Raw genomic sequence first — 55,822 nt, forward strand, 5'->3', positions numbered from 1 at the left:
TGCTCGCGCATGCGCCTGCGCACCTCGATCGATGCGGCGCGCGTGCGTTTCGCATCGGCGGAAGCGAGCCGGTTCGACAGATCGCGCGGACCGTTGCGCGCATCCTTCACCGCCGCCGCGAGCGATGCCTTCACGCGCTCGATGTCGGCGGAAGAGGGCGCGTCGGCGTCGACGCCTTCGATCAGCTCGTGCAGCAAGCCGAGCTTCGCGTAGGCGCTCATCTTGTACGACATCGGCAGGACCGCGTCGCCGAGCGCGTCGAGGCTTTCGACGCTGCGCCGCGTAACGCGCGCCGCAGCTTCCTTGCCCATCGCGTGGACGGCCGTGCCGGGCGCGTCGAGCGCGACGATGCGATTCGCCTGATAGCCGTGCGCGAGATACGCGCCCGACATCGCCGGTCCGACGATCAGCGCGATCACCGGATGGCCCGCGAGCCGCGCGCTCGCGTAGGCATCGACGGCGGCGGCGCACGCGAGATGAATGCCGAGCAGTTCTTCGCGACGTCCGTACGCCTGGCTCTTCACATCGACGACGGCGACGATGGCGCGCTTCACCCCGGCATCGCGATCGGCGTCGATCGTTTCGCGCACGGCGCGTGCGAGCAGCCAGCCCTGTTCGAGGCCGACGACGTTATCGGTCGCGCGCGGAAAGCGGTTCTGCGGATCGGGCACGACGGCAAAGAAGCTCGCGCGTTCGCCATCGAGAGCGCCTTCGCGCACGCGGATCGGCCCGCGCTCCGATTGCGTCGACGCAGAAGTCAGCGCGTCGAGCCAGCGCTCGCCGCGGGAAAGTGTGTCGGTCATGATGCGCCCCACAGTTTGCGCAAGGTGTCGGGATCGATGACGTCGGGGTTCACGTCGGCAAGCCGCGCGATGAAGCCATCCACGTTCTCCGTGCGATGCCGCGGCGGCACGCCGCGCCTGAACGCCGCGAGCACGGCGTCGCGCACCTGCTCGGTATCGTCTTCGACGAGCGTGTCCGCAAGACCGACCGCGACGCGTTCCTCGCCGCCGATCATCGACCAGATGAGGCGCCGGTCGCCCGAATCGAGTTCCTCGATGCCCGCTTCCTGCTCGATCACTTCCGGCCCGTTCATGCCGAGGCGCGCCTGCCGCGTCATCACCAGCTCGGTACAGAGCGCGGCCGCGAGCGACATGCCGCCGAAGCAGCCGACCATCCCGCCGATCACCCCGACGACAGGCACATGAGCCCGCAGCGCGACGATCGCCGCCTGAATTTCGGCGATGGCCGCGAGCCCGAGATTCGCTTCCTGCAGACGCACGCCGCCGGTTTCGAACAGCACGACGGGACGGATCGCGCGCCCGGCTTCGAATTCGCTCAAGGCCATTTCGAGCGCGGCGGCGATCTTCGCGCCGGATACTTCGCCGATGCTGCCGCCCTGAAACGCCGGCTCGATCGCGGCGATCACCGCCGGTTCGCCGCCGAGCATGCCGCGTGCGATGACCGCGCCGTCATCCGCCTGGCAGACGATGTTCTGCATCGCGAGCCACGGCGATTCGATGCGGTCGAACGGGCCGAGCAGTTCGCGGAACGTGCCTTGGTCGAGCAGCGCGTGCGCGCGTTCGCGCGCCGTCATTTCGATGAAGCTGTGCCGCGCGAGAAACGTGTCGTGCGCGTTCATGGCGTGTCTCCTTCGCTTTCGCTTGCTTCGACGGCTTCGTTGAGTCGCAGCATGACGACGCCGGGCGTCGCGCCGAAATCGTTCAGTTCGATTTTCGCCGCGCCGTCGTAGCGCTGGAAGAAGCGGTCGAGCACGCTTTTCCAGACATGGCCGTAGCCATCGACGCTCGTGCGGATCACCACTTCCGCGTTCGCACTTTGTGACGGCGAAAGCAGCACTTCGAGATCGCCCGAGCCGACGACGCCCACGTGCGCGCGGCGCGTGACGGGCCGTTTGGCCGGATATTCGTATCGCATGTTTTCCATCGTTCGTTCCTCTTCAGGGCAAGCGCCTGAGACTGTCGAGAAAGAGTGTCGCCGCGAGCAGGTCGGCCGCGCCGCCGGGCGATGCGTTCAGCTTCATCAGTTCTTCGTGAAGCGCCTCGAGCGCGCGACGGCCCGCGACGCTCGCCGCTCCGCCGCAAGCGATCACATCGCGCGCGCCGCGATGCGCTGCTTCGAGCGCGGGCATTCCGCCGCGATGCAGAAGACACGTATCGTCGAGCGACGCGATGATCGCGACGAGCGCATCGAGCCGCGCGTCGGATTCGGCGAGTCCGCTTGCGCGCGCGGCGTCCAGCGCGGGCAGGCCGACGAGCCGCGCATGCGGAAAACCATCGCGCGCTTCGCCGCGTGCGCCCGCCACGCGATAGCGTTCGCTGACGCGCGCACCGTGGCTCTTCGTTGCCGTTAGCGGCGCGTAGCGATCGTCGAAACGGGCGATCTTCGCCGCCGAGAAGCAGATCGCGCCGCTGTCGTCGGGCGCGTGCATCGCCGCGCCCGCGCACAGCAAACCGATGATCCAGATCGCGCCGCGATGCGCGTTGCTGCCATCGGTTGCGCGCATCATCGCGGATTCGCCTTCGCGGCCGATGCGCGCCAGTTGCTCGCGCAAGATCTGCGACGGCTCCGCGTGCGACGCCGCGCGCGCGATCGCGAGAAACGTCGGATGCAGGGCGCGAGCGGAACGCAGCATCGTGTCCAGATCGAGATCGCGATGCGCGCCGCTGCCGCGTTCATCGACGAGCGCCGGCTTCGGCGTGAGACGCGCCTCGGCGATCAGCGCATCGACGGCGCATTGCGCGATGAGCGACGGCGACGCGACCGCGCGCGCAAGATCGCGAAGAGCCGGCTTCATCACCAGCTCCGGAAGCGCGCGGGCGGCGCGTACAAGCCGCCCGACCACGCGACGAGATCGTCGATGCTGCGCGCCGCGAGCAGCGAGCGCTTGGCTTCGCCGCGCCGCACGCCCAGATCTTCCGGATACGCGACGATGCCGCGCCGTCTCAATTCCGCCGTCTTCGCGGGATCGGCGCGCATGCCGATCGGCGTCACGCCCGCGACCGCCGCGAGCGCGGCGCGGCGCTCGTCGACGCCTTCTGCCGCGTGCAGATACGCGATGCCTTCTTCCGTCACGACGTGCGTGACATCGTCGCCGTAGATCATCACGGGCGCGATCGGCATGCCGCTTTTCTCGCCGACGGCAATCGCGTCGAGCGCATCGACGATGGTCGGCTCGCCGCCTTTCTTGTACGTCTCGGCCGTCTGCACGACGAGCTTGTGCCCGCGCGCGATCTTCGGATTCGGGCCGTCGTCCTTCAGGAGCTTCAGCCACGCTTCGCTCGAATGACGCCGGCCGCGCGGATCGTGTCCCATGTTCGGCGCGCCGCCGAAGCCCGCGAGCCGCCCGAGCGTGACCGTCGACGAATTCGCGTCGGCGTCCATCTGCAAGGTCGAGCCGATGAAGAGATCGACACCGTATTGCCCCGCGAGCTGGCAGAACACGCGATTCGAGCGCAGGCTGCCGTCGCGGCCGGTGAAGAACACATCGGAGCGCGCCGCGATGTAGTCCTCCATGCCGACTTCGCTGCCGAAGCAATGCACGCTGTCCACCCAGCCGGATTCGATCGCGGGAATCAGCGTCGGATGCGGATTGAGCGCCCAGTTCGTGCAGATCTTTCCTTTGAGGCCGAGCTTCTCGCCGTATGTCGGCAACAGCAGTTCGATCGCGGCCGTATCGAAGCCGATGCCGTGATTGAGCGCCTTGACGCCATAGCGCTCGTAGATGCCGCGGATCGTCATCATCGCCATGAGAATCTGCAATTCGCCGATGTGACGCGGATCGCGCGTGAAAAGCGGCTCCACGGCGAACGGACGATCGGCCTCGACGACGACATCGACCCACGAGCCGGGAATATCGACGCGCGGCAGTTCGTCGACGATTTCGTTCACCTGCGCGACCACGATGCCATGCCGGAACGCGGTGGCTTCGACGATCGTCGGCGTGTCCTCGGTGTTGGCGCCCGTGTACAGATTCCCGTGCCGGTCTGCCTGCACCGCGCACACGAGCGCGACCTGCGGCGTCAAGTCGATGAACATGCGCGCATACAGTTCGATGTACGTATAGATCGCGCCGATCTCCAGCATGCCGTCTTCGAGCAGTTGCGCGACGCGCAGGCTTTGCGGCCCGGCGAACGCGAAATCGACCTTGTGCGCGATGCCTTGCTCGAAGAGCGCGAGATGCTCGGGACGGCTGATGCTCGAGATCAGCAGATGGATGTCGTGAACGCGATCCGGATCGAGCTTCGCGAATGCGCGCGAGAGAAAGTCCGCCTGCTTCTGATTGTTGCCTTCGAGCGCGACACGGTCGCCGGTGACGATGAGCGCACTCAACGCATCGACGATGTGCGCGGCATCGAGCACGGAGCCGTTCATCCACGGCTTGATCAGCTTAAGACGCCGCGCTTTTTCCTGCGCGCGCGTGTTCCAGTTGCGGGTTTCAGCGATGACGTCGTTCATTGGTCGGCCTTGACGGAATTCGATCGGGAAGATGCGCGGCGTTTCTTCTTCTTGACGTGGCTCGAGTGCGCGAGCGCCTGGGCATCGGCGAGAAAGCGGTAGAGCAGTTCGCCCGTCGCGAGCAGATGGCGCGCGACGAGCGTCTGCGCCTGTTCGATATCGCGCGCGGCGAGGGCATCGAAGATCGCGCGGTGCTCGGCATCGGATGAATCCTTGTGGATCGGCAGACCGAGCTTCAGCCGCAAATAGCGTTCGCCGCGCCGATGCATCTGGCCGATCAGCTCCATCAGCCGAGGACGGTCGGCGGGCGCGTAGAGCGCCATGTGGAACTGCTCGTTGCGCACGACGTAGAGCGTCGGATCGGGCTCGTTCTCGGCGGCTTCGAGCAGGCGTTTCGCGTCGGCAAGCGTTTCGGGCGTGTGATGCGCGATCGCAATGCCGATCGCGAGACTTTCGAGCGATGCGCGAATCTCGTAGATCTCGCGCGCCTCGTCGGCCGATTGCAGACTGACGGCCGCGCCGCGATTCGGCTCGATTGTCACCCAGCCTTCGCTTTCGAGCTGGCGGAACGCTTCTCGCACCGGAATGGCGCTGACCGAAAACTGCCGGGCGATCGCGTCCTGCCGCAGCGGCTCGCCCGGCAACAGCGAGCCATCGACGATGGCGGCGCGCAGCGCATCCGCGATGAAGCGCGACGTGCTCTGGCGCGGTTCGAACTGCGCGTCGCGAAATGAGGCCGGAGTCGATCCGGCTGAGAGATCTGTCGGCATGGCTAGGTGAAAGTGCGGACTTGTCGTGTGTCGATGTTCAAATATTATATATAAAAACGCACACGGTACTTCGGTGCTTTCCCTAGACGCCATAACAAACATTTTTAACCGGCGCGTCGCTAATTCCTTTGGAGACATGGCCATGCCCAGCACGCTGGATCGACAGATAAGCGCCACGCGCGCCACGAAGACACCGCTCAACCGGTCGCAGATCACCGGTTTCTGGGGTGCGTGGGCCGGCTGGACGCTCGACGGAATGGATTCGTTCATCTACGCGCTCGTGCTCGCGCCGGCGCTCACCGAATTGCTGCCGCGTTCGGGCTATGAGGCGACGCCGGCGAACATCGGGCTTGCGGGCTCGATTCTGTTCGCGCTCTTTCTCGTCGGATGGGGACTGTCGTTCATCTGGGGACCGCTCGCCGACCGTTTCGGACGCACGAAAGTGCTCGCGGCGACCATCTTCACGTTCGCGATCTTCACCGGCCTCGCGGCGACCGCGAATAACGTGTGGGAGCTCGGCTTCTATCGGTTTTGCGCGGGCGTGGGGATCGGCGGTGAATGGGCGCTCGCGGGCACGTATGTCGCGGAAGCGTGGCCGGAAGATCGCCGGAAGATGGGCGCGGGTTATCTGCAGACCGGCTACTACGCGGGCTTCTTCCTCGCCGCCGCGCTCAATTACACGATCGGCGCGACGTTCGGCTGGCGCGCGATGTTTCTCGTCGGCCTGTTTCCGGTCGTCGTGTCGATCATGGTGCTCCTGCGCGTGAAGGAAACCGACAAGTGGGAACGCGCCGAAACCGCTCATCCGCACGTCAAGCACGAGAGTTCGCTGAAGGCGATCTTCAATGCGCAATATCGCAAGCGGACGATCGTCGCGGCCGTGCTGCTGACGGTGGCGATCATCGGCTTGTGGGCGGGCGCGGTGTATGAACCGTCGGCGGTCGTTCAGCTCGCGACGAAGGCGGGCATGGACAAGCACGATGCCGCGCGCATGGCGTCGATCGCGACGGGGTTGCTTTCGATCGGCACGATCGTCGGCTGTCTCGCGCTGCCGCCGATGGCCGAAAAGATCGGCCGCAGAAAGACGCTCGCGGTGTATTTCGTCGGCATGGCAGCGTCGATCGCGCTCGCGTTCGGCTGGGCGTTCTATCTGCCGAACGGGCTGGTGCCGTTCATCGCGCTGCTCGTCGTGCTGGGCTTTTTCGGCGGCAACTTCGCGCTCTTCTCGCTGTGGCTGCCCGAGCAGTTCGAAACCCGCGTGCGTGCGACGGCCTTCGCGTTCTGCACGTCGGTCGGGCGCTTCTTCGGCGCGATCGTGAACTTCGGCATCGGCGCGATGGTGCTCAACATGAAGACGCTCGGCGTGCCGATTGCCATTACCGCGATTGCGTTTCTCATCGGTCTCGCGGTGATCCCGCTCGCGCCGGAAACGAAAGGCCAGGAACTGCCGAACTGATCTTCGCTGCGCCTCTCACGAACGGCGATCTTCGCGATGCGAGGGCCGCCGTTTTTCCATCTGCACGAGCTTACTTTTCGTAAGTTTTTCCTCGGTAATAGCAGGTTACGAAGTCGAACACTCGATGCGGCATCCGTCCGATATAGTCCGGTCAACACAACAAACAACCCATCGGGGTGGGGCTTTACATGAACAAGGTATCGAAGGCTTCCGTGCTGGCTGGCGCCGTGATGTTCGGCGGTCTGATGGTGTCCGGCGCGGCCAATGCGGGTGTGTCCGTGGGCGTGAACATCGGGGTGCCCGCGCCCGTGTACGTCGCGCCCGAGCCGGTCTATGCGCCGCCTCCGCCGCCCGTCGTGTACGCGCCGCCTCCGGCGCCGGTCTACGTGCAGCCGGCCATCGTGGTCGGCTGGCATGGCGATCGTTACTGGGATGGCCGTCGCTACTGGGATCGCGACGATTACTATCGCCACTACGATCATGGCCGCGGCCACGATCACGACGGCCATGACCACGGCCGTCACAACGGCTGGCGTTGATCGTCCCGCGCCGCCCGGCGTCCGTCGCCGAAAGCCACTCGTTCGTCACGGGTGGCTTTTTTGTTGCCGCTTGAACGTGGAAGGGCGAATTCCCAGTAAAACAACAACGCCGCGAATTCTCACCCGCGCGATGTAACAAAAGGTAAGGTTTCTCCAGACGTAAAGCGCGAGCAGGCAATAACTTACAAAGCTGAAATATTGCGTCGAAAGGTTTTCGTTATATTTGAGCGCAAGCGAACAAGTACAAAGCGAGGTCCGGTTGCATATGAAAAAGAAGTTCTCGGGACGAATCGTGGCCGGTGTGCTGACCATGGCGGCGCTGAGCGCGACGGGCATCGCGCGCGCGGCGGATGTTCATGTCGGCGTGAATATCGGCATTCCGGCGCCGGTCTACGTCGCGCCGACGCCGGTCTATGCACCGCCTCCGCCGCCCGTCGTCTACCAGCCCGCGCCGATGTACGCGCCGCCGGTCGTCATCGGCTGGCATGGCAGCCGGTACTGGGACGGCCGACGCTATTGGAGCCGCAACGACTACTATCGTCATTACGGGCACGGCCGTCCGCCGCCTCCGCCGCGCCCGCATGGTCCGCCGCCGGGGCACGGTTACGGACATGGCAACGGGCACGGCAACGGACATGGCGGCCCGCACGGCTATCGTTGAGGCAGGGCGCGGTCATCGCGGCAAATAAAAAGCGCCGCTCACCTGAAGTGAGCGGCGCTTCGTTTTGCAGCTGCGAACGGGCGCTTATTCCGCGTCGCCGCCCATTCCGCCGACGACCGCATGGAATCCGGCATCGACGTGGACGACTTCCGCGCTCATGCCGCTCGACAGATCCGACAGCAGGAACGCGGCGACATTGCCCACTTGCTCGATCGTCACATTGCGCTTGAGCGGCGCATTCTGTTCGACGAAGTTCAGAATCTTGCCGAAGCTCTTGATGCCGCTCGCCGCGAGCGTCTTGATCGGGCCGGCCGAGATGGCGTTGACGCGTACGCCCTTGGCGCCGAGCGACTGGGACGCCGCCATGTAACGCACGCTCGCCTCGAGCGATGCCTTCGCGAGGCCCATCGTGTTGTAGTTCGGCAGCGCGCGCTCGGCGCCGAGATACGACAGCGTGAGCAGCGACGAGCCGTCTTTCAGCATCGGCAGCGCGGCTTTCGCGAGCGCGGGGAAGCTGTAGGCGGAGATGTCGTGCGCAACGCGGAAGTTCTCGCGCGTCATGCCGTCGAGGAAATCGCCCGCGATCGCCTCGCGCGGCGCGAAGCCGATGGAGTGCACGAGGCCGTCGAGCGAGTCCCAGCGTTCTTTCAGCGACGCGAACAGCGCATCGATTTGCGCGTCGTCGGCGACGTCGCACGGATAGACCATGTCGCTGCCGAACTCGGTCGCGAACTCGGTGATGCGCTCCTTGAAGCGCTCGCCGACATACGTGAACGCCAGTTCCGCGCCTTCGCGCTTGCAGGCCGCGGCGATGCCGTAAGCGATCGAGCGGTTGGACAGCAGGCCCGTCAGCAGAATTCGTTTTCCAGCGAGAAAGCCCATGAATGCTCCTTCTTTGATGTCAGTGTCGCGGCGCGCACCGGTTGTCCGATGCCGCGCGGGGTCGTGCGTGGCGCGATCGGCCAGTCGACAACCCTTGGGTCGCAGGCCGAGCGGTGCGTGATTTTGGGTAGAATTCTCTCACATCGCAATGCCTCGCCTTAAGATTCCCGCGGCTCGCGCTTCGGGTTTCCGGCCGGGTCACTCCATCGCGTCACACACTCAAATCGCGCCCAGAGGCACATGACGATCCGTTTATGCAGCGCCTCACGCTTGGTCCTGACCTGGTCGCTGGCCGCATCGGCGGCATGGCTCGCGAGTCCGGCTTACGCGGTGCATGCCATCGCGCAATACGGCGAGCCGAAATACCCGGCCGGTTTCAAGCACTTCGATTACGTGAATCCCGACGCGCCGCGCGACGGCACGCTCGTCCTCGCGAACCCGAACCGGCTGACGAGCTTCGACAAGTTCAATCCGTTCACGTTGCGCGGCAATCCCGCGCCCGGTCTTTCGCTGATGTTCGAGAGCCTGACGACAGGCAGTTCCGACGAAGTATCGACCGCTTACGGCCTGCTCGCCGATGACATTTCCGTCGCGCCCGATGGCATGTCGACCACCTTCCACATCAATCCGAAAGCGCGCTTTTCCAACGGCGATCCGGTCACGGCGGAAGACGTGAAGTTCTCGTTCGAGACGCTCAAGAGTCCGCTTGCCGCGCCGCAGTTCTCCGTGTACTTCGGGCAGATCGCGCGCGCGGTGGTCGTCGATCCGCAGACGATCCGCTTCGAGTTCAAGATCGCGACGCGCGAGATGCCGCTGCTCGCGGGCGGCATTCCGGTGTTTTCGCGCAAGTGGGGCATGAAGCCGGACGGCACGCGCATTCCGTTCGACAAGATCGCGTTCCAGAAGCCCATCGGCAGCGGGCCGTATCTGATCGATCGTTACGACAACGGCCGCACGATCTCGTACCGGCGCAATCCGGATTACTGGGGCGCGGCGCTGCCGGTGCGTGTCGGCACGTTCAATTTCGCGCACATCGACTACAAGCTTTACGGCGATCCGACCGCGCGCCTCGAAGCGTTCAAGGCGGGCGAGTACGACGTGCTGGTCGAGTACGTCGCGCGCAGTTGGGTGCGGCGCGATATCGGCAAACGCTTCGACAGCGGCGAGCTCATCAAGCGCGAGTTCCCGCACCACAACGGCACCGGCATGCAGGGCTTCTTCATGAACACGCGCAAGCCGCTCTTCAAGGACGTGCGCGTGCGTCAGGCGCTCGATCTCGCGCTCGATTTCGAGTGGCTCAACCGGCAACTGTTCTTCAATCAGTACAGGCGCATCGACAGCTTTTTCGTCAACACGGATCTGCAGGCGAAGGGATTGCCGAGCGAAGGCGAACTCGCGATATTGAACCCGCTGAAGAAGCAGCTCGATCCTTCCGTGTTCGGCGAGATGCCGCGTCAGCCGGACACCGATCCGCCCGGCTCGCTGCGCGCCAATCTCATCAAGGCGCGCGAATTGCTCGCTCGAGCCGGCTGGACGTATCGCGACGGCGCGCTGCGCAACGCGAAGGGCGAGCCGTTCGTCTTCGAGATTCTCGACGACACCGGCGGCGGCGCGTCGATGGAGCCGGTCGCGGCCGCGTTCGGGCGCAATCTGCAGAAGCTCGGCATCACGATGAACTTTCGCACCGTCGATTACGCGTTGATCCAGAAACGTCTCGATGCGTTCGACTTCGACATGACGAGCGTGCGCATGCCCGACGTGCAGGTGCCGGGCACCGAGCAGGTTTCGCGCTTCGGCAGCAAGTCCGCGGACGAGCAGGGCTCCGACAATCTCGCAGGCGTGAAGTCGCCGGCCGTCGATGCGATCCTGCAGAAAGTGATCTCCGCGCAGACGCGCGAGCAACTGGTGGACGCGACGCACGCGCTCGATCGCGTGCTGATGAACGGCTACTATGTGGTGCCGCACTGGTACTCGGCGACGCATCGCGTGGCGTATCGGAATACGCTGGCGTACCCGTCGACGCTGCCGCTGTATTACGGCGCGGAAGAGTGGGTCATATCGACGTGGTGGGCCAAATCCGGGCCCGTCGCGCACGCGGCGAAGTAACGAGGACGCGCCATGTGGAGCTACATCCTTAAACGCATTCTCTTGATGATCCCGACGCTCATCGGCGTGTTGACGCTCACGTTCGTCGTGATCCAGTTCGTGCCGGGCGGTCCGGTCGAACAGGCGGTGCACGACTTGCGGCGCGGACAGTCCGAAGGCGGCGGCGGCTTCGGGCTGCGCACGCATACGGGCGTCGATGCGCAGCAGGTCGAGCAACTGAAGAAGCTCTACGGCTTCGACAAACCGCCGCTGCAACGCTACTTTCTGATGCTCGGCAAGTTCGCGCGCTTCGATCTCGGCGAGAGTTATTTCAGGCATCAGAGCGTGTGGTCGCTGATCGTGTCGAAGCTGCCGGTGTCGATCAGCATCGGCTTGTGGACCTTCTTCATCACGTATCTGATATCGGTGCCGCTCGGCATCGCCAAAGCCGTGAAGAACGGCTCGAAGTTCGATGTCGCGACGAGTCTCATCGTGCTCGTCGGCTTTGCGATTCCGGGCTTCGTGCTCGGCGTGCTGCTGCTCGTGCTGTTCGGCGGCGGCACGTTCTGGCAACTGTTTCCGCTGCGCAATCTCACGTCCGACAACTGGGCGACGCTCTCGCTCGGCGGCAAGATTCTCGATTATCTGTGGCACATCACGTTGCCGGTCGTGGCGTCGGTGGTGGGCAGCTTCGCCGTCGTCACGATGCTCACGAAGAACGCGTTCCTCGACGAAATCCGCAAGCAATATGTGCTGACCGCGCGCGCCAAAGGCTTGAGTGAGCGGCGCGTGCTGTGGAAGCACGTATTCCGCAACGCGCTCTTGCCGCTGATCGTCGGTTTTCCGGCGGCGTTCATCGGCGCGTTCTTTACGGGCAGCCTGCTGATCGAGACGCTCTTTTCGCTCGACGGCCTCGGACTGCTCTCGTACGAATCCGTCGTGCGGCGCGACTATCCGGTCGTGCTCGGCACGCTTTATCTCTTCACGCTGATCGGCCTCGCAACGAAGCTCATCTCGGACCTCTGTTACGTCTGGGTCGATCCACGCATTCAATTCGAACAACTGGAGCGCTGATTTGAATCGAGCCGCTTCACCGGAATCGTCACGGCGCGGTGCCAACGGCAGCGATGCGCAACCGCTGCGCGGCGCGGCATCGGTGCCGCCAGGACGGCGCGTATGGCTGCGCTTCAAGCGAAACAGGCTCGGATACTGGAGCCTGATCGTGTTCATCGCGGCGTTCGTCATCAGTCTCGCGGGGCCGCTGTGGTCGAACGACAAGCCGCTCGTCGTGCGCTATCAGGGCCACTTTTACTTTCCGCTCGTGAAGACGTATGCGGAGACGACCTTCGGCGGCGACTTTCCGACGCCCGCCGATTATCTCGATCCGTTCGTGCGCGATCGCTTCAGCGCGCCCGGCAACTTCGCGATCTATCCGCCGAATCACTACTACTACGACACGCTCAACTATTTTTCGAAGGGCTCGAACCCGGCGCCGCCGTCGCGCGAGAACTGGCTCGGCACCGACGATCGCGGCCGCGACGTGTTCGCGCGCCTCGTCTACGGCTTTCGCGTGTCGGTGCTGTTCGCACTCGTGCTGACGGCGATCGGCACCGTGCTCGGTGTCGTCGCGGGCGCGGTGCAGGGCTACTTCGGCGGCAGGATCGATATCACCGGGCAACGCCTGATCGAAATCTGGAGCGCGTTGCCGGAGCTTTATCTGCTGATCATCTTCGCGTCGATATTCGAGCCGAGTCTCATTCTTTTGATCATCCTGCTGTCGCTGTTCGGATGGATCGGCCTGTCGGATTACGTGCGCGCGGAGTTTCTGCGCAATCGCACGCAGGACTATGTCCGCGCCGCGCGCGCGATGGGTTTGTCGAACTGGCAGATCATCTGGCGGCACGTCTTGCCCAATAGCCTGACGCCCGTCATCACGTTCCTGCCGTTTCGCATGAGCGGAGCGATTCTCGCGCTCACGAGCCTCGATTTTCTCGGCCTCGGCGTGCCGTCGCCGACGCCGTCGCTCGGCGAGTTGCTCGCGCAGGGCAAGGCCAATCTCGACGCGTGGTGGATTTCGCTGTCGACGTTCGGCGTGCTCGTCGCGACGCTGCTCCTGCTGACCTTCATGGGCGACGCCTTGCGCAACGCGCTCGATACGCGTATTTCCGATGCCGTGAAAGCCGGAGGCGGGCAGTGACGGAGCCGCTACTTTCGATCGAAGACTTGCGCGTGCGCTTCGGCGACACGCTCGCGGTAGATGGCGTCAATCTCGACATTCGCGCGGGCGAGCGTGTGGCGCTCGTCGGCGAATCGGGCTCGGGCAAGAGCGTGACGGCGCTGTCGGTGCTGCGCCTCGTGCACGAGGCCGAAGTGAGCGGATCGATCCGCTTCAACGGCGAGGAATTGCTGTCGAAAAGCGAGCGCGCGATCCGAGGTCTGCGCGGTTCCGACATCGCGATGATCTTTCAGGAGCCGATGACCGCGCTCAATCCGCTCTACACGGTCGGGGACCAGATCGGCGAGACGATCCGCCTGCACGACGGCACGAGCCCGCGCGAGGCGAGAAAACGCGCAATCGCGCTGCTCGCGCGTACCGGGATCACCGAGCCGGAAAGGCGCGTGGACAGTTATCCGCATCAGCTTTCGGGCGGACAGCGTCAGCGCGTGATGATCGCGATGGCGCTCGCCTGCCGGCCGCGGCTTCTGCTCGCCGACGAGCCGACCACCGCGCTCGATGTGACGATCCGCGCGCAGATCGTCGAGTTGCTGCTCGAACTTCAGCGCGATGAAGCCGAAAAGCGCGGCATGGCGGTGCTGCTCATCACGCACGACCTGAATCTCGTGCGGCGCTTCGCCGAGCGCGTCGCGGTGATGGAGAAGGGCGTGCTCGTCGAAAGCGGCACGGTGGAGGCCATTTTCGCGTCGCCGCAGCATCCGTACACGAAGCGGCTCATCGAGAGCAAGCCGAAGCGCAGCGTGCTGCCGGTGCTGCCCATCGCCCCGGTGCTGCTCGATGCGAAGGATGTGTCCGTCGATTACCCGACGCGTCTGCCGGGTTTCGCGGGCTGGTTCCGGCGCGGCCGCTTCAAGGCCGTCGACGACGTCACGCTGACGGTGCGCCAGGGCGAGACGCTCGGCATCGTCGGCGAATCGGGTTCGGGGAAATCGACGCTCGCGATGGCGCTACTCGGCCTGCAGCGCATCTCGAATGGCGCGGTGGAGTTCCAGGGGCGCGCAATCAGCGATTTTCGCGGACGCGAAAAAACCGTGCTGCGCTCGAACTTGCAAGTGGTGTTTCAGGACCCGTTCAGCTCGCTCTCGCCGCGGCAGACGGTGGAGCGCATCGTCGGAGAAGGGCTCGCGCTGCATCGACCGGAACTCGATGCCGCCGCTCGACGGGCGAAAGTGATCGCCGTGCTGCGCGAGGTCGGCATGGAGCGCGCGGCGCTCGATCGCTATCCGCACGAATTCTCCGGCGGACAGCGCCAGCGCATTGCGATCGCGCGCGCGCTCGTGCTCGAACCGAGCATCCTGATCCTGGACGAGCCGACCAGCGCGCTCGATGTTTCCATTCAAACTCAAGTGCTTGCGCTTCTGGCCGATATTCAGAAGAAGCACAATCTTGGTTACGTTTTCATTAGCCATGACCTGCAGGTGATCGGTGCGATGGCTCATCGCGTCGCGGTCATGCGGAATGGTTTTGTCGTGGAGTCGGGGGAAGTAGAGAAGATTTTTGCGAACCCTTCTGACGAATACACAAGAAAGCTTCTGAAAGCATCGCTAGTTTCCTAAAAATCTTTCTTTTTCGCCAATTGGGTGCGCGTCTCAATTGTATTTTTCTATTTCTTTTGACAGTTAAATACTTTATGGCTAGTATCCCTCCAAACTTTCACGTATCTCCCTGATTTAGCAGCTTTTAATTGTAAAACCTACCGACCGATGCAGCCACTAACGATGACTCAGACATGTGCGCGCGCCGCCGCGAGCATGTTAATCGGCCTTCTGATGACAACAACTTCCGGCGCGTTCGCCGACGAAGTCAGCAGTAGCAGCCAAAATGCCAACAACGGCATTTTCTCTAGCAAATCCAGCGATGCAGCAAGCGCAGACGCCGCCAGCAATCCGGGCGGCGCGAAGTCGTTTCTGTCGGGCGTGGCGAGCAAGGCGGGCGACGTCGTCGTCGGCGCGCTCAACATGATCGGCGTGCGTTATCGCTGGGGCGGCAACACGCCGGATTCCGGTCTCGATTGCAGCGGCTTTGTCCGCTACGTTTTCCAGGACACGCTCGGCATGACCTTGCCGCGCCGCGCCGAGGAAATGAGCCGGGTCGGCGAGAAAGTGACCGTCTCCGACCTGAAGCCGGGCGACCTCGTGTTCTTTAATACGATGCGCCGCTCGTTCTCCCACGTCGGCATCTATATCGGCGACAACAAGTTCGTGCATTCGCCGTCGACTGGCAGCACGATCCGTGTCGACGACATGGAAGACGGCTATTGGGAAAAGCGTTTTCAGGGCGCGCGTCGCATCGAGAACGCGCAAGTCGGCGACGGCGCGGAACTGCGCCAGCGCGTGAGCGCGTCGATCGGCGGTTACTGATCGTCTGTCGGCATCGAAAAAAGCCTGCCTCCTTTGCGGACGCAGGCTTTTTTGTTTTGCGTTCGGGCGCGAGGCAGCGTCAATCGGCGCAATCGGAAAGCCTCATTGCACAGGTCATCAAAAGTCGTTATAGTTTTTGAATGAACTTTTTCACGTTCCCCTTCTCGTTGTTTCCGGCTAGTGCGTCGCTACGCGCACTATCGCTGCTAGCGCGCCTACCGCGCTGATCCTTCACGCCTCCCGTCTGCTCGTCCATTCAGGTTTTCGACGCCAGCGGTGGCGCGAACACCCGAATTCCCTTTTGAGTTTCGTCTCGATATCTCCAACAATCGATAAATCTCCCCACAGGAGCCCAACATGGCAGCAGACAAGTTGATCATCTTCGACACGACCTTGCGCGATGGCGAGCAGTCCCCCGGCGCGTCGATGACGAAGGAAGAGAAGATCCGCATCGCGAAGCAACTGGAACGCATGAAGGTCGACGTGATCGAGGCGGGCTTCGCGGCCAGCTCGAACGGCGACTTCGACGCGATCCACACCATCGCGGGGCTCGTGAAGGACAGCACGGTCTGCTCGCTCGCCCGCGCGAACGACAAGGACATCCAGCGCGCCGCCGATGCGCTCAAGCCCGCCGGCCAGTTCCGTATCCACACGTTCATCGCGACCTCGGCGCTGCACATGGAGAAGAAGCTGCGCATGACGCCGGAGCAGGTCTACGACCAGGCGCGCCTCGCGGTGCGTTTCGCGCGCAAGTTCACGGATGATGTCGAATTCTCGCCGGAAGACGGCAGCCGCTCGGATATCGATTATCTCTGCCGCGTGCTCGAAGCCGTGATCGACGAAGGCGCGCGCACCATCAATATCGCGGATACGGTCGGCTACGGCGTGCCGGAGCTCTACGGCAATCTCGTCAAGACGCTGCGCGAGCGCGTGCCGAACTCCGACAAGGCGATCTGGTCGGTGCATTGCCACGACGACCTCGGCATGGCGGTCGCGAATTCGCTCGCGGGCGTGCAGATCGGCGGCGCGCGTCAGGTCGAATGCACGATCAACGGTCTGGGCGAGCGCGCGGGCAATACGTCGCTCGAAGAAATCGTGATGTCGGTGAAGACGCGCAAGGACTACTTCGGCCTCGATCTGGGCATCGACACGACGCAGATCGTGCCGACCTCGAAGCTCGTCTCGCAGATCACCGGTTTCGTCGTGCAGCCGAACAAGGCGGTCGTCGGGGCCAATGCGTTCGCGCACGCTTCGGGCATCCATCAGGACGGCGTGCTGAAGGCGCGCGACACCTACGAAATCATGCGCGCGGAAGACGTGGGCTGGAGCGCGAACAAGATCGTGCTCGGCAAGCTGTCGGGCCGAAATGCGTTCAAGCAGCGTCTGGAAGAACTGGGCGTGACGCTCGAATCCGAAGCAGATGTGAACGCGGCATTCGCGCGCTTCAAGGATCTCGCCGACCGCAAGGCCGAAATCTTCGACGAAGACATCATGCAGATCGTCTCCGAGGAATCCGCCGAGGCGCAGGCGAAAGAGCACTTCCGCTTCGTGTCGATGAAGCAGCATTCGGAAACCGGCGAGCAGCCGCAAGCGAAGGTCGTGTTCGCGGTGGAAGGCACCGAAGTCACGGGCGAAGCGCGCGGCAACGGTCCGGTCGATGCGACGCTGCACGCGATCGAATCGAAGGTCGAGAGCGGCGCGGAGCTCGTGCTGTATTCGGTCAACGCGATCACGACCGGCACGCAGGCGCAGGGCGAAGTCACCGTGCGTCTGTCGAAGAGCGGTCGCATCGTGAACGGCGTGGGCACGGATCCGGACATCGTCGCGGCGTCGGCGAAGGCGTACATCGCCGCGTTGAACAAGCTGCATTCGAAGGTCGAAAAGCTCAATCCGCAGCTTTGATTCGATCGGTCGAAACGCAAAAAAGCCCTCTTCGCGAGGGCTTTTTACATGGCGTCGATGCGCTCAGAACAGATTGCGCCGATCCGGATCGTGCAACGGATCGGGCGTTTTCTGCGTCATGCGCAAGATGCCCTGCTCGTCGAAATAGAAGTTGTACATCAGATACCAGATGTTCGCCTCCATGTAGCGATAGGTCCAGACTTCGCGCTTCATCAGCGGAAAGTACGACGTCTCCACGGGCCGCCCGAAGTTCACGAGCACGTCCTGCCTCGTCCAGGTGCCGATCTGCGCCTTGTAGAACTCGTTTTCGTCGAGCACTTGCCGAACATTGACGATCTTGCCGGAAGCGTCGATATCGGCGGCGGTGGTGAATTCGCCGAGCGGTTGCGTCGGCCACATCAGCCGCTTGCCGCCATTGGGCAGATCGTAGATTTCGCGCGGCGGGCCGAGGCGGGCGGTGATCGTCGAGGCATCCGCGCCAGCCTGATAGTTCTGCCACGGCTGCGCGCAGGCGGACAGAAGGAGCGCGACCCCGGCGCATGTCAGCGATGCGCGCATGCGGTTGAGTATGTGCAGCATTGAAGCCTCCACGTGCTTGCTCCTCGCGGCGGCGAGCAGCGTTTGTTCGATGTTTCCCGTGATTTTGACATGCGCGCGCGGCAAAGCATTCTCCGATACGTCGCGGCATTCAAGCCGATGTGTCGGCAATCGCGACTTGCGCGGGGCGCGCGCTGCAGCCTATGATCCGCGCTTTCGGCGGATCGGCGGAAACTCATGAAGAACGGAACCAGCGCGCGCGCAATGCAATGGCTGCGCATCGCGGCATCGGCGTGTCTTGCCTTGTCCATGACGGCGCGGGCGGCCGAATTGCCACCCATCAAGCTCGCGCTGATCGAAGGCATGTCCGGCCCGTTCGCGAACGCCGGCGCAATGGTCGAGCGCAATCTGCGTTTCGGCGTCGAGCGCGTGAACGCGCAAGGCGGCGTGAAGCTCGCGGACGGCGCGCATCCGCTGCAACTCGTCGTGCTCGATGGCAAGGGCAGCAGCGAGGCGAGTCTCGTGCAGCTGCGTGCGGCGACCGACGAGAAGATCGGCTTCGTCATGCAGGGCAACAGTTCGGCGGTGGCGGCGGCGCTCGTAGCGGCTGTCGACCGCCAAAACGCTCGCGAGCCGGATCGCCGCGTGCTGTTCCTCAATTATTCCGCCGACGATCCCGCGCTCACCAACGACGCGTGCAGTTTCTGGCATTTCCGCTTCGACGCGCACGCCGGCATGCGGATGGATGCCCTCGCCGATGCGCTGAAAGACGATCGCGCGGTGAAGAAGGTCTATCTGCTCAATCAGGATTACAGCTTCGGCCACGACGTGAGCCGCGAGGCACAGCGCGCGCTCAGGGAGCGGCGCCCGGACATCGCGATCGCGGGCGACGAATTTCATCCGATCGGGCGCGTGAAGGATTTCGCGCCTTACATCGCGAAAATCCGCGCGAGTGGAGCGGACGCGGTAATCACCGGAAACTGGGGCAACGATCTGACGCTTCTCGTCAAAGCCGCGCGCGAGCAGGGGCTCGACACGAAGTTCTACACGTTCTACGGCAACAGTCTGGGCGCTCCGGCCGCGCTCGGCGATGCCGGCGTGAAGCGCGTGATCGCCGTGGCGGACTGGCATCCGAATGCGGGCAGCGCTGCTTCGGACGCGTACTATCGCGCGTTCAGAGCCCGCTATCCTGCCGCCGCGGACGATTACCTTGTCGCGCGTATGCCGCTGATGGTAGAAATGCTCGCCGCCGCGATGACGCACGCAAAAAGCGCGGACCCGCTCGCGGTGGCGCGCACGCTCGAAGGCATGAAGTTCGACGGCGAAGGCTTCCACCCGATGACCGTGCGTGCCGAAGATCATCAGGTGATCCAGCCCCTTTACGTCATGGAAATGGACAAGGCGGGGACGAAAGGCGTCGCGCTCGATAACGAAGGTTCGGGCTACGGCTTCCGCACGCTTCTGAGCGTCCCCGCCGACAAGACCGCGCAACCGACGACGTGCCGTATGTCGCGCCCGCCGCGCTAAGGCGCCGATTCGCCCCGCGCAGAAGTGCTTCGGCGAGACATTGCACTGTGCTATACTCTGCGCTTCGTTTTTGGCGCATTGCCGGAAACGATTCATTTTTTGTAAATCCACGGCACGGCCTTTCTTCCGTGACCGCCTGTCTGTATCAAAGGAAAAGCAAATGTCCGTAGCAGAAATCAAGAAATCCGACATCGTCGCTGAATACGCACGCGGCGCAAACGACACCGGTTCTCCCGAAGTGCAAGTCGCACTGCTGACGAGCCGCATCAACGAACTCACCGTCCACTTCAAGTCGCACTCGAAGGATCACCACAGCCGCCGCGGTCTGCTGCGCATGGTGAGCCGTCGTCGTAAGCTGCTCGACTACCTGAAGGGCAAGGACGCGGATCGTTATCGCTCGCTGATCGAAAAGCTGGGTCTGCGCAAGTAATTGGCGCCAAGCGTGGCTTTGCGGCCAACGTCCTAATGAAGTGCCTGTGTCAGTCCGCTGATACAGGCACTTTGTTTTTGTGCGTTTCGGTCGCGAAGTGGTGCCCGATCGTGTTTTCGGCAATCGGCGCCCGGAGTTGCCACGCAGTCGGAAGTTTCGGCAGTTCATAAGCTTTATCCCGGATGAGTCCATCCGGTCCGACACTCGGTCCAGCCTCGCAGCGGAGCTTTGTGTCATTCCAGCGCGACGACGTTCATCGAAACGCATCGCGCTGGAATGGCATAACACACCTCTCAAGCGCGGCTCCGGACCTTCCCGCACGCGCCAGTCGACCGGCGCGGCGCAAACGTAGAAGGAGTCGAAATGTTCAATAAGATCGTCAAAGAGTTCAAGTGGGGACAGCACAACGTCCGCCTCGAAACGGGTGAAATCGCCCGTCAGGCGAGCGGCGCGGTGATCGTCGATGTCGAAGATACCGTCGTGCTCGCAACCGTCGTCGGCGCGAAGACCGCCAAGCCGGGCCAGGACTTCTTCCCGCTGACCGTCGACTACCTCGAAAAGACCTATGCCGCCGGCAAGATCCCGGGCGGCTTCTTCCGCCGCGAAGGCCGTCCGTCGGAAGGCGAAACGCTGATTTCGCGTCTGATCGACCGCCCGCTGCGTCCGCTGTTCCCGGAAGGCTTCTATAACGAAGTTCAGGTCGTGATCCACGTCCTGTCGCTGAACCCGGATGTTCCGGCCGACATTCCGGCGCTGATCGGCGCGTCCGCCGCGCTCGCCGTGTCGGGACTGCCGTTCAACGGTCCGGTCGGCGCGGCACGTGTCGCGTACATCAACAACGAGTACGTGCTGAACCCGACGCGCCCGCAGATGAAGGAATCGGCGCTCGATCTGGTCGTCGCGGGCACGGAGCGCGCGGTGCTGATGGTCGAATCGGAAGCGCAGCAGCTCTCCGAAGAAGTGATGCTCGGCGCGGTCGTTTTCGGCCACGAGCAGATGCAGACCGCCATCGACGCGATCCATGAACTCGTGCGCGAAGGCGGCAAGCCCGAGTGGGACTGGCAGCCCGCGCCGAAGAACGAAGCGCTCATCGCGCGCGTCACGGAAATCGCCAAGCCGGAACTCGAAGCGGCTTATCAGTTGCGCAACAAGCAGGCGCGCTCGGCCAAGCTGAAGGAAGTCTACGCGGCGACGTCGGCGAAGCTGGCGGAAGAAGCCGCGACGGGCGGCACGGTCGCGGCCGATGCGGCGACGGTCGGCAACGTCCTGTTCGATATCGAAGCGAAGATCGTCCGCACGCAGATCCTGAACGGCGAGCCGCGCATCGACGGCCGCGACACGCGCACCGTCCGTCCGATCGAAATTCGTACGGGCGTATTGCCGCGCACGCACGGCTCGGCGCTCTTCACGCGCGGCGAAACGCAGGCGCTCGTCGTCGCGACGCTCGGCACGAAGGGCGATGAGCAAAGCATCGACGCACTCGAAGGCGAATACCGCGAGCGCTTCATGCTTCACTACAACATGCCGCCGTTCGCGACGGGCGAAACCGGCCGCGTCGGTTCGCCGAAGCGCCGCGAAATCGGCCACGGCCGTCTGGCGAAGCGCGCGCTGGTCGCGTGCCTGCCTAGCGCCGACGAGTTCGGCTATTCGATTCGCGTCGTGTCGGAAATCACTGAATCGAACGGTTCGTCGTCGATGGCTTCGGTCTGCGGCGGCTGCCTCGCGCTGATGGACGCCGGCGTGCCGATGAAGGCGCACGTCGCGGGCATCGCGATGGGCCTGATCCTCGAAGGCAACAAGTTCGCGGTTCTGACCGACATCCTCGGCGACGAAGATCACCTCGGCGACATGGACTTCAAGGTGGCCGGCACGTCGCAGGGCGTCACGGCGCTGCAGATGGACATCAAGATCCAGGGCATCACGAAGGAAATCATGCAGGTCGCGCTGGCGCAGGCCAAGGAAGGCCGCATGCACATCCTCGGCAAGATGACCGCCGCCGTTCCGACGACGAACACGGAACTGTCGGACTACGCGCCGCGCATGATCACCATCAAGATCAATCCGGAGAAGATCCGCGACGTGATCGGCAAGGGCGGTTCGGTGATCCGCGCGCTGACGGAAGAAACCGGCACGACCATCGACATTTCGGACGACGGCGTCGTGACGATCGCGAGCACGAGCGCGGAAGGCATGGCCGACGCGAAGAAGCGCATCGAGAACATCACGGCGGAAGTGGAAGTCGGCCAGGTCTACGAAGGCCCGGTGCTCAAGCTGCTCGATTTCGGCGCGATCGTGAACATTCTGCCGGGCAAGGACGGTCTGCTGCACATCTCTGAGATCGTCAACGAGCGCGTGAAGGACATCAACGACTATCTGAAGGAAGGCCAGATCGTGAAGGTCAAGGTCATCCAGACGGACGAAAAGGGTCGTGTGCGTCTGTCGGCGAAGGCGCTTCTGAACGAAGGCGCGCAGCAGGCAGAACCGACGCACCCGCAGCAGTAATGCGGTAATGTGTAGACGGCCGGCCGCTTCAGCGAGCCGGCCGTTTTCATGTATGACGCTTGGGACGCTATGCATTGTCCGACGCGTCATCGGACTCGATGGCAGTGTGTGGAGCGCGGATTGCTTCGAGGCGCGCGCAGTGCCATCCGGTTCGGATGCACACTAACTCTGGGCGGCACAGGGAGAGCATATGAAGGCCATCGAAATCACTGAGTTCGGCGCACCCGAAGTTCTCAAACTCGGCGAGCGTCCGACGCCTGCGCCGGGCAAGTGCGAGGTGTTGATCAAGGTGGCCGCTTCCGGCGTCAACCGGCCGGACGTGTTCCAGCGCAAGGGCGCTTATGCGCCGCCGCCGGGCGCGTCGGATCTCCCGGGGCTGGAGGTTGCCGGTGAAATCGTCGATGGCGATTTCGATCCGAAGCACAACCCGTTCGGTCTGAAAAAAGGCGATCGCGTGTGCGCGCTGCTCGCGGGCGGCGGATACGCCGAATACGCGGTGGCCCCGCTCGAACAGTGTCTGCCGGTGCCGAAGGGTCTGTCGGACATCGAGGCGGCATCCTTGCCGGAGACGTTCTTCACGGTGTGGAGCAACGTGTTCGAACGCGGTCAGTTGGGCGCGGGCGAGAACGGCGAGGAAGAAACGCTGCTCGTGCAGGGCGGGTCGAGCGGCATCGGCGTGACGGCGATTCAGATCGCCAAAGCGCTCGGCTTTCGCGTGTTCGCCACGGCCGGCACCGATGAAAAGTGCCGCGCGTGCGAAGCGCTCGGCGCGGAGCGGGCGATCAACTACAAGACGGAAGATTTCGTCGAAGTGGTGAAGTCGCTGACGAACGATCGCGGCGTCGACGTCATTCTGGATATGGTCGCTGGCGACTATCTTCAGCGCGAGCTCAAGGCGCTTGCCGACGGCGGGCGCATCTGCGTGATCGCGCTGCTCGGCGGCGCGAAGGCGGAGATCAATCTGAACGACGTGCTGCGCCGGCGTCTCGTCATCACGGGCTCGACGCTGCGTCCGCGTCCCGTCGCATTCAAGGCGAAGCTCGCGGCGAAGCTGAAGGAGCGCGTCTGGCCGGAAATCGAGGCGGGGCGCATCAAGCCGGTGATCCATCAGGTGTTCCCGGCGCGCGATGCCGCCGCCGCGCACGCACTGATGGAAAGCAGTACGCACGTCGGCAAGATCGTGCTCGACTGGCGCGACGACGCGTGAAATTCGCCGGGAGCGAGCGTTTCATTTTGCGGCTCGCTTTTGATGGTTTGACCGGTTTCGTCGTAACACAGTAAAATCGCCTGTTTTGCAGGCAGTTTGCGGTTCGTAGCGGTTCATTCTTATAACAGGGCGGCTGACCACGTGCATGCAACAAGCCGCCACCGACTGACGAGACATATGTCCAGAGAACGAGCGAAACTGGTGGTGGGCAACTGGAAGATGCACGGCCGCATCGGAGAAAATGCGACCTTGCTGATCGAGGTCGCCGCGGGCGCATCGGCTTTGCAGAAGGGCGTGAGCGTCGGCGTGTGCGTGCCGTGTCCGTATCTCGCGCAATCGCAAGCGCTGCTCAGCGGCTCGGTGGTGCGCTGGGGCATTCAGGACGTGTCGGCGCATACGGGCGGTGCGTTCACCGGCGAAGTCGCGGCCGAGATGGCGGCGGACTTCGGCGTCACGTACGCGATCGTCGGGCATTCGGAGCGACGCGCGTATCATCGCGAAAGTCCGGAACTCGTCGCGTCGAAAGCGCAGCGCGCGATCGAAGCGGGCCTTACGCCGATCGTCTGTGTCGGCGAGACGCTGGAAGAACGTGAGGCGGGCACGACGGAGCGGATCATCGGCACGCAGCTCGAAGCCGTGTTGCAGGCGCTCACGGAAGAGCAGGCGGCGGGCATCGTGGTCGCGTACGAACCGGTCTGGGCGATCGGTACGGGCAAGACCGCGCGGCCGGGGCAGGCGCAGGATGTTCATGCGTTTCTGCGTCACAAGCTCCTGGAGAAGGGCGCAACGGTTGCGAACGTGCCGCTCTTGTATGGCGGCAGCGTGAAGCCGGAAAACGCGGAAGAGCTGTTCGGGCAGAAAGACATCGACGGCGGGCTGATTGGCGGCGCGTCGCTGAAGTCGAAAGATTTTCTGGCGATCTGCCGGGCGGCGCAAACCGTGACGCATTGAGCGTCGAACGGCGAGCGGGCAGGGCAGGCGAAAGAGCATAGTGCGACACGAAGGTGTCACGGAAACATCAGGAATCGGGTGAGTTGAAATGCTGTATTTGAAGACATTGATTATCGTCGTTCAGTTGCTGTCGGCGTTGGGTGTAATCGGCCTCGTGCTGCTCCAGCACGGCAAGGGCGCGGACATGGGCGCGGCGTTCGGTAGCGGCGCATCGGGCAGTCTGTTCGGTGCGACGGGTTCGGCCAACTTCCTGTCGCGTACCACGGCCATTCTCGCCGCGATCTTCTTCGTGACGACGCTGGCGCTGACCTATCTCGGAAGCTATAAGCCGCAGACGTCCGCGGGTGTGTTGGGCGGTGTGGCTCCTGTGCCGGCATCGGCTCCGGCCGTGGCCGCATCGGGAGCGTCTGCGCCTGTGTCGGCACCGGTTGCATCGTCGGCGCCGGGTGCTGACGTGCCCAAATAACGACGGAACAGATTTTTCGCGGATTTTGCATTTTGTGCGTTGAACAATTCCAAGGGCCCAGTTATAATTCAAGTCTTGAAGCGATTCGCGGCAATTAAGAAGTAGTTTTCCCGGATTGCAGTACAGTGCCGACGTGGTGAAATTGGTAGACACGCTATCTTGAGGGGGTAGTGGCGAAAGCTGTGCGAGTTCGAGTCTCGCCGTCGGCACCAAAGTTATCCAATGCCAGCCGCTTGCATCGCTTCGGCTGGCATTGTCACTTCTGGAGTACGCTTACGTTTTTGCGGCGGCATCGACAACATCAAAGCGGTTGTCACGTTGTGCTGATATCGTGAGCGGTCCCAAGTGATATCTCCTGCCGGGTGGTCCGTCCCGGCTGAAGCGCCCCAATCAATTACAGGCCACATCTACCGATCTGAGGATAGCCTTGAACCTCGCACCCTATTACCCCGTCTTCTTGTTTCTTCTGGTGGGCCTTGGTTTAGGTATAGCGTTGGTCAGCATTGGCAAGATCCTCGGTCCCAACAAGCCCGACACCGAGAAAAACGCGCCGTACGAGTGCGGCTTCGAAGCGTTCGAAGACGCGCGTATGAAGTTCGATGTGCGTTACTATCTCGTCGCGATTCTTTTCATCATTTTCGACCTTGAGACGGCGTTCCTGTTCCCGTGGGGTGTTTCCCTGCGCGATATCGGCTGGCCTGGTTTCATCGCGATGATGATTTTTCTGCTCGAATTTTTGCTCGGTTTCGCCTACATCTGGAGAAAGGGCGGACTCGACTGGGAATGACAGTTAGATCACCGGATTCATGGGCGGCTTTGGCTGGCTGCTCATCTGGAGTGGAAAACAAATGAGTATCGAAGGGGTCTTGAAGGAAGGCTTTGTCACCACCACGGCTGACAAGCTCATCAACTGGACGCGCACCGGCTCCCTGTGGCCGATGACGTTCGGTCTCGCATGCTGCGCGGTCGAGATGATGCACGCGGGCGCCGCCCGTTACGACCTGGACCGTTTCGGCGTGGTGTTCCGCCCGAGCCCGCGCCAGTCGGACGTGATGATCGTCGCCGGCACGCTCTGCAACAAAATGGCGCCCGCGCTTCGTAAGGTGTACGACCAAATGGCCGAGCCGCGCTGGGTCATCTCCATGGGCTCGTGCGCGAACGGCGGCGGCTACTATCACTATTCGTATTCCGTCGTGCGCGGCTGCGACCGGATCGTCCCGGTCGACGTCTACGTTCCCGGTTGTCCTCCGACCGCCGAGGCGCTGGTCTACGGCGTGATCCAGTTGCAGGCGAAGATTCGCCGCACCAACACCATCGCCCGTCAGTAAGGGCCTGAGTCTCCCCAAACTATGGCAAGCAAACTCGAGACCCTCAAAGCGAACCTCGAGACGGCGTTTGGCGGCCGTCTCCAGAGCATTACCGAGTCGCTGGGTCAGGTGACGGTCGTCGTCAAGGCGGCCGACTATCTGGACGTCTGCAAGCAGTTGCGCGATGACCCGTCGCTGCGCTTCGAGCAGCTCATGGACCTCTCCGGCGTCGATTATTCGACGTATGGCGACGGCGTCTACGACGGTCCGCGTTTCGCGGCAGTCAGTCATCTTCTCTCGATCACGCACAACTGGCGCGTGCGCGTGCGCGTATTCGCTCCGGACGACGAAGTGCCCATCGTGGCTTCGGTGGTCGATATCTGGACGTCGGCGAACTGGTACGAGCGCGAAGCGTTCGACCTCTATGGCATCGTATTCGAAGGCCATCCCGATCTGCGCCGCATTCTCACGGACTATGGTTTCATCGGCCATCCGTTCCGCAAGGACTTCCCGATTTCCGGCTACGTCGAAATGCGCTACGACCCGGAAGAGAAGCGCGTGGTGTACCAGCCCGTGACGATCGAACCGCGCGAAATCACGCCGCGCGTGATTCGCGAAGATCGCTATGGCGGTCTGAAACATTAAGAGAACGCCATGGCAGAGATCAAGAATTACACGCTGAACTTTGGCCCGCAGCACCCGGCAGCGCACGGCGTGCTGCGCCTCGTGCTGGAACTCGACGGCGAAGTGATCCAGCGCGCCGACCCGCACATCGGTCTGCTGCATCGCGCGACCGAGAAGCTCGCCGAGACCAAGACCTTCCTGCAGTCCGTGCCGTACATGGACCGTCTGGACTATGTGTCGATGATGGTCAACGAGCACGGCTACGTGCTCGCTATCGAGAAGCTGCTCGGCATCGACGTGCCGATCCGCGCGAAATACATCCGTGTGCTGTTCGACGAAATCACGCGCGTGCTGAACCATCTGATGTGGATCGGCTCGCACGCGCTCGACGTTGGCGCGATGGCGGTCTTCCTTTACGCGTTCCGCGAGCGCGAAGATCTGATGGACGTCTACGAGGCGGTGTCGGGTGCGCGCATGCACGCGGCGTACTATCGTCCGGGCGGCGTCTATCGCGATCTGCCGGACGCGATGCCGCAATACAAGGCGTCGAAGATCCGCAACGCGAAGGCGCTCGACAAGATGAACGAGAACCGTCAGGGCTCGTTGCTCGACTTCATCGAGGACTTCTTCAATCGTTTCCCGGGCTGTGTCGACGAGTACGAAACGCTGCTCACCGACAACCGCATCTGGAAGCAGCGTCTCGTGGGCATCGGCGTGGTGAGCCCGGAGCGCGCGTTGCAGATGGGCTTGAGCGGCGCGATGCTGCGCGGCTCGGGCATCGAGTGGGACTTGCGCAAGAAGCAGCCGTACGAAGTGTACGATCAGCTCGACTTCGACATCCCCGTCGGCGTGAACGGCGACTGCTACGACCGCTATCTGGTGCGCGTGGAAGAAATGCGCCAGTCGACGCGCATCGCCAAACAGTGCATTGCGTGGCTGCGCAAGAATCCTGGCCCTGTGATGGTCGATAATCACAAGGTTGCACCGCCGTCGCGCGTCGGCATGAAGAGCAACATGGAAGAGTTGATTCATCATTTCAAGCTCTTTACCGAAGGCTTCCATGTGCCGGAAGGCGAAACGTACGCTGCGGTCGAGCATCCGAAGGGCGAGTTCGGCATCTACCTGATCTCGGATGGCGCGAACAAGCCGTATCGCCTGAAGATTCGCGCGCCGGGCTATGCACACCTCGCAGCGCTCGATGAAATGGCGCGAGGCCACATGATCGCCGACGCAGTGACGATCATCGGTACGCAAGACATCGTGTTCGGCGAGATCGATCGCTGATTCATCGGCGCCTGCGCGGTCGGCTCGCCGAGCCGCTGCGCAAGAAACGCGAAAGCAATAACAGGAACCCGCAGGAACGCCAGGTCTGCCGCAATACGAAGGGCGCGGCAGGTTTTCGTTCGGTAGGAATTGAAAGAGTCGTGTCTGAAAATGATCTCAGCTGAAGGCCTGAAAGAAATCGATCGCGCGGTCGCGAAGTATCCCGCCGAGCAAAAGCAATCGGCGGTGATGGCGGCGCTCGCTGTCGCTCAGGAAGAGCATGGTTGGCTCTCGCCCGAAATCATGCAGTTCGTGGCCGATTACCTGAGCATGCCGCCGGTCGCGGTGCAGGAAGTCGCCACGTTCTACACGATGTACGAGCTGAAGCCGGTCGGCAAGCACAAGATCACGCTCTGCACGAATCTGCCCTGCCAGCTCGGCCCGGATGGCGGTTCGGACAGCGCTGCCGAATATCTCAAGCAGAAGCTTGGAATCGATTTCGGCGAGACCACGCCCGACGGCAAGTTCACGCTGAAAGAAGGCGAGTGCTTCGGCGCGTGCGGCGACGCACCTGTGCTGCTCGTGAACAACCATCGCATGTGCAGCTTCATGAGCCGCGAGAAGATCGACCAGTTGATCGAGGAACTTTCGAAATGACGTCACTCCACGATCGTCACATCAAGCCGCTGATCCTCGCTGGCCTCAATGGCGAGAACTGGCATCTCGAAGATTACGTCGCGCGCGGCGGCTACAAGCAGTTGCGCCGCATTCTCGAAGAAAAGATTCCACCCGAGCAGGTGATCGCCGACGTCAAGGCGTCGGGTCTACGCGGCCGCGGCGGCGCGGGCTTTCCGACCGGCCTGAAGTGGAGCTTCATGCCGCGTCAGTTTCCGGGGCAGAAGTATCTCGTCTGCAATTCGGACGAAGGCGAGCCGGGCACGTTCAAGGATCGCGACATCCTGCGCTGGAATCCGCACGCGCTGATCGAAGGCATGGCCATCGGCGCGTATGCAATGGGCATCACCGTCGGCTACAACTATATCCACGGCGAGATTTTCGAAGTCTATCGCGTGTTCGAAGCGGCGCTCGAAGAAGCGCGTCAGGCCGGCTATCTGGGCGCGAACATCCTGGGCTCGGGTTTCTCGTTCGAGCTGTACGCGCACCATGGTTACGGCGCGTACATCTGCGGTGAAGAAACCGCGCTGCTCGAATCGCTCGAAGGCAAGAAGGGCCAGCCGCGCTTCAAGCCGCCGTTCCCGGCGAGCTTCGGCGTGTACGGCAAGCCGACCACGATCAACAACACCGAGACGTTCGCGGCGGTGCCGTTCCTGCTGGAAATCGGCCCGCAGAATTACCTCGAGATCGGCAAGCCGAACAACGGCGGCACGAAGATTTTCTCCGTCTCGGGCGATGTGAACCGTCCGGGCAACTACGAGATTCCGCTCGGAACGCCGTTCTCGACGCTGATGGAACTGGCGGGCGGCGTGCGCGGCAAGTCGATCAAGGCCGTGATTCCGGGCGGCTCATCCGCGCCGGTCGTGCCGGGCGACATGATGCTCGCGACCGACATGGACTACGACTCGATCGCGAAGGCCGGCTCGATGCTGGGCTCGGGCGCGGTCATCGTGATGAACGAAACGCGCTGCATGGTGCGCTCGCTGTTGCGCCTGTCGTACTTCTACTATGAAGAGTCGTGCGGCCAATGCACGCCGTGCCGTGAGGGCACGGGCTGGCTGTATCGCGTCGTGCATCGCATCGAGCACGGTCTCGGCCGCAAGGAAGATCTGGATCTGCTGAACTCGGTCGCCGAGAACATCATGGGCCGTACGATCTGCGCGCTCGGCGATGCAGCGGCGATGCCCGTGCGCGGCATGCTCAAGCACTTCTGGGACGAATTCGAATATCACGTCGAGCACAAGCATTGTCTCGTCGGCGGGCACGCGCATCACGCGCCGTCCGAAGCGCTTACCGCGTAATCAGGCGCGCAGTCAGATGCGCGACAACGCTCGAGAAGGGTTGAGGATCTTTATCCATCATGGTTGAACTAGAAATTGACGGCAAGGCGGTCGAGGTGCCTGAAGGCAGCATGGTGATCCAGGCTGCGCACAAGGTCGATACGTACATCCCTCACTTCTGCTATCACAAGAAACTGTCGATCGCGGCGAACTGCCGGATGTGCCTCGTCGAAGTCGAAAAGATGCCGAAGGCCGTTCCCGCCTGCGCCACGCCGGTATCGAACGGCATGATCGTCCGCACGACGTCGGACAAGGCCGTGAAGGCCCAACAGTCGGTGATGGAATTCCTGCTGATCAACCACCCGCTCGATTGCCCGATCTGCGATCAGGGCGGCGAGTGCCAATTGCAGGATCTGGCCGTCGGTTACGGCAAGTCGCAGTCGCGCTATAGCGAAGAAAAGCGCGTGGTGTTCCACAAGAACGTCGGTCCGCTCATCTCGATGGAAGAGATGTCGCGCTGCATCCACTGCACGCGCTGCGTGCGCTTCGGCCAGGAAGTCGCCGGCGTGATGGAGCTCGGCATGCTGGGCCGTGGCGAGCATTCGGAAATCACGTCGTTCGTCGGCAAGACCGTGGATTCGGAGCTGTCGGGCAACATGATCGACCTGTGCCCGGTCGGCGCGTTGACGAGCAAGCCGTTCCGCTACAGCGCCCGTACATGGGAACTGTCGCGCCGCAAGTCGGTGAGCCCGCACGATTCCGTCGGCGCGAACCTCGTGGTGCAGGTGAAGAACAACCGCGTGATGCGCGTTCTGCCGATGGAGAACGAAGCCATCAACGAATGCTGGATCTCCGACAAGGACCGCTTCTCGTACGAAGGCCTGAACAGCGACGAGCGTCTCACCACGCCGATGCTGAAACAGGGCGGCAACTGGATCGAAACCGACTGGCAGACCGCGCTCGAGTACGTCGCGAAGGGCCTGAAGGGCATCAAGGCGGATCACGGCGCGAATGCCATCGCCGCTTTGGCCACGCCGCACAGCACGGTCGAAGAACTGCATCTGCTGAAGACGCTGGCTGAAGGCGTCGGCACGCCGAACGTCGATTTCCGTCTGCGTCAGAACGATTTCTCGGCGCCGGTCGGCGTCGGCGCGCCGTGGCTCGGCACGAAGATCGCGAATCTGTCGACTATCGACACTGCGTTCGTCATCGGCTCGTTCCTGCGTCGCGATCATCCGCTGTTTGCCGCGCGTCTGCGTCAGGCCGCGAAAAACGGCGCGAAGCTCACGTTCCTCAACGCAAGCAACGACGACTCGCTGATCCCGACCGCGCATCGCCTGGTCGCGGCGCCGTCGGCGTGGCTCGATCAGCTTGCGGGCATCGCTGCGGCGGTTTCGGAAGCGCGCGGCGTCGCGCTGCCGGACGCATTCGCGGGTCGCGAAGTGTCGGCCGCGGCGAAGGACGTCGCGGCGTCGCTGTCGGCGGGCGAACAGCGCGTCGTGCTGCTCGGCAACCTCGCGGTTCAGCATCCGGATTTCGCGCAGATTCAGGCGGCCGCCCAGTGGATCGCCGACAATACCGGCGCGACGCTCGGCTTCCTGACGGAAGGGGCGAACTCGGTCGGCGCGCATCTCGTCGATGCATTGCCGGGCGAGGGCGGTCTCAACGCGCGCGAAGTGTTCGAGCAGCCGCGCAAGGGCTACGTGCTCTTCAACGCGGAACCGGAATTCGATACGGCCAATCCGGCGCAAGCCATCGCCGCGCTCAAGGCAGCGGAAATGGTCGTCGTGATGTCGCCGTTCAAGCACGGCATGGACTACGCGGACGTGCTGCTGCCGATCGCGCCGTTCACGGAAACGTCGGGCACGTTCGTCAACGCGGAAGGCACGGCTCAGTCGTTCAACGGCGTCGTGCGCGCGCTGGGCGAGACGCGTCCGGGCTGGAAGGTGTTGCGCGTGCTGGGCACGATCCTCGGCCTGCCGGGCTTCGAGTTCGACACCGCTGACGAAGTGCGTGTCGCGGCGTTGGGCACGGGCGATCTGACCGCGCGTCTGTCGAACAAGACGACGGTGCAGGCCAAGCGCGCTGCATCGAACGTCGTGTTGAACGGCAGCGGCTTGCAGCGTCTCGCCGATGTACCGATCTATCACGCCGATGCGCTCGTGCGACGCGCGCCGTCGCTACATTTGACGGCAGCCGCACGCGATGCGAACGTGGCGGGCCTTCCGACCGCGCTCTTCGACAAGCTCGGTCTGAAGGATGGCGAAGCAGTGCGTATTCGCCAAGGCAATCTGTCGGTGACGTTGCCCGCGGTCCGCGATGCGAATCTCGCGGAATCGGTGGTCCGCGTGTCGGCGGGCACGACGGCTGGCGCCGCGCTCGGCGGCCTGTTCGGTGAACTGGTAGTGGAGAAGGCGTAAAAATGGGCTTGTTCGATACGATCAACGCAGGCGGCACGCAGCTTCTGGGCGTCGCATGGCCGACGGTGTGGGCGGTGGTCCGCATCCTGGTGGTTTCGGTGGTCATCCTGCTGTGCGTGGCCTACCTGATTCTCTGGGAACGCAAGCTTATCGGCTGGATGCACGTGCGTCTCGGCCCGAACCGCGTCGGCCCCGCAGGCTTGCTGCAGCCGATCGCCGACGTGCTGAAGCTTCTGCTCAAGGAAGTCATCCAGCCGACGGCTGCGAGCAAGTGGATCTATGTGATCGCACCGATCATGACCGTGGTGCCGGCGTTCGCCGTGTGGGCGGTGATCCCGTTCCAGGCGAAAGCGGTGCTCGGCGACATCAACGCGGGTCTGCTGTACATCATGGCGATTTCGTCGATCGGCGTGTACGGCGTGATTCTGGCGGGTTGGGCGTCGAACTCGAAGTACGCGTTTCTCGGCGCGATGCGCGCCGCGGCGCAGATGGTGTCCTACGAAATCTCGATGGGCTTCGCGCTCGTCGTGGTGCTGATGGTCGCGGGCACGCTGAACATGTCCGACATCGTGCACTCGCAGCAGCGCGGCATGTTCGCGGGCTGGGGCATCAACTTCCTGTCGTGGAACTGGCTGCCACTTTTGCCGATGTTCGTCGTGTACTTCATCTCGGGCATCGCGGAAACGAACCGTCACCCGTTCGACGTGGTGGAAGGCGAATCGGAAATCGTCGCCGGTCACATGATCGATTACTCGGGCATGGCGTTCGCGCTGTTCTTCCTCGCCGAGTACATCAACATGATCGTGATCTCGGCGATCGCAGCGACGCTGTTCCTCGGCGGCTGGGATGCACCGTTCGGCTTCCTGTCGTTCATTCCGGGCGTATTCTGGTTCGTTTTCAAGGTTTTCCTGCTGCTGTCGGTCTTCATCTGGGCGCGCGCGACATTCCCGCGTTACCGCTACGACCAGATCATGCGTCTCGGCTGGAAGGTGTTCCTGCCGGTGTCGGTGATCTGGGTGGTCGTGGTCGGTTTCTGGATCATGTCGCCGCTCAACATCTGGAAGTAAGCGAGCGCGGACGAAAACATCATGAATGCTATTCAGAACTTCTTTAAGACCTTCTTCCTGACCGAGTTGCTCAAGGGTCTTGCGCTGACGGGACGTTACACGTTCCAGCGCAAAATCACGGTGCAGTTCCCGGAAGAAAAGACGCCGATCTCGCCGCGTTTTCGCGGTCTGCACGCGCTGCGCCGCTATGAGAACGGCGAAGAGCGCTGCATCGCCTGCAAGCTGTGCGAAGCGGTGTGCCCGGCGATGGCGATCACGATCGAATCGGAAACGCGCGCGGACAACACCCGTCGCACCACGCGTTACGACATCGACCTGACCAAGTGCATCTTCTGCGGTTTCTGCGAGGAGAGCTGCCCGGTCGATTCGATCGTCGAAACGCACATCCTCGAATATCACGGCGAAAAGCGCGGCGACCTGTATTTCACGAAGGACATGCTGCTTGCGGTGGGCGATCGCTACGAAACGGAAATCGCCGCATCGAAGGCGGCCGACGCGCCTTATCGTTGATATGCGTCCGATGCCCGAGCCTCATGTTCCGGCATCGCACCGTAGCGATTTTGTTGTTGCTGTTTGGCACACTGCGGCGCGCGCCGAGGGCGGCTCCTGTCCGAAAGCGCCGACACACCATGCCTGATGATGGCCTAACGATGAACCGGTAATCATGGAATTCACAACCGTACTGTTCTATATCTTCGCGCTGCTGCTGGTCGTTTCCGCGCTGAAGGTGATCACTTCGCGCAACCCGGTGTCGTCCGCGCTCTTCCTCGTGCTCGCGTTCTTCAACGCGGCCGCGATCTGGATGCTGCTGCAAGCCGAATTCCTCGCGATTCTGCTGGTTCTCGTATATGTCGGCGCCGTGATGGTGCTGTTCCTGTTCGTGGTCATGATGCTCGACATCAACATCGATGTCCTGCGCAAGGATTTCAGGCGCTTCGTGCCGCTCGCGAGCATCGTCGGCGCGATCATCGTGATCGAGACCGCGCTGATCCTTTGGCACGGCTACGGCGGCACGATCACACCCGAAACGTCGACGGCGGTGACGGGCGCAGCGGCGATGTCGAACACGCAATTGATCGGCAAGGTCATCTACACCGACTACATCTTCGCGTTCGAAATCGCCGGCCTCGTGCTGCTGGTTGCGATCATCGCGGCGATCTCGCTCACGATCCGCGACAAGAAGGACAAGAAGACCCAAACCGTCAGCCAGCAGGTCAAGGTGCGCCGCGAAGACCGCGTGCGCCTCGTGAAGATGCAGGCCGAAACGCAGGCGCCCGACGCCTCCACGGAACCTGCCGTGACCGGCAACATCGGCGCGGGCACGGTCGACAACAAGGGCTGAGCGCGAAGGAGAAATCGAATATGTTGAGTCTTGCCCATTACCTCGTGCTCGGTGCGATCCTCTTTGCGATCAGCATCGTCGGCATCTTCCTGAACCGCCGCAACGTCATCATCATCCTGATGGCCATCGAATTGATGCTGCTCGCGGTGAACACCAATTTCGTCGCGTTCTCGCACTATGTGGGCGACGTGCACGGCCAGATCTTCGTGTTCTTCGTGCTGACTGTCGCCGCCGCTGAAGCCGCGATCGGTCTCGCGATTCTCGTGACCCTGTTCCGTAGCCTCGACACGATCAACGTCGAGGACCTCGATCAGCTCAAAGGTTAATTTCAGGCTAGGCTGTTATGTCCACGACACTCAATGAAAACCTCCTGCTCGCGGTTCCGCTGGCGCCGCTTGCCGGCTGTCTGATCGCGGGGCTGTTCGCGAAATGGGTAGGGCGCAAGGGCGCGCATCGCGTCACGATCCTCGGCGTCTTCATCTCGTTCATTCTTTCGGCGATCGTCTTCAACGACGTGATGCACGGCGCGAGCTTCAACGCGACCATCTACGAATGGATGAGCGTCGGCACGCTGAAGATGGAAGTCGGCTTCCTGGTCGACTCGCTCACGGCGATGATGATGGTCATCGTGACCTTCGTCTCGCTGATGGTGCACATCTACACCATCGGCTACATGGCGGACGAGGAAGTCGGCTACGAGCGCTTCTTCTCCTACATCTCGCTCTTCACGTTCTCGATGCTGATGCTCGTCATGAGCAACAACTTCCTGCAGCTGTTCTTCGGCTGGGAAGCGGTGGGCCTCGTGTCGTACCTGCTGATCGGCTTCTACTTCACGCGTGAGAGCGCGATCTACGCCAACATGAAGGCGTTCATCGTGAACCGCGTGGGCGACTTCGGCTTCCTGCTGGGCATCGGCCTGCTGCTCGCGTTCGCCGGTTCGCTGAACTATGGCGACGTGTTCGCGCAGGGCGACAAGCTCGCGACGATGACGTTCCCCGGCACGCAATGGGGTCTGCTGACGGTCGCGTGCATTTGCCTCTTCATCGGCGCGATGGGCAAGTCGGCGCAGTTCCCGCTGCACGTCTGGCTGCCCGACTCGATGGAAGGCCCGACGCCGATCTCCGCGCTGATCCACGCGGCAACGATGGTGACGGCCGGCATCTTCATGGTGACGCGCATGTCGCCGCTCTTCGAGCATTCGGATGCGGCGCTTTCGTTCGTGACGGTCATCGGCGCGATCACGGCCTTGTTCATGGGCTTCCTCGGCGTCGTGCAAAACGACATCAAGCGCGTGGTCGCGTACTCGACGCTCTCGCAGCTCGGCTACATGACGGTCGCGCTCGGCGTCTCGGCTTATCCGGTCGCCGTGTTCCACCTCGGCACGCACGCGTTCTTCAAGGCGCTGCTGTTCCTCGGCGCGGGCTCGGTCATCATCGGCATGCACCACGATCAGGACATGCGCAACATGGGCGGCCTGCGCAAGTACATGCCGATCACCTGGATCACATCGCTGATCGGTTCGCTCGCGCTGATCGGCACGCCGTTCTTCTCGGGCTTCTACTCGAAGGATTCGATCATCGAAGCCGTGAAGTACTCGCATCTGGCGGGCTCGGGCTTCGCGTATTTCGCGGTGGTCGCGAGCGTGTTCGTCACGTCGCTGTACTCGTTCCGTATGTACTTCATGGTGTTCCACGGCGAAGAGCGCTTCCGCGGTCCGAAGCATCCCGACTCGCCGATGGGCCAGGCGGAAGCGCACGGCCACGGTCATGATTCGCACGGTCATCACGACGATCACGGTCACGGACACGCTCACGTCCCGCACGAAACGCCTTGGGTCGTGACGCTGCCGCTCGTGCTGCTCGCGATTCCGTCGATCATCATCGGCGCGATCATGATCGGCCCGATGATCTACGGCGACTTCTTCTCGCACGGCGTCGTGTTCGACAAGGTGATCTACATCGCCGAGAACCACGAAGGCCTGAAGGAAATGGCCGAAGAGTTCCACGGCTGGATTGCGATGGCGCTGCACGGCATCATCACCCCGGGTCCGGTGTGGCTCGCGGCGCTCGGCGTGATCGTCGCGTGGTTCTTCTACATGAAGCGTCCGGACCTGCCGGCGGTTGTCGCGCGCACGTTCCGCCCGATCTACGTGCTGCTCGACAACAAGTACTACTGCGACAAGATCAACGAGGTCGTGTTCGCGAAGGGCGCTGTCGCCATCGGCCGCGGCTTGTGGAAAGAGGGCGATGTGGTCGTCATCGACGGCATCGTCAACGGCAGTGCGCGGTTCATGGGCTGGTTCGCCGGTGTGATCCGCTTCCTTCAATCCGGTTACATCTATCACTACGCGTTCGCCATGATTATCGGCATGTTGGGGCTCTTGACCCTGTTTGTGACGCTCGGCGGCAAATAAGGCGAGGGATCCTATGCACTCTTTTCCGATTCTCAGTGTCGCGATCTGGCTGCCGATCGTTTTCGGCCTGCTCGTGCTCGCAGTTGGTAACGACCGCAACCCGGCGCCCGCGCGCTGGGTCGCGCTGGTCGGCTCGGTGCTCGGGCTGATCGTCACGATTCCGCTCATCACCGGCTTCGATACGTCGACGGCCGCGCTGCAGTTCGTCGAACAGTCGAACTGGATCGAGCGCTTCAACATCACGTATCACCTCGGCGTCGACGGCATCTCGATGTGGTTCGTCGTGCTGACCGCGCTCATCACGGTGATCGTCGTGATCGCCGGCTGGGAAGTGATCACCGAGCGCGTGTCGCAGTACATGGCCGCGTTCCTGATCCTCTCGGGCATCATGATCGGCGTGTTCTCGACGGCGGACGGCCTGCTGTTCTACGTGTTCTTCGAAGCCACGCTCATTCCGATGTACATCATCATCGGCGTGTGGGGCGGCCCGAACCGCGTGTATGCGGCGTTCAAGTTCTTCCTGTACACGCTGGCCGGCTCGCTGCTGATGCTGGTCGCGCTGCTGTACCTCTACACGCAGACGCACACGTTCGATCTGGCGACGTGGCAAGCCGCGAAGCTCGACATGACGCCGCAGGTGCTGCTGTTCATCGCGTTCTTCCTGGCGTTCGCCGTGAAGGTGCCGATGTGGCCGGTGCACACGTGGCTGCCGGACGCGCACGTCGAAGCGCCGACGGGCGGTTCGGTCGTGCTGGCGGCGATCATGCTGAAGCTCGGCGCGTACGGTTTCCTGCGCTTCTCGCTGCCGATCGCGCCGGACGCGAGCCATTTCCTCGCGCCGGTGGTCATCACGCTGTCGCTGATCGCGGTGATCTACATCGGTCTCGTCGCGATGGTGCAGTCCGACATGAAGAAGCTCGTCGCGTATTCGTCGATCGCGCACATGGGCTTCGTCACGCTCGGCTTCTTCATGTTCGGTGCGTCGAGCCAGCTCGCGGTCGAAGGCGCGATCATCCAGATGATCTCGCACGGTTTCGTATCGGGCGCGATGTTCCTTTCGATCGGCGTGCTGTACGACCGCGTGCACTCGCGCCAGATCGCGGATTACGGCGGCGTCGTGAACACGATGCCCAAGTTCGCGGCATTCGTGATGCTCTTCGCGATGGCCAACTGCGGCCTTCCGGGTACCTCGGGTTTCGTCGGCGAATTCATGGTGATTCTGGCAGCGGTGAAGTACAACTTCTGGATCGCTTTCCTCGCGACGTTCACGCTGATCCTCGGCGCGGCCTACACGCTGTGGATGTACAAGCGCGTGTACTTCGGCGCGGTCGCGAACGACCACGTCGCGAAGCTCAAGGACATCAACGGGCGTGAATTCCTGATGCTCGCCATCCTTGCGCTGTTCACGCTGTACATGGGCCTGCATCCGAAGCCCTTTACCGACGTGATGCACGAATCCGTGGCAAACCTGCTCTCCCACGTCGCGCAGTCCAAGCTGCCGCTGGCTCAGTAACGTCGTGCGGAGGAACTAAAAGATCATGCAAAACGCCTCTATGAGTATTCTTTGGCCTGACGCGATCCTGATGGCGTCGGTCGTTCTGGCCTGGCTCAACGACACGATGTTCGGCCCGAAGAGCCGCGGCACGACGTATCTGATCGCGCTCGTGTCGACGATCGTCTGCGGCGTGTGGTTCGCCGTCACCGCGCTCGACCCGACGCCGCATTTCTTCTTCACGCGCATGTATATCGTCGATCCGTTCGCGAGCGCGATGAAGGCGGTGGTGTGTCTCGGCTACGCGGTGTCGATCATCTACTCGAAGAAGTATCTGGAAGACCGCGACCTGTTCCGCGGCGACTTCTTCCTGCTCGGCCTGTTTTCGCTGCTCGGCCAGTGCGTGATGATTTCGGGCAACAACTTCCTGACGCTGTATCTCGGCCTCGAACTGATGTCGCTGTCGCTGTACGCGGTGATCGCGCTGCGCAAGGACGTGCCGCAGTCGAACGAGTCGGCGATGAAGTACTACGTGCTCGGCGCGCTCGCATCCGGCTTCCTGCTGTACGGCATCTCGATGATCTACGGCGCGACCGGCTCGCTCGATCTGAACGAAGTGCTGAAGACCGTCGCATCGGGCCGCATCAACGACGCCGTGCTGCTGTTCGGCGCGATCTTCATCGTTGCGGGCGTGGCGTTCAAGATGGGCGCGGTGCCGTTCCACATGTGGGTGCCTGACGTCTACCAGGGCGCGCCGACCGCGATGACGCTGCTCACCGGCGGCGGACCGAAGGTCGCGGCGTTCGCGTGGGGTCTGCGCTTCCTGGTGATGGGCCTCTTGCCGCTCGCGGTGGACTGGCAGGAAATGCTCGTGATCCTCGCGGCGCTGTCGCTGATCGTCGGCAACATCACGGGTATCGTGCAGAAGAACATCAAGCGGATGCTGGCTTACTCGGCCATCTCGAACATGGGCTTCGTGCTGCTGGGTCTGCTCGCCGGCGTGGTCGACGGCAAGCTGACGGGTGCGGCGGGCGCATACAGCTCGGCGATGTTCTACAGCATCATCTATCTCGTCACGACGCTCGGCACCTTCGGCGTGGTCATGCTGCTCGCGCGCCGCGACTTCGAAGCCGAAATGCTCGAAGACTTCAAGGGCCTGAATCAGCGCAGCCCGGTATTCGCGTTCGTTATGATGATCATGATGTTCTCGCTCGCCGGCATCCCGCCGACGGTCGGCTTCTACGCGAAGCTCGCCGTGCTCGAAGCGACGATGAACGCCGGTCTCACATGGCTCGCCGTCCTCGCCGTGATGACCTCGCTCGTGGGCGCGTTCTACTACCTGCGCGTCGTCAAGCTGATGTACTTCGATGCGCCGACGGACGCATCGCCGATCGTCGCCGGCGGCCTGAACCGCTCGCTGCTCGCGTTCAACGGCCTGGCCGTTCTGGTGCTCGGTCTGGTGCCGGGTCCGTTGATGAGCGCGTGCCTCACGGCGATCTCGCATACGCTGCCGCTGTAATGTCGGCGGCAGGCTGGTTCATCGTGCTGTTGGCGCTCGTTCTTGCCAACGTGCCGTTCCTGAATCAGCGCCTCTTCGCCATCGTCCCGTTGCCGCTTCCGGCGACGACGGGACGCAAGGCGGTGAAGAAGAGCGCGTGGATTCGCATCGGCGAGCTCGTCGTTCTTTACTTTGTGGTCGGTGCGCTCGGCTTCATGCTCGAAGCGCGCGCCGGCAACCGATTCGATCAGGAATGGCAGTTCTATGCCATTACCTTCAGTCTCTTCGTCGTGTTCGCCTTTCCGGGCTTCACGTATCAATATCTCGTCAAACGCCGCTGACCGCTTCGTGCTGTCAGCGGCTTGTTTGCTTCAACAGCACAGGGCCCAAGATGGCAGATCATTCCTCGATTCCCGGTAACGACGACGGCCTCATCGAAAAGAAGGTCGAAAGCGTCACGCTGCACGAGGGCAAGTTCCTCACGCTGAAACGCGATACCGTTGAATTGCCCGATGGCAAGCACGCGACGCGCGAGTTCGTCGAGCATCCCGGCGCGGTGATGATTCTCCCGGTCTTCGACGACGGACGCGTGCTGCTCGAACGCCAATTTCGTTATCCGGTGGGCCGCGTGCTGCTTGAATTTCCGGCGGGTAAGCTCGATCCGGACGAAGACGAGCTGACGTGCGCGAAACGCGAGTTGCAGGAAGAGACGGGTTACACCGCGCGTGAATGGACGTTCCTCACGCGAATCCATCCGGTGATTTCGTATTCGACCGAGTTCATCGACATCTATCTTGCGCGCGGCCTCGATGCCGGCGATGCGAAACTCGACGAAGGCGAATTCCTCGAGACTTTCGTCGCCGACGAAGCGCAGTTGATGGCCTGGGTGAAGGACGGCAGCATCAGCGACGTGAAGACGATCATCGGCGTGTTCTGGCTGGAGAAGATCCGCTCGGGTGAGTGGAAGCTTGGTGAGTCGATCGAGGATTGAGCGCTCGTCACACGGATGCGTGCAAAAGCTGCCTCGATGGCCGCTTTTGTCGTTTTTGCGTCGTCGAAGGCGCCCTTCGGGCCGAGCGGCTAGAATGAGTAGTTCAGCGTTTGACGGCCACTGCACATTCCTGCAGATTTGCGAACGACCGTTCATAAAGCGCGTTTTTGAGATAAACTTCAACGAAGCCCCATCAGCATGAAGGTCCTCGATTTAAAGTGCTCGCACGATCACCGGTTCGAAGGCTGGTTCGCCTCGACCGAAGAGTTCGAGTCGCAATTGTCGCGCAAGCTGGTTGCTTGTCCGGTTTGCTCGGCGACCGATGTGAGTCGTATGCCGTCCGCGCCACGCTTGAATTTGTCGTCCGCGCGAGGTGAGGCGGCTTCCCAGCCTGCGCAGACGCAAGCCGCGCCTGAAGCGGCGGCATTGCAGGCGCGCGCGCTGCAATTCATGCGCGAGCTGATCGAGAAGACCGAAAACGTGGGCGACCGGTTTGCCGACGAGGCGCGGCGCATTCATTACAACGAGGCGCCGGCGCGCAACATACGCGGCGTCACGACGCCCGAAGAGACGCACGCCCTTCTCGAAGAAGGGATCGACGTGATGCCGTTGCCTGTTCCGGACGTGCTGAAAGAGCCGCTGCAGTAACGTTCTTGCGCGGTGTCTTTGCGGGCTCCGGAAGGGGCCGTGAAGGAGACACTGCGCATGGACATCAGTTTTTCTCACCGACGCCAGTCCTCCGCGCGTTCTGCGCGACCGTGTTCTCCGTTGTCAGAATTTGCCGCCACGTAAAGGAGAACGCATGACCTACGCTTTTGAGGATTTCGAAATCGGCAGCGCCGTGACGCTGGGCGCGCACACGTTCACGAGAGACGAGATCGTCGGATTTGCGGAGCGTTACGATCCGCAACCGTTTCATCTCTCGGAGGCGGCGGGCGAGGCGTCGCATTTCGGCGGGCTCGTCGCGAGCGGCTGGAACACCTGTTCCGCGATGATGGGCATCCTCGTGCGCGACATGTTGCGCGGTTCGACCTCGATGGGCTCGCCCGGTCTCGACAACATCCGCTGGATCAAGCCCGTGCGCGTCGGCGATAGCGTGCGCCTCACCGTGCGCGTGCTCGACAAGCGCGTGTCGAAGAGCAAGCCGGATCGCGGCATCGTGCAGACGCGCTGGGAAGCGCACAACCAGAACGGCGAGCTCGTGCTGACCGTCGATTCCGCCGCGCTTTTCGGCCTGCGCAATCCTGTCGATCCGGGCGCGTCAGCCGCCTGACGCGTATTTCCCGAGTTCGAGCTTCGCGATCGCATTTCGATGCACTTCGTCGGGGCCGTCGGCTAAACGCAGCGTGCGCGCCGATGCATATGCATAAGCAAGCGGAAAGTCGTCGCAGACGCCTCCCGCGCCGTGTGCCTGGATCGCCCAGTCGATGACCTGGCACGCGACGTTCGGCGCGACGACCTTGATCATCGCGATTTCGCCGCGCGCGCCCTTGTTGCCGACGGTGTCCATCATGTACGCGGCCTTGAGCGTCAGAAGCCGCGCCTGCTCGATCATGATGCGCGCCTCGGCGATACGCTCCTGCGTCACGCCATGCTGCGCGATCGGCTTGCCGAACGCGACACGCGCGAGTGTGCGTCTCGTCATCAACTCGAGCGCGCGTTCGGCGAGTCCGATCAGACGCATGCAATGATGGATGCGCCCGGGCCCGAGCCGTCCCTGCGCGATTTCGAAGCCGCGTCCTTCGCCTAACAGCATGTTCGTCGCGGGCACGCGCACGTTGTCGAGCGTGATGTCCATATGGCCGTGCGGCGCGTCGTCGTAGCCGAAGACGTTCAACGGCCGATGCACCGTGATGCCGCTCGCATCGGCGGGCACGAGAATCATCGATTGCTGCGCGTGTTTCGGCGCGTCGGCGTCGGTCTTGCCCATCACGATATACACCTTGCAGCGCGGATCGCCCGCGCCCGACGACCACCATTTGTGGCCGTCGATCACGTAGCTGTCGCCGTCGCGCGCGATGCTGCAGCGGATGTTCGTCGCATCCGATGACGCAACTTCCGGCTCCGTCATCAAAAACGCCGAGCGGACTTCGCCGCGCAACAGCGGCTCGAGCCATTGGGCTTTTTGCGCATCGGTGCCGTAGCGTTCGATGGTTTCCATGTTGCCCGTATCGGGCGCGCTGCAATTGAAGACTTCGGGCGCCCACGGCACGCGGCCCATGATTTCGCACAAGGGCGCGTATTCGAGATTCGTCAGCCCCGCGCCGCGCGCCGATGCGGGCAGGAAGAGATTCCACAGTCCCTCGGCGCGCGCTTGCTCCTTCAAGCCTTCGATGAGGCGCGTCGGAATCCACGCGTTGCCAGCCGCGCGATTCGCCGCGATTTCATCGGCGTAAGCGCCTTCGTTGGGATAGATGTGCGCGTCGAAGAAAGCGAGCAGCTTCTCGCGCAACGCCTGCACCTTGGGCGTGTAGTCGAAGTTCATGCGCTTGTCCCCACTTTTTGTGCGTATGTCCACGCGAGTTCGGCCATCGGCCGCGCGCGCTTGCCCGCATCGACGGCTTGCGCGCTTGCGGCGGTGCCATCGACGACGCGCTTCATGATGCCCTGCAGGATCGCGGCGATGCGGAACATGTTGTAGGCGAGATAGAAGTTCCAGTCGCCTTCGATTGCGAAGCCGGTGCGCTCGCAATAGCGTTTCACGTACGCGGCTTCGTCGGGAATGCCGAGCGCCGCCCAGTCGAGTCCGGCGATGCCGCGAAACTGCGATGGGTCGACATGCCACGCCATGCAGTGATACGCGAAGTCGGCGAGCGGATCGCCGAGCGTCGACAGTTCCCAGTCGAGCACGGCGAGCACGCGCGGCTCGGCCGGATGAAAGATGAGATTGTCGAGCCGGAAGTCGCCGTGCACGACGCTGACTTTCGGTTCGCGGGACGCGGGAATATGCCGCGGCAACCAGTCGATCAGGCGATTCATCGCGTCGATCTTCTCGGTTTCGGACGCGACGTATTGCTTGCTCCAGCGTCCGATCTGCCGCTCGAAATAATTGCCCGGCTTGCCGTAGCCCGATAACCCGGCGGCCTCGACATCGACGGTATGGAGCGCTGCGATCACGCGATTCGTTTCCTCATAGATCGCGGCGCGCTCGACGGGCGTCATGCCGGGCAACGACTGATCCCACAGCACGCGGCCCTGGACGAACTCCATCACATAGAACGCGCGGCCGATCACGCTTTCGTCCTCGCATAACGCGAGCATGCGCGCGACGGGAACGTCGGTGGCGGCGAGCGCGTGCATCACGCGATACTCGCGCTCGATCGCATGCGCAGACGGCAAGAGTTTCGCCGCGGGTCCGGGCTTCGCGCGCATCACGTAACTGCGCGCGGGCGTGACGAGCTTGAATGTCGGATTCGACTGGCCGCCGGCAAATTGTTCGATGGTCAACGGGCCGTCGAAGCCATCGACGTTCGCCGCGAGCCACGCTACGAGCGCATCGGTATCGAAACGCTGTTTGTCCTGCACGGGCCGCGTTCCTTCGAACGCGGAGAAATCGGACTGCTTTTGCGTCTCGTTGTTCTGCATCGTCTCCTCCGGACTGCGGTTTTCAGTTCATGTCGCCGGCCTTGTAGCGAACGAATTGGGCGTAGAGCAGTTCCATCGTCGTATTGCGCACGTCGGCGTGCAGCGGCGAGGGCGGCGAATGATTGATCGCGTGCACGACCCAGTCGGCCGGCTTGTCGCCGACATCGAGCGCGTTGATGCAGCCCGTCGCCTGCGACAGATGCCCGAAGAACGCGCGCCCGCCCGCGGTGATCGCGTGCGAGAGCAGCGCGCGATTGACGCCACCGTGCAGCACGAGCAGCGCCGTGTCCCACGATCGATCTTCACGCAGACGCGCGACCGCAGGCAGCACGCGGTCGAGCAATTCGCCGATGGTTTCGCCGCCGAGGAATTGCGTCTCTTCCGGCACGACGCCATCGAACACCGAGAGAAACGCGCGCTCGATGTCCGACACCGTCAGATCCTTCAGCTTGCCGCCGCGAATTTCCTGCCACTCGGGCCACACTTCGATGTCGATGCTTTGCCCCGTCGCGTCGAGCACGCGTTGCGCGGTTTCGATCGTGCGCGGCAATCCGCTCGCAATCACGCGATCGAAGCGCACGTTCTGCGCGGCGAACTCGCGGCCCGCGGCGCTCGCTTCCTCGCGTCCGCGCTCGTTGAGCGGCACGCTTTCGGGATCGATCGCGCGGCCGCTGTCGTCGAAATAGGTGACGTCTCCATGACGCATCAGAAAGATGCGCCGGCGCTTCGGCAATTCGTAGTGAGCCATGAGCTTAGCGATAGTTCGGCTGGCGCTTTTCGAGGAACGCGGTGATGCCTTCGAGCGCGTCGCCGTGATGCAGCGCATCGACGAAACTGTCGCGCTCCATGTCGAGATGCGCGGCGAGCGGCTGCAGCTCGGCGGCGTTGATGAGCGACTTGATGCGCGCCATCGCTTTCGGCGACACGCTGCCGAGATCGTCGGCCCACGCGATAGCCGCATCGAGCGCGATGCCTTTCTTCGTCAGCCGGTTCACGACGCCGACTTCATGCAGCCGCGCCGCGCCGATCGGCTTCGCTTCGAGCAGCACTTCGCTCGCGAGCGTGCGCGGCAGCGTGCGTGACAGAAACCACGATGCGCCGCCATCGGGCGTCAGGCCGACGCGTGCATACGACATGACGAATCGGGCGTCATCGGCGGCGACGATCAGATCGCACGCGAGCGCGAGCGAGAAACCCGCGCCGGCCGCCGCGCCTTCGACGGCGGCAATGACCGGTTTCGTCGATGAGCGCAACGCGCTGATCCATTCCGCCAGCAGATCGATGCTTTCGCCTTGCACCGACGGATCCTTCGCGCGGTTTTCCAGCAGGCGATTCAGATTGCCGCCCGCGCAGAAGAAGTTGTCCGCGCCGGTCAGCACGATCGCGCGCACGCTGTTGTCGCGCTCCGCCGTGTTCAACGCCTCGATGCCGGCCGCGTACATGTCCGGATGCAGCGCGTTGCGCGCGCCGGGATTGGACAACTTGAGCACGAGCGTGGTGTCGCTGCCCGCGGGACGGTCTGTCAGAAGTTCGGCGCTCATCTGAGCTCCTCGGTATGGGTAAGCGAAAGTCCGAGCTGCGCGCGCCGCGTGAGCCACGGCGAGGGCCGGTAGCGCGGATCGCCGAGCGCCGTGCAAATGTTGCGCAGGATCGTGAGGATCGTCGTCGCGCCGAGCGTATCGCCGAGCGCGAGCGGACCTTGCGGATAGCCCAGGCCGAGCATCACGGCGAGATCGATGTCCTCGGGCGTCGCGATGCCTTGCTGCGCGATATCGCAGCCGATATTGACGATCGTCGCGACGACGCGTTGCGCGACGAAGCCGGTCGAATCGCGGATAACGGAGACCGGCACGCCGTCGAAAGCGAGGAGGGCGTGCGCGGCGTCGCGCATCTCGGGCGAGGTCGCGGGCGTCGTCATGATCGTGCGGCGCGCGACCGTATCGAGCGGGAAGAGCGTATCGACGGCGACGACGCGCGTCGCATCGAGATGCTCGTTGACCGCGGCGGTGGTCGCATCGAAACCGAGCGGCGTCACGATGATGAGCGAATCCGGCTCCGGCGTGTGGCCCGCGTCGATGTGCACCGAGCAATCGCATTTGGCGATCAGCTTCAGCACTTGCTCGCGTCCTTCGTGCGATGCGCGGCTGATCCACACGCGCGTCGGCAGTTCGGTCGGCGCGGCGGGTTCGGGCGGCACGTCCTGCTTGCCATCGACATAGCGATAAAAACCTTCGCCTGCCTTGCGCCCGATGAGCCCGCCCGCGAGCCGCGTGCCCGTGATCGGCGACGGCTTGAAGCGCGGCTCCTCATAGAACTGGTGATAGATCGACTCCATCACCGGATGCGATACATCGAGCGCGGTGAGATCGAGCAGCTCGAACGGTCCGAGCCGAAAGCCTGCCTGCTCGCGCATGATGCGGTCGATTTCCGCGAAGCTCGCGACGCCTTCGCTCGCCACGCGCAGGCCTTCGGTGTTCATGCCGCGCCCGGCGTGATTGACGATGAAGCCCGGCATGTCCTTCGCGCGCACGGGCGTATGACCCATGCGGCGCGCGAGGTCCATCAATGCGTCGCCTGCGCGCGGGTCGCCGCGCAGTCCGTCGATGACTTCGACGACGCGCATCAACGGCACCGGGTTGAAGAAGTGAAAGCCCGCGACGCGCTCGGGATGCGCGCATCCGGCGGCGATCGCGGTGATCGAAAGCGACGACGTGTTCGACGCCAGAATGCAGCGCTCGCCGACCACGGCTTCGAGCTCGCGAAACAGTTCGCGCTTGAGGTCGAGGTTCTCGACGATCGCCTCGACGATGGCGTCGCAATCGGAAAGCTCGCCCGTGTCGCCCGCATCGCGGATGCGCGCGAGCGCCGCGTGCGCGTCGGCTTCCTTGAGCTTGCCTTTCGCGATGAGCTTCGCGAACGTGTCCGACAGATACTCGCGCGCCGCAGCGAGCGCTTTCGGATTCGTATCGTAGATGCGCACGCTGAGCCCGCCGAGCGCCGCGATCTGCGCGATGCCGCGCCCCATCGCGCCGCTGCCGACGATGCCGAGCGTTTCGATCTTGAAGTCTTGCGTACTCATGTTCCGTTCGACTCCTCGTTGTGGCGGTTATGGCGCGTGCGCCGCGGTTCAAAGCTTCGCGAGACGTTCCAGCGCGAGTGCGAGCGTTTCTTCCTTCTTCGCGAAGCAGAAGCGCACGACGCCCGATTCATGGCTCTCGTGATAGAACGCCGAAACGGGAATCGCCGCGACGCCGATCTCGCTCGTGAGCCATTGCGAGAACTCGGCTTCGGGCATGTCGCTGATCTTCGAATAATCGACGCACTGGAAGTAAGTGCCTTCGGACGGCAACAGCGAGAAGCGCGTCTTCGCGAGACCTTCGCGGAAGAAATCGCGCTTCTTCTGATAGAACGCGGGCAGTTCGAGATACGGCTTCGGGTCTTCGAGATAATGCGCGAGACCGATCTGCATCGGCGTGTTCACGGTGAACACGTTGAACTGATGCACCTTGCGGAATTCGGCCGTCAACGCGGCGGGCGCGGCCACATAGCCGACTTTCCAGCCGGTCACATGAAACGTCTTGCCGAAGCTCGACACGACGAAGCTGCGTTTCGCCAGCTCCGGATAGCGCGACACGCTTTCGTGCGGCGCGCCGTCGTAGACCATGTGCTCGTAGACTTCGTCGGAGACGATCAGCACATTGGTGTCGCGCACGATCTCTTCGAGCTTCTTCATGTCCTCCGCGCGCCACACGCGGCCGGTCGGATTGTGCGGCGTGTTGATCATGATGAGGCGCGTCCTCGGCGTGATCGCGGCGGCGATCTTGTCGAAGGGCAGCGCGTAGTCGGGCGCTTCGAGCGACACGAACACCGGCTTGCCACCCGCGAGTTCGATCGACGGCACATAGCTGTCGTACATCGGCTCGATGACGATGACTTCATCGCCCGGATGCACGCAGCACAGGATCGCCGTGAGCAGCGCCTGCGTCGCGCCGGCGGTCACGGTGATGTCGGTGTCGGGGTTATACGCGCGGCCGTAGAGCGCGTCGATCTTGCGCGCGATCGCCTGGCGCAACGGCGCGGCGCCCGCCATCGGCGGATATTGATTGTGGCCGTCGCGCATGGCGGCCGCGACGGCATCGACGATGCGGGCGTCGCAATCGAAATCGGGGAAGCCCTGGCCGAGATTCACCGCGCCTTTTTGCGTGGCGAGCGCGCTCATCACGGTGAAGATGGTCGTGCCCACGTTGGGCAGACGCGACGGGAAGTAAAGTTCGGGCGGTGTCGGCGGCAATTCGTGCGTCGTGTTCATGGTCGGATGGGCGTTGAATTTGGCTCGCGACTATTTTAAGACACCGTCAGCCGATGGCCGCCTGTGCCTCGAATTCGATGACGAACGGCTTCGGCTCGGCGATGCGAAACGCGAAATCGCGCGCGACGCGCCGCGCGAGCTTCAGCACCGCGCGGTCTTTCGATACGAGCCACTGTGCGCCCGATGCGTGCGCGAGTTCGAGAAACTTCTGGTCGTCGCGGTCCTTGCATTGGGGCAGCGGACGCTCGTTTTCGTCGATGGTCGCGGCCACGAGCGTCGACAGGCGCGCGACGCTCGCGAGCGCGGCGGTCTTGTCGACGTCCATTCGCACGAATTGCGGATAGTCGAGCACGCGCGTGAGTTCCCTGAGACAGCGCTCGTCGATGAGCGCTTCGAGCGTGCGGGCAACGAGTGCGGCGTGAATCGGACGCGTGGCGGGGTCGTCGAATACGAGGATGTCGATCCACACATTCGAATCGAGCACCACGCGCGTGGAGCCAGGCTGCGGCGCGGCGGAATTGTCCATTCGATACAATCAGGGGTTTATGCCAATGATCGCCGGCGGCGTGCCGGCGAGCCTCCATGATAATCGTTCTCTCGCCCGCCAAATCGCTCGACTACGAGACGCCTGCCCATATCAAGAAGCACACGCTGCCGCAATTCGTCGATGACGCCGCGGAACTGATCGACGGACTGCGTGAACTTTCGCCGCAGCAGATCGGCGGCATGATGAGCATTTCGGACCCGCTCGCGGCGCTGAACTTCCAGCGTTACGCGGACTGGTCGAAGACCTTCGACACGAACAATTCCAAGCAGGCGGTGCTCGCGTTCAACGGCGACGTGTACGAAGGCTTTGCCGCGAAGTCGCTGTCTGCCGGCGATCTCGATTTCGCGCAAAATCATGTGCGCGTGCTGTCGGGGCTGTATGGTTTGTTGCGGCCGCTCGATTTGCTGCAGCCGTATCGGCTCGAAATGGGCACGAAGTTTCCGAATGCGCGCGGCAAAGACCTCTACGCTTTCTGGGGCGAGCGCATTACGGCGGCGCTCAACGAGCAGTTGCAGAGGCAGCGCGGCGCGCGGGTGCTCGTGAACTGCGCGTCGGAGGAATATTTCAAGTCGGTCAAGCCGAAGCTGCTGGCGGCTCCGGTCATCTCGCCCGTGTTCGAGGACTGGAAGGGCGGGCGCTACAAGATCATCAGCTTTCATGCGAAGCGCGCGCGCGGAATGATGGCGCGTTATGCGGTCGAGAACCGCATCGACGAACCGGAAGCGCTCAAGGGCTTCGACAGCGAAGGCTACAAATTCGATGCAAAAGCATCGAACGACACGACCTATGTATTTCGTCGCCGCGTCGCGGACTGAGATCCACGCGGCAAGCACGCAAGGAAACGCAGATGACTCTCTCTATCTCAAGCAACTTCGACGCGGGCGCGATCGAAGTCCTCAACGCCGACGATCCCGCCGACATTCGCCTGCGCATTCGTCCCGATTCGCACGCGGATTTCGCGCAATGGTTCTATTTCCGCGTGTCGGGCGCGCGCGGCGAGCGTCTCGTGATGACCTTCGAGAACGCGGCGCAGTGCGCGTTTCCCGAGGGCTGGCGCGACTATGAAGCGGTCGCCAGCTACGACCGCGTGAACTGGTTCCGCGTGTCGACGGAGTACGACGGGCAGGTGATGAAGATCGATCACACGCCTGACTTCGATCGCATCTATTACGCGTACTTCGAGCCGTACAGCGAAGAGCGCCACTCGGAGTTTCTCGGCGCGGTCCAGCAGATGCCGCTCGCGACGCTGACCGAGCTCGGCAGCACGGTTCAGGGCCGCCCGATATCGGTGCTGTCGCTCGGCATCCCGGATTTCGGCGACGCCGAGCCGAAGAAGAAAGTCTGGATCATCGCGCGTCAGCATCCGGGCGAGACGATGGCGGAATGGTTCGTCGAAGGACTCGTGAAGCGTCTCGCCGGTTTCGGCGACTGGGCGGGCGATCCGGTGGCGCGCGCGCTCTTCGAGCGGGCCATTTTCCATATCGTGCCGAACATGAATCCGGACGGCAGCGTGCTCGGCAACCTGCGCACCAACGCGGCGGGGGCGAACCTCAACCGCGAATGGATGGAGCCGAGCGCGCAACGCAGTCCGGAAGTGCTGGTCGTGCGCGAGGCGATCGAGGAAACGGGCTGCGACCTGTTCTTCGATATCCACGGCGACGAAGCCATTCCGTACGTGTTCGTCGCGGGCTCGGAGATGCTGCCGGGCTTCACCGAGCAGCAGGCGAAGGAGCAGAAGGCGTTCGTCGATTTCTTCAAGCAGGCGAGCCCGGATTTCCAGGACGTCCACGGCTACGAGTCGAGCAAGTATCAGACAGATGCGCTCAAGCTCGCGTCGAAGTACATCGGCAACGAGTATAAATGCCTGTCGCTTACGCTCGAGATGCCGTTCAAGGACAACGCGAATCTGCCCGACGAGAGCGTCGGCTGGAACGGCGCGCGCAGCGCGGCGCTCGGCGCATCGATGCTGCAAGCCATTCTGTGGCATCTGCAGGCGTTCGGCGCCTGAGCGCCGCCGACTTGCCGCCGATGTGAAAAGGGCGTGGCCGCTTCATGCAGCCACGCCCTTTTTTGTCGTGTCTTCGTCGCAGGACGAAGGGAGCTAGTGCTTCTTGGTGCTCTTTTTTGTCGACTTGGTCGAGGACTTCGACGTGGTTTTCGACTTGCCCGACGACGCCTTCGTCTTCGCGCCGTGCTTGCCCTTCGTGGCGTGCGTCGAGCGAGGTTCAGCGCGCGCGCGCAATGGCGGGACGGGATCGTTCCAGCCGAAAGCGAGCATCTGACTGCCGACATAACCGCAGCGGAACTTGAGCGGAGTGGGATCGCTCCCGCCGTCCTTCGGCATGCCTTGACCTTCGACGGTCACGACATTGTCCACTTTGATTCGCTGCTTCTTCTCGTCGAACGAATCGTTCCACGGCTCGATCGCGGAATGCGAGGCATCGAACGAGGCAGGCGGAAATTCGACGTGATCGAACGCCGACGACGTGCTGGCGATGAAGTTGCCATGTGCAGCGCAATCCGCGACGAGCGGGTTGGCTTTGAAATCGGTGACGAAGTGGTGAATCAGTTCGTTGCGCTCGTCGAGCGAATCGGCAAAAGCGGACACGGCGCATGCCAACGATGCACATACCGCCAACCGGCCGACGAGCCGCAGGAGCCGGCGCGGTGCGAAGTTACTTTCCATCAAGTCTGGCGCTAAGAAGACACGGGCAAGTAAGATGCGCCGTGTGGGGAGGGAGTTCAATCTTATCGTACTTTGTGCGTGTACCCATCGCCCGGAGTCCGATATCCGACTCCGCCAGTAGCAGTGAATTGATACGTTTCGCGCAACCTAGACGCGCGGGCCGCGGTCCAGGCGATAGCGGCGCACGTCATAGGTGGTGATCCAGGCAGGCTTGTACACCGTGATCAATATGGTGAGCAGGCCCGTGAAGAGCGCCTCGCCGGCGCCCAGCAGCAGCGAGCCGCGCGTGAATGCCGGAGGCACGATGACCGGGCCGCCGGCAAGCGCCATCTCGAGCCCGACCGTCGCGCCACAAGCGGCGGCCACCGCAACCGCCGACGTGATGAACCCGTGTCCGGCGATGAAGGTAAAGAGATTGCGCGGCAAGCATAGGTTGCTCAAGCGCTGCAGCAATGTCGACACAGCGACGGGCACTGCGCCGAAGAGAAGATAGGTGGTCGCGACCGACAGCCACGATGCATCGAGCACGACGGCCGCGAGACCCGTGGTCGCGGCCGTGCCGATGAGCGCGAGCCGCCAGTCGAACAGCGTGACCATCAACGTTGCGCCCAATAGATGGATGACGGGTCCGTCATCGAACCATGCGTTGCATGCCCATAGCACCGAGATCGCGACGATGACGCCAAGCCACACGTTTTGCAGCGTGGCGTCCTGCAGGCGAGCGAACGGACGCTGCAGCATTGCGAGCGCGAGCAGCCCCGCGGCGGCGATCCAGCTGCCGACGGTTAGCCAAAGCGGTAGCGGTGTGTAGAAGAACCCCATGCCTTGCATATTACTCGTTGCGCGTAAAACGTGTGCGCAAAGGACGGACCCGTTTGCCTCGTTTGTTGCTAGAACGTTGATTCAGGCTCGGCGGCCATCGGCAGCGCGGCCGCATCGTTGTCGAGAAGCGACGGATAGCGCGTCCGCGGCCGGCGCAGCGGAATCACGCCTGGCTGGCCCGATACGACGCGCACCGGTTTCTCGCCTCCGCTGCGCAGAATCTCGAGATGCGAATTCTGCACGCCGTTGTAGATCGCGACCGCGGCCGCGCGATTTGTCGCGCCCAGCTGCTGGAAGATACTTGCAAGGTGGATTTTCACCGTGCCTTCGCTGATACCGAGCGTCTTCGCGATCATCTTGTTCGTGCTGCCCATGTGCACGCAGCGCATGATCTGCTGTTGTCGCGGTGACAGCGTCGGATGATGGCGAATCTTCGGCAGCTTGGCACTGTTTCGAATGCGGCGGGTGGTGAGCTCAAGCGTCAGTTCCGGGTCGACCACGTCCGGCGGAATGTAATGTCCACCGACGAGGACCATCTCCAGCGCGCGGAGTATCAGGATGGGATCGAGGGCGCGCGGGATCACGCCCATTGCGCCGACGCTCATCAGCGCGTAGACCAGCGCGGCGCCGCAACGGTCGACCATGATGGCCGCTGGCACATCTGGGGCGTCGTCGAGCAGGATCTGCAGGTCGCCGGTGCGCAGTTCGGGCGCCCAGTCGATCACGATCATGTCAGGGGAGGAGCGCTTCAAGGCGGAACGGGCTTGTCTCCAATCCTTCGCCTCGATGAATTGCGCTTGGCGCGCAACGCGGCGCAGCAATGTTTTAAGGCCCGCCCGGCGTTCTGCGTCGGAACCAATGATGTTGATTATCATGCTTCACCTCTTGTCAATACACCGTCGCCTACCGGCTTCGGAACTCGGCGCCGGTTTGCATCGGCGCCAGTCGGTATGTTGACAAATTTAAGGTGATTTGGCCCCCTATCCGAATGGCATAGGCATAAATACACAAAACCCCGCACGCGGCGGGGTTCTTTTTGGCGTAAATAGCTGCTATCGAGCATCGTTAATGGAAATGTGGCTGCGCAGGATCAGCGTCTTCCGGCATTTCAGCGTGAACGATCTCGCCGAGCGGATCGGCATAGAGCGGCACGCCGCAGTCGTCGCAGAACTCCGGTTCGAAGCGTCCCGCATGGCGGCGTACGTCAGAGACACCTGTCTTCTTCAGCAACTCGACGATTTCTTCCACCGGTCCATTGGCGCCCTCGAGATCGACCGGATCCTCGTCCATTCCGAGTTCCCCGTTCTCGCGGCCGTAGAGCGGCCACACGACGCCGTAGATCACATCGTTGCTGCCGCGACGTGTAAAGCCGATGCGATATTCGTCGATGCGCCGCTCGCCGAAGCCCGCGATGACCGCGCGCAAGTCCTGGGGCGCGGTGCCGAGCGTATCGAACAGATATCGGACGGCGGTACGTACGGTGTGCGGACGCACCTGCTCGTCGGCGTCGCGGCAGGCGGAGTAGTAGGCGTCAGGAAGCAAGCACTCGAACTCGCAGCCCGGCAGAATTGCCGCGAAGCTCGGTCCGCCTTGCGCGGCCCACTGTTCGAGGCATTGACCCCGCTCCACGCGGCTGCCGTTTTCGTCTTCCTGCCAGCGAAAGAACGCCGCACCGGCCGGTACGACGACCAGCGCCAATAGAAATCGCGGGTCCGCGAGAATCGGCGAGGTTTCCGGGAGGTCCGACAGATTCAGACGTGCGACGCTGCCGGTCGTCACCGTCTGCAGCAACTGTTGCGCGAGGCGCGACGTATCCACATGGTGGCGTGGCAACTGATCGATGCTGTACAGATAGGGCGCGACGGCTACCCGGGCATCGGCTGCGAGCACATGAGCCTGCATCTGCGTGCGCAGTGCGTCGACGGCATCGCCCTTGAGCGAGCCCGATGGAATCGCGTAGCGCGTCCACGCGAGCACCGGCGCGGCAATGAGCAAGGCTTCATGCGGTGCGCCTTCGATGTCGAATCTGAACGACTCGCTGTGCGTCTCGGCCATATCGGCGAGCGCGCCGTAGGCGTCCGGATGATTCTGCTGCAGATGGTCGAGCGCGGCGTCGAGCGTCGTCTGATTGCCGTTGCGCACGAGTTTGGCGATGAGCGTGTCGAGGCGAGCTTCCCAGAAGCGGTCCTCGACACGGCTGCCGGACGCGAAAAGCGCGAGGGAGAGGCTGACGAGCTTGTCTGCATCTGGGGGAATACGTTTTGCGATTCGCGAGCGCATATAGATACTAGAGTGAATTAGTGCGGTGAACCTTTGATTGTAGTCGCTCGGGCGATGCTTTTATCGTGCGGCGTTGCAACACGTCGATCGGAGGAGAGTGCAGCGTGACTTGGAGCGCCACGATAATTTCTTTGCATCCCCCTTGCGGAGTCGGGATTCGCTCACTAGAATTCCGTTCCTTCGCGATTCGATGATCGCGAAGGAAGCGGGAGAGGGCGGTATCGGCGGTGT

Annotated in this window: 55 protein-coding genes and 1 tRNA gene; 36 read left to right on the plus strand and 20 right to left on the minus strand. The window is 62.9% G+C overall.

Translation table 11 applies throughout. The features are described from left to right. The 6 genes from mdcE to BG60_RS31010 form a co-directional block, all read right to left on the minus strand. A partial coding sequence (gene mdcE, locus BG60_RS30985; RefSeq protein WP_034473894.1) for a biotin-independent malonate decarboxylase subunit gamma occupies positions 1–803 on the minus strand: 803 nt, incomplete at its 3' end. Next, entirely contained in the window at positions 800–1,642 is an 843-nt protein-coding gene (locus tag BG60_RS30990; RefSeq protein WP_008341817.1) for a biotin-independent malonate decarboxylase subunit beta, read from the minus strand. The genes mdcE and BG60_RS30990, both read right to left, overlap by 4 nt. Next, positions 1,639–1,947 (minus strand): malonate decarboxylase subunit delta, encoded by a 309-nt coding sequence (locus tag BG60_RS30995; protein WP_008341815.1) that lies wholly within the window; start codon positions 1,945–1,947, stop codon positions 1,639–1,641. Before BG60_RS30995 ends, BG60_RS30990 begins: the two co-directional genes overlap by 4 nt. Before the next feature lie 13 nt (positions 1,948–1,960). After that, the gene (locus tag BG60_RS31000; protein ID WP_008341813.1) at positions 1,961–2,818 is read right to left on the minus strand and encodes a triphosphoribosyl-dephospho-CoA synthase; all 858 of its coding nucleotides are present in this window, start codon (positions 2,816–2,818) and stop codon (positions 1,961–1,963) included. Next, complete coding sequence (mdcA, locus tag BG60_RS31005; RefSeq protein WP_008341811.1) at positions 2,818–4,479, minus strand: malonate decarboxylase subunit alpha; 1,662 nt, start codon at positions 4,477–4,479, stop codon at positions 2,818–2,820. Before mdcA ends, BG60_RS31000 begins: the two co-directional genes overlap by 1 nt. Next, a complete protein-coding gene (locus tag BG60_RS31010) occupies positions 4,476–5,249 on the minus strand; it encodes a GntR family transcriptional regulator (RefSeq protein ID WP_008341808.1) in 774 nt (257 codons plus the stop codon). The genes mdcA and BG60_RS31010 overlap by 4 nt, the downstream gene beginning before the upstream one ends. A gap of 142 nt (positions 5,250–5,391) precedes the next feature. Here BG60_RS31010 and BG60_RS31015 point away from each other — a divergent pair, with 142 nt between their 5' ends. The 3 genes from BG60_RS31015 to BG60_RS31025 all read left to right on the plus strand — a co-directional run bounded on the left by BG60_RS31015 (position 5,392) and on the right by BG60_RS31025 (position 7,905). Further along, positions 5,392–6,705 carry an MFS transporter gene (locus BG60_RS31015; protein WP_008341806.1) on the plus strand — a complete coding sequence of 438 codons (1,314 nt, stop codon included), beginning with the start codon at positions 5,392–5,394 and terminating at the stop codon, positions 6,703–6,705. 188 nt (positions 6,706–6,893) lie between these two features. Then, positions 6,894–7,244 (plus strand): hypothetical protein, encoded by a 351-nt coding sequence (locus BG60_RS31020; RefSeq protein ID WP_008341804.1) that lies wholly within the window; start codon positions 6,894–6,896, stop codon positions 7,242–7,244. Between the two features lie 265 nt (positions 7,245–7,509). After that, positions 7,510–7,905 carry a hypothetical protein gene (locus BG60_RS31025; RefSeq protein WP_008341803.1) on the plus strand — a complete coding sequence of 132 codons (396 nt, stop codon included), beginning with the start codon at positions 7,510–7,512 and terminating at the stop codon, positions 7,903–7,905. A gap of 84 nt (positions 7,906–7,989) precedes the next feature. Here the strand turns inward: BG60_RS31025 and fabI are convergent, their stop codons facing one another. After that, entirely contained in the window at positions 7,990–8,787 is a 798-nt protein-coding gene (fabI, locus tag BG60_RS31030; RefSeq protein ID WP_008341802.1) for an enoyl-ACP reductase FabI, read from the minus strand. A gap of 240 nt (positions 8,788–9,027) precedes the next feature. On the opposite strand from fabI, the gene BG60_RS31035 reads away from it, so the two are divergent. The 6 genes from BG60_RS31035 (at position 9,028) to BG60_RS31060 (ending at position 17,370) form a co-directional block, all read left to right on the plus strand. Then, positions 9,028–10,893, plus strand: coding sequence for an extracellular solute-binding protein (locus BG60_RS31035; RefSeq protein ID WP_033535771.1), 1,866 nt, complete (start codon positions 9,028–9,030; stop codon positions 10,891–10,893). A 12-nt stretch (positions 10,894–10,905) separates the two neighbouring features. After that, the gene (locus tag BG60_RS31040) at positions 10,906–11,946 is read left to right on the plus strand and encodes a microcin C ABC transporter permease YejB (RefSeq protein ID WP_008341800.1); all 1,041 of its coding nucleotides are present in this window, start codon (positions 10,906–10,908) and stop codon (positions 11,944–11,946) included. Between the two features lies 1 nt (position 11,947). Then, entirely contained in the window at positions 11,948–13,069 is a 1,122-nt protein-coding gene (locus tag BG60_RS31045) for an ABC transporter permease (protein WP_008341799.1), read from the plus strand. Beyond that, positions 13,066–14,664, plus strand: a complete 1,599-nt coding sequence (locus BG60_RS31050; RefSeq protein ID WP_034473896.1) for an ABC transporter ATP-binding protein — start codon at positions 13,066–13,068, stop codon at positions 14,662–14,664. The genes BG60_RS31045 and BG60_RS31050 overlap by 4 nt, the downstream gene beginning before the upstream one ends. Positions 14,665–14,811: 147 nt before the next feature. Beyond that, positions 14,812–15,468, plus strand: a complete 657-nt coding sequence (locus BG60_RS31055) for a C40 family peptidase (protein WP_008341795.1) — start codon at positions 14,812–14,814, stop codon at positions 15,466–15,468. A 357-nt stretch (positions 15,469–15,825) separates the two neighbouring features. After that, positions 15,826–17,370 (plus strand): 2-isopropylmalate synthase, encoded by a 1,545-nt coding sequence (locus BG60_RS31060; protein ID WP_008341793.1) that lies wholly within the window; start codon positions 15,826–15,828, stop codon positions 17,368–17,370. Positions 17,371–17,433: 63 nt separating this feature from the next. Here the strand turns inward: BG60_RS31060 and BG60_RS31065 are convergent, their stop codons facing one another. Beyond that, on the minus strand, positions 17,434–17,949 hold the full coding sequence (locus tag BG60_RS31065) for a hypothetical protein (RefSeq protein WP_033535784.1): 516 nt from the start codon (positions 17,947–17,949) through the stop codon (positions 17,434–17,436). 195 nt (positions 17,950–18,144) lie between these two features. Here BG60_RS31065 and BG60_RS31070 point away from each other — a divergent pair, with 195 nt between their 5' ends. From BG60_RS31070 to BG60_RS31190, 25 genes are all read left to right on the plus strand, one after another. After that, positions 18,145–19,434 carry a branched-chain amino acid ABC transporter substrate-binding protein gene (locus tag BG60_RS31070; protein WP_008341790.1) on the plus strand — a complete coding sequence of 430 codons (1,290 nt, stop codon included), beginning with the start codon at positions 18,145–18,147 and terminating at the stop codon, positions 19,432–19,434. Between the two features lie 160 nt (positions 19,435–19,594). Further along, positions 19,595–19,864 carry a 30S ribosomal protein S15 gene (gene rpsO / locus BG60_RS31075; RefSeq protein WP_008341789.1) on the plus strand — a complete coding sequence of 90 codons (270 nt, stop codon included), beginning with the start codon at positions 19,595–19,597 and terminating at the stop codon, positions 19,862–19,864. Positions 19,865–20,227: 363 nt separating this feature from the next. After that, complete coding sequence (gene pnp / locus BG60_RS31080) at positions 20,228–22,366, plus strand: polyribonucleotide nucleotidyltransferase (RefSeq protein ID WP_008341788.1); 2,139 nt, start codon at positions 20,228–20,230, stop codon at positions 22,364–22,366. A 190-nt stretch (positions 22,367–22,556) separates the two neighbouring features. After that, on the plus strand, positions 22,557–23,573 hold the full coding sequence (locus BG60_RS31085) for an NAD(P)H-quinone oxidoreductase (protein ID WP_034473898.1): 1,017 nt from the start codon (positions 22,557–22,559) through the stop codon (positions 23,571–23,573). A 177-nt stretch (positions 23,574–23,750) separates the two neighbouring features. Next, on the plus strand, positions 23,751–24,524 hold the full coding sequence (gene tpiA / locus BG60_RS31090; protein WP_008341786.1) for a triose-phosphate isomerase: 774 nt from the start codon (positions 23,751–23,753) through the stop codon (positions 24,522–24,524). Positions 24,525–24,612: 88 nt separating this feature from the next. Then, positions 24,613–24,990, plus strand: coding sequence for a preprotein translocase subunit SecG (gene secG, locus BG60_RS31095; protein ID WP_008341785.1), 378 nt, complete (start codon positions 24,613–24,615; stop codon positions 24,988–24,990). 127 nt (positions 24,991–25,117) lie between these two features. Further along, positions 25,118–25,202 (plus strand) — tRNA-Leu (locus BG60_RS31100). Between the two features lie 215 nt (positions 25,203–25,417). Further along, entirely contained in the window at positions 25,418–25,777 is a 360-nt protein-coding gene (locus BG60_RS31105; protein WP_008341784.1) for an NADH-quinone oxidoreductase subunit A, read from the plus strand. A gap of 61 nt (positions 25,778–25,838) precedes the next feature. Beyond that, positions 25,839–26,318: a NuoB/complex I 20 kDa subunit family protein gene (locus BG60_RS31110; RefSeq protein WP_006052903.1), complete on the plus strand. Its 480-nt coding sequence runs from the start codon at positions 25,839–25,841 to the stop codon at positions 26,316–26,318. A 21-nt stretch (positions 26,319–26,339) separates the two neighbouring features. Then, complete coding sequence (locus BG60_RS31115; protein ID WP_008341743.1) at positions 26,340–26,942, plus strand: NADH-quinone oxidoreductase subunit C; 603 nt, start codon at positions 26,340–26,342, stop codon at positions 26,940–26,942. A gap of 9 nt (positions 26,943–26,951) precedes the next feature. Continuing rightward, the gene (locus tag BG60_RS31120) at positions 26,952–28,205 is read left to right on the plus strand and encodes an NADH-quinone oxidoreductase subunit D (RefSeq protein WP_008341742.1); all 1,254 of its coding nucleotides are present in this window, start codon (positions 26,952–26,954) and stop codon (positions 28,203–28,205) included. 150 nt (positions 28,206–28,355) lie between these two features. Beyond that, the gene (gene nuoE, locus BG60_RS31125) at positions 28,356–28,841 is read left to right on the plus strand and encodes an NADH-quinone oxidoreductase subunit NuoE (RefSeq protein WP_008341741.1); all 486 of its coding nucleotides are present in this window, start codon (positions 28,356–28,358) and stop codon (positions 28,839–28,841) included. Next, complete coding sequence (gene nuoF, locus BG60_RS31130) at positions 28,838–30,160, plus strand: NADH-quinone oxidoreductase subunit NuoF (protein ID WP_008341740.1); 1,323 nt, start codon at positions 28,838–28,840, stop codon at positions 30,158–30,160. The genes nuoE and nuoF overlap by 4 nt, the downstream gene beginning before the upstream one ends. 59 nt (positions 30,161–30,219) lie before the next feature. Then, positions 30,220–32,559 carry an NADH-quinone oxidoreductase subunit NuoG gene (gene nuoG, locus BG60_RS31135; protein ID WP_008341739.1) on the plus strand — a complete coding sequence of 780 codons (2,340 nt, stop codon included), beginning with the start codon at positions 30,220–30,222 and terminating at the stop codon, positions 32,557–32,559. A gap of 2 nt (positions 32,560–32,561) precedes the next feature. Next, positions 32,562–33,626: an NADH-quinone oxidoreductase subunit NuoH gene (gene nuoH / locus BG60_RS31140; protein ID WP_008341736.1), complete on the plus strand. Its 1,065-nt coding sequence runs from the start codon at positions 32,562–32,564 to the stop codon at positions 33,624–33,626. 21 nt (positions 33,627–33,647) lie between these two features. Then, positions 33,648–34,136: an NADH-quinone oxidoreductase subunit NuoI gene (nuoI, locus tag BG60_RS31145; RefSeq protein ID WP_008341734.1), complete on the plus strand. Its 489-nt coding sequence runs from the start codon at positions 33,648–33,650 to the stop codon at positions 34,134–34,136. A 154-nt stretch (positions 34,137–34,290) separates the two neighbouring features. Continuing rightward, complete coding sequence (locus tag BG60_RS31150) at positions 34,291–34,968, plus strand: NADH-quinone oxidoreductase subunit J (protein WP_008341733.1); 678 nt, start codon at positions 34,291–34,293, stop codon at positions 34,966–34,968. A 20-nt stretch (positions 34,969–34,988) separates the two neighbouring features. Beyond that, entirely contained in the window at positions 34,989–35,294 is a 306-nt protein-coding gene (gene nuoK, locus BG60_RS31155) for an NADH-quinone oxidoreductase subunit NuoK (RefSeq protein WP_034473900.1), read from the plus strand. A gap of 17 nt (positions 35,295–35,311) precedes the next feature. After that, positions 35,312–37,381 (plus strand): NADH-quinone oxidoreductase subunit L, encoded by a 2,070-nt coding sequence (nuoL, locus tag BG60_RS31160; protein WP_008341714.1) that lies wholly within the window; start codon positions 35,312–35,314, stop codon positions 37,379–37,381. 13 nt (positions 37,382–37,394) lie between these two features. Further along, a complete protein-coding gene (locus BG60_RS31165; RefSeq protein ID WP_008341712.1) occupies positions 37,395–38,894 on the plus strand; it encodes an NADH-quinone oxidoreductase subunit M in 1,500 nt (499 codons plus the stop codon). A gap of 25 nt (positions 38,895–38,919) precedes the next feature. Beyond that, positions 38,920–40,392 (plus strand): NADH-quinone oxidoreductase subunit NuoN, encoded by a 1,473-nt coding sequence (gene nuoN / locus BG60_RS31170; RefSeq protein WP_008341711.1) that lies wholly within the window; start codon positions 38,920–38,922, stop codon positions 40,390–40,392. Next, the gene (locus BG60_RS31175) at positions 40,392–40,712 is read left to right on the plus strand and encodes a DUF2818 family protein (protein ID WP_008341710.1); all 321 of its coding nucleotides are present in this window, start codon (positions 40,392–40,394) and stop codon (positions 40,710–40,712) included. Before nuoN ends, BG60_RS31175 begins: the two co-directional genes overlap by 1 nt. Positions 40,713–40,762: 50 nt before the next feature. Next, positions 40,763–41,362 carry an NUDIX domain-containing protein gene (locus BG60_RS31180; RefSeq protein ID WP_008341708.1) on the plus strand — a complete coding sequence of 200 codons (600 nt, stop codon included), beginning with the start codon at positions 40,763–40,765 and terminating at the stop codon, positions 41,360–41,362. 198 nt (positions 41,363–41,560) lie between these two features. Continuing rightward, entirely contained in the window at positions 41,561–42,010 is a 450-nt protein-coding gene (locus BG60_RS31185) for a DUF1178 family protein (protein ID WP_008341706.1), read from the plus strand. A gap of 154 nt (positions 42,011–42,164) precedes the next feature. Next, entirely contained in the window at positions 42,165–42,635 is a 471-nt protein-coding gene (locus BG60_RS31190) for a MaoC family dehydratase (RefSeq protein ID WP_008341704.1), read from the plus strand. On the opposite strand, the gene BG60_RS31195 is transcribed toward BG60_RS31190, so the two are convergent. The 7 genes from BG60_RS31195 to BG60_RS31225 are packed head-to-tail and all read right to left on the minus strand — an operon-like array spanning position 42,624 to position 49,782. Beyond that, the gene (locus BG60_RS31195) at positions 42,624–43,847 is read right to left on the minus strand and encodes an acyl-CoA dehydrogenase family protein (RefSeq protein ID WP_033535770.1); all 1,224 of its coding nucleotides are present in this window, start codon (positions 43,845–43,847) and stop codon (positions 42,624–42,626) included. The two genes, BG60_RS31190 and BG60_RS31195, sit on opposite strands and share 12 nt — an antisense overlap. Further along, on the minus strand, positions 43,844–44,947 hold the full coding sequence (locus BG60_RS31200; protein ID WP_008341699.1) for a phosphotransferase: 1,104 nt from the start codon (positions 44,945–44,947) through the stop codon (positions 43,844–43,846). Before BG60_RS31200 ends, BG60_RS31195 begins: the two co-directional genes overlap by 4 nt. A 22-nt stretch (positions 44,948–44,969) precedes the next feature. Next, the gene (locus BG60_RS31205) at positions 44,970–45,695 is read right to left on the minus strand and encodes a histidine phosphatase family protein (RefSeq protein WP_008341696.1); all 726 of its coding nucleotides are present in this window, start codon (positions 45,693–45,695) and stop codon (positions 44,970–44,972) included. A gap of 4 nt (positions 45,696–45,699) precedes the next feature. Beyond that, the gene (locus BG60_RS31210; protein ID WP_008341693.1) at positions 45,700–46,488 is read right to left on the minus strand and encodes an oxepin-CoA hydrolase, alternative type; all 789 of its coding nucleotides are present in this window, start codon (positions 46,486–46,488) and stop codon (positions 45,700–45,702) included. Further along, positions 46,485–48,026 carry a 3-hydroxyacyl-CoA dehydrogenase gene (locus BG60_RS31215; RefSeq protein WP_008341692.1) on the minus strand — a complete coding sequence of 514 codons (1,542 nt, stop codon included), beginning with the start codon at positions 48,024–48,026 and terminating at the stop codon, positions 46,485–46,487. Before BG60_RS31215 ends, BG60_RS31210 begins: the two co-directional genes overlap by 4 nt. 48 nt (positions 48,027–48,074) lie before the next feature. Next, positions 48,075–49,256 carry a pyridoxal phosphate-dependent aminotransferase gene (locus BG60_RS31220; RefSeq protein ID WP_008341690.1) on the minus strand — a complete coding sequence of 394 codons (1,182 nt, stop codon included), beginning with the start codon at positions 49,254–49,256 and terminating at the stop codon, positions 48,075–48,077. Between the two features lie 46 nt (positions 49,257–49,302). Beyond that, positions 49,303–49,782 (minus strand): putative toxin-antitoxin system toxin component, PIN family, encoded by a 480-nt coding sequence (locus BG60_RS31225; RefSeq protein WP_008341688.1) that lies wholly within the window; start codon positions 49,780–49,782, stop codon positions 49,303–49,305. Between the two features lie 56 nt (positions 49,783–49,838). Here BG60_RS31225 and yaaA point away from each other — a divergent pair, with 56 nt between their 5' ends. Then, on the plus strand, positions 49,839–50,618 hold the full coding sequence (gene yaaA / locus BG60_RS31230; protein ID WP_008341685.1) for a peroxide stress protein YaaA: 780 nt from the start codon (positions 49,839–49,841) through the stop codon (positions 50,616–50,618). Between the two features lie 32 nt (positions 50,619–50,650). Continuing rightward, the gene (locus tag BG60_RS31235; RefSeq protein WP_008341683.1) at positions 50,651–51,811 is read left to right on the plus strand and encodes a M14 family metallopeptidase; all 1,161 of its coding nucleotides are present in this window, start codon (positions 50,651–50,653) and stop codon (positions 51,809–51,811) included. A gap of 93 nt (positions 51,812–51,904) precedes the next feature. Here BG60_RS31235 and BG60_RS31240 read toward each other — a convergent pair whose 3' ends face one another. The 5 genes from BG60_RS31240 to BG60_RS39370 form a co-directional block, all read right to left on the minus strand. Beyond that, positions 51,905–52,489: a BspC domain-containing protein gene (locus BG60_RS31240; RefSeq protein WP_034473902.1), complete on the minus strand. Its 585-nt coding sequence runs from the start codon at positions 52,487–52,489 to the stop codon at positions 51,905–51,907. Between the two features lie 147 nt (positions 52,490–52,636). Beyond that, the gene (locus BG60_RS31245; RefSeq protein ID WP_033535783.1) at positions 52,637–53,311 is read right to left on the minus strand and encodes a membrane protein; all 675 of its coding nucleotides are present in this window, start codon (positions 53,309–53,311) and stop codon (positions 52,637–52,639) included. Between the two features lie 68 nt (positions 53,312–53,379). Continuing rightward, positions 53,380–54,186: a helix-turn-helix transcriptional regulator gene (locus BG60_RS31250; RefSeq protein WP_033535768.1), complete on the minus strand. Its 807-nt coding sequence runs from the start codon at positions 54,184–54,186 to the stop codon at positions 53,380–53,382. Between the two features lie 190 nt (positions 54,187–54,376). Continuing rightward, entirely contained in the window at positions 54,377–55,591 is a 1,215-nt protein-coding gene (locus tag BG60_RS31255) for a DUF2863 family protein (protein ID WP_033535767.1), read from the minus strand. A gap of 7 nt (positions 55,592–55,598) precedes the next feature. Then, on the minus strand, positions 55,599–55,822 hold a 224-nt coding region (locus tag BG60_RS39370), incomplete at its 5' end, for a hypothetical protein (protein WP_206540332.1).

Origin of the sequence: Caballeronia zhejiangensis, assembly GCF_000698575.1 — a bacterium.
In the GTDB taxonomy this organism is placed as follows: Bacteria; Pseudomonadota; Gammaproteobacteria; order Burkholderiales; family Burkholderiaceae; genus Caballeronia; species Caballeronia zhejiangensis.

Excerpts from the sequence above, each read along its gene's own strand:
- BG60_RS31245 (WP_033535783.1), bottom strand. The coding sequence starts at position 53,311 with ATGGGGTTCTTCTACACACCGCTACCGCTTTGGCTAACCGTCGGCAGC.
- BG60_RS31250 (WP_033535768.1), bottom strand. The coding sequence starts at position 54,186 with ATGATAATCAACATCATTGGTTCCGACGCAGAACGCCGGGCGGGCCTT.
- BG60_RS30990 (WP_008341817.1), bottom strand. The coding sequence starts at position 1,642 with ATGAACGCGCACGACACGTTTCTCGCGCGGCACAGCTTCATCGAAATG.
- BG60_RS31180 (WP_008341708.1), top strand. The coding sequence starts at position 40,763 with ATGGCAGATCATTCCTCGATTCCCGGTAACGACGACGGCCTCATCGAA.
- BG60_RS31025 (WP_008341803.1), top strand. The coding sequence starts at position 7,510 with ATGAAAAAGAAGTTCTCGGGACGAATCGTGGCCGGTGTGCTGACCATG.
- secG (WP_008341785.1), top strand. The coding sequence starts at position 24,613 with ATGCTGTATTTGAAGACATTGATTATCGTCGTTCAGTTGCTGTCGGCG.
- BG60_RS31150 (WP_008341733.1), top strand. The coding sequence starts at position 34,291 with ATGGAATTCACAACCGTACTGTTCTATATCTTCGCGCTGCTGCTGGTC.
- BG60_RS31020 (WP_008341804.1), top strand. The coding sequence starts at position 6,894 with ATGAACAAGGTATCGAAGGCTTCCGTGCTGGCTGGCGCCGTGATGTTC.
- BG60_RS31115 (WP_008341743.1), top strand. The coding sequence starts at position 26,340 with ATGGCAAGCAAACTCGAGACCCTCAAAGCGAACCTCGAGACGGCGTTT.
- nuoF (WP_008341740.1), top strand. The coding sequence starts at position 28,838 with ATGACGTCACTCCACGATCGTCACATCAAGCCGCTGATCCTCGCTGGC.
- BG60_RS31055 (WP_008341795.1), top strand. The coding sequence starts at position 14,812 with ATGCAGCCACTAACGATGACTCAGACATGTGCGCGCGCCGCCGCGAGC.
- BG60_RS31200 (WP_008341699.1), bottom strand. The coding sequence starts at position 44,947 with ATGCAGAACAACGAGACGCAAAAGCAGTCCGATTTCTCCGCGTTCGAA.
- BG60_RS31225 (WP_008341688.1), bottom strand. The coding sequence starts at position 49,782 with ATGGACAATTCCGCCGCGCCGCAGCCTGGCTCCACGCGCGTGGTGCTC.
- rpsO (WP_008341789.1), top strand. The coding sequence starts at position 19,595 with ATGTCCGTAGCAGAAATCAAGAAATCCGACATCGTCGCTGAATACGCA.
- fabI (WP_008341802.1), bottom strand. The coding sequence starts at position 8,787 with ATGGGCTTTCTCGCTGGAAAACGAATTCTGCTGACGGGCCTGCTGTCC.
- nuoK (WP_034473900.1), top strand. The coding sequence starts at position 34,989 with ATGTTGAGTCTTGCCCATTACCTCGTGCTCGGTGCGATCCTCTTTGCG.
- BG60_RS31000 (WP_008341813.1), bottom strand. The coding sequence starts at position 2,818 with ATGAAGCCGGCTCTTCGCGATCTTGCGCGCGCGGTCGCGTCGCCGTCG.
- BG60_RS31220 (WP_008341690.1), bottom strand. The coding sequence starts at position 49,256 with ATGAACACGACGCACGAATTGCCGCCGACACCGCCCGAACTTTACTTC.
- BG60_RS31195 (WP_033535770.1), bottom strand. The coding sequence starts at position 43,847 with ATGAACTTCGACTACACGCCCAAGGTGCAGGCGTTGCGCGAGAAGCTG.
- BG60_RS31240 (WP_034473902.1), bottom strand. The coding sequence starts at position 52,489 with ATGGAAAGTAACTTCGCACCGCGCCGGCTCCTGCGGCTCGTCGGCCGG.
- BG60_RS31255 (WP_033535767.1), bottom strand. The coding sequence starts at position 55,591 with ATGCGCTCGCGAATCGCAAAACGTATTCCCCCAGATGCAGACAAGCTC.
- BG60_RS31205 (WP_008341696.1), bottom strand. The coding sequence starts at position 45,695 with ATGGCTCACTACGAATTGCCGAAGCGCCGGCGCATCTTTCTGATGCGT.
- nuoH (WP_008341736.1), top strand. The coding sequence starts at position 32,562 with ATGGGCTTGTTCGATACGATCAACGCAGGCGGCACGCAGCTTCTGGGC.
- BG60_RS31175 (WP_008341710.1), top strand. The coding sequence starts at position 40,392 with ATGTCGGCGGCAGGCTGGTTCATCGTGCTGTTGGCGCTCGTTCTTGCC.
- BG60_RS31210 (WP_008341693.1), bottom strand. The coding sequence starts at position 46,488 with ATGAGCGCCGAACTTCTGACAGACCGTCCCGCGGGCAGCGACACCACG.
- mdcA (WP_008341811.1), bottom strand. The coding sequence starts at position 4,479 with ATGAACGACGTCATCGCTGAAACCCGCAACTGGAACACGCGCGCGCAG.
- nuoL (WP_008341714.1), top strand. The coding sequence starts at position 35,312 with ATGTCCACGACACTCAATGAAAACCTCCTGCTCGCGGTTCCGCTGGCG.
- BG60_RS31015 (WP_008341806.1), top strand. The coding sequence starts at position 5,392 with ATGCCCAGCACGCTGGATCGACAGATAAGCGCCACGCGCGCCACGAAG.
- BG60_RS31110 (WP_006052903.1), top strand. The coding sequence starts at position 25,839 with ATGAGTATCGAAGGGGTCTTGAAGGAAGGCTTTGTCACCACCACGGCT.
- BG60_RS31185 (WP_008341706.1), top strand. The coding sequence starts at position 41,561 with ATGAAGGTCCTCGATTTAAAGTGCTCGCACGATCACCGGTTCGAAGGC.
- BG60_RS31060 (WP_008341793.1), top strand. The coding sequence starts at position 15,826 with ATGGCAGCAGACAAGTTGATCATCTTCGACACGACCTTGCGCGATGGC.
- BG60_RS31035 (WP_033535771.1), top strand. The coding sequence starts at position 9,028 with ATGACGATCCGTTTATGCAGCGCCTCACGCTTGGTCCTGACCTGGTCG.
- BG60_RS31070 (WP_008341790.1), top strand. The coding sequence starts at position 18,145 with ATGAAGAACGGAACCAGCGCGCGCGCAATGCAATGGCTGCGCATCGCG.
- yaaA (WP_008341685.1), top strand. The coding sequence starts at position 49,839 with ATGATAATCGTTCTCTCGCCCGCCAAATCGCTCGACTACGAGACGCCT.
- BG60_RS31040 (WP_008341800.1), top strand. The coding sequence starts at position 10,906 with ATGTGGAGCTACATCCTTAAACGCATTCTCTTGATGATCCCGACGCTC.
- BG60_RS31190 (WP_008341704.1), top strand. The coding sequence starts at position 42,165 with ATGACCTACGCTTTTGAGGATTTCGAAATCGGCAGCGCCGTGACGCTG.
- BG60_RS31235 (WP_008341683.1), top strand. The coding sequence starts at position 50,651 with ATGACTCTCTCTATCTCAAGCAACTTCGACGCGGGCGCGATCGAAGTC.
- BG60_RS31010 (WP_008341808.1), bottom strand. The coding sequence starts at position 5,249 with ATGCCGACAGATCTCTCAGCCGGATCGACTCCGGCCTCATTTCGCGAC.
- tpiA (WP_008341786.1), top strand. The coding sequence starts at position 23,751 with ATGTCCAGAGAACGAGCGAAACTGGTGGTGGGCAACTGGAAGATGCAC.
- nuoN (WP_008341711.1), top strand. The coding sequence starts at position 38,920 with ATGCAAAACGCCTCTATGAGTATTCTTTGGCCTGACGCGATCCTGATG.
- nuoI (WP_008341734.1), top strand. The coding sequence starts at position 33,648 with ATGAATGCTATTCAGAACTTCTTTAAGACCTTCTTCCTGACCGAGTTG.
- BG60_RS31165 (WP_008341712.1), top strand. The coding sequence starts at position 37,395 with ATGCACTCTTTTCCGATTCTCAGTGTCGCGATCTGGCTGCCGATCGTT.
- pnp (WP_008341788.1), top strand. The coding sequence starts at position 20,228 with ATGTTCAATAAGATCGTCAAAGAGTTCAAGTGGGGACAGCACAACGTC.
- BG60_RS30995 (WP_008341815.1), bottom strand. The coding sequence starts at position 1,947 with ATGGAAAACATGCGATACGAATATCCGGCCAAACGGCCCGTCACGCGC.
- nuoG (WP_008341739.1), top strand. The coding sequence starts at position 30,220 with ATGGTTGAACTAGAAATTGACGGCAAGGCGGTCGAGGTGCCTGAAGGC.
- BG60_RS31215 (WP_008341692.1), bottom strand. The coding sequence starts at position 48,026 with ATGAGTACGCAAGACTTCAAGATCGAAACGCTCGGCATCGTCGGCAGC.
- nuoE (WP_008341741.1), top strand. The coding sequence starts at position 28,356 with ATGATCTCAGCTGAAGGCCTGAAAGAAATCGATCGCGCGGTCGCGAAG.
- BG60_RS31120 (WP_008341742.1), top strand. The coding sequence starts at position 26,952 with ATGGCAGAGATCAAGAATTACACGCTGAACTTTGGCCCGCAGCACCCG.
- BG60_RS31085 (WP_034473898.1), top strand. The coding sequence starts at position 22,557 with ATGAAGGCCATCGAAATCACTGAGTTCGGCGCACCCGAAGTTCTCAAA.
- BG60_RS31065 (WP_033535784.1), bottom strand. The coding sequence starts at position 17,949 with ATGCTGCACATACTCAACCGCATGCGCGCATCGCTGACATGCGCCGGG.